The organism is Corynebacterium sp. KPL2895 (assembly GCF_040225815.1).
Classification (GTDB): Bacteria; Actinomycetota; Actinomycetes; order Mycobacteriales; family Mycobacteriaceae; genus Corynebacterium; species Corynebacterium rhinophilum.
On record NZ_JBEHFY010000001.1, the window covers coordinates 1 to 57,671 of the forward strand.

Genomic DNA, 57,671 nt, shown 5'->3' on the forward strand with positions numbered 1-57,671 from the left:
GCGGATGTAGCGCAGTTGGTAGCGCATCACCTTGCCAAGGTGAGGGTCGCGAGTTCGAGTCTCGTCATCCGCTCCACTCAAGCCGCCTTGTCACCAAGGCGGCTTTTTTGTATCCGCCACACCCCACACTTTTGAAGTGATGGAGATCGCAGACTTTTTCGCTTCGATGCGGAACTATGAAGATACGGTTACCGACTATTGATAGAGATACCCTGATGACCACGAATGTCACCAAGACGTTCGTTGGGATTAAGATGTCTTTGCATGCATACGCAAAATTCAGAACTGAAGGAGCTGAAAATGAGCCATCGCGTACCTTGGTTGCGTCGCACGGCAGTGGCGGTGGGAGCTACCGCACTTATCGCGGGCGGATCCGCACCTGTAGCACTGGCGCACGATTCCGTCGTAGGCGGAACCGTAAAGGAGGGCGACCAGCTCGAGGAGTTTCCTGAGGAAATCACCCTGGAGTTTTCCGGCATCCCAAAGGATCAGTTCAACACCTTTGCGGTGACCAATAAGGACACTGGCGAACAGATCTTTAGCCAGGAGCCGGAGCTAGATGACCGCGATCTCACGATCACGACTCCAGATGATGTCGATCCCGGGCCAGGAAACTACCAGGTGGGTTACAACATCACCTCCTCGGATGGACACGCCACGCGCGGTGGGGTCTCATTTACGGTGAAAGGTGAGGATAGCGATGATGCTTCTTCCACCGACGCTGCAGATGCAGATGGAGCTGCAGATTCTTCGAGCGATATGCCCACCTCGGTGAAAATCATCCTGGGCGTGGGCGGTGTGCTGGCCATAGCGGCCGTGCTGGCTTTGTTGATTGCTAAAACTCGTCGAAACGACTCGAAAGGTCACAAATAATGACTAAGAAAATTTCCCGCCTGATTGCCAGCGTTTCCCTCAGCGCCCTGGTTCTTGCTGGCTGCTCCCCGGATAACGAGAGCGATTCCAGCAATTCGGAGTCGACTTCGGCCGCTTCTTCCACCGCAGAAACCAGTAAATCTACCGCTGCAGCGGATAAGGACCTGACCTTCGAGGACGCCGTCGTCCGCGCCAACGAAGACAAGGATATGACCGCCATCTTCGGTACGTTGGTCAACCACTCGGATAAAGACATCGAGATTACCGGTTTCTCCACGAGCCTGGACGCAGAGATGAACCAGATTCACGAGACCGTCGATGGCCAGATGCGCGAAAAATCCAGCCCCTTGGTTGTCAAGGCCGGCGAGAGCCACGAGCTTGCTCCTGGCGGTGACCACTTCATGCTGATGGGCATGAAGGAAGGCATCATGCCTGGTGATTCCCTCGAGATGACGGTCACCCTGTCTGACGGCGAGGAGCTTGACCTGGGCACCATCCAGGCCCGCACCATGGGTGCTGGCGATGAGGACTACGGCGACATGGAGGGCATGGACCACGGTCACGCAGGCCACGATCACTCCGATCATGCAGGCCACGAGCACTCCGGCAAGGACGACGAGAAAGAAAATCACAAGCACTAGTCATGACGGGATTCAGCAGAAGGGGATTTCTCACTGGCGCTGCAGTGTCTACCAGTGCCTTTGCGCTGGTGGGGTGCAACTCGGATAGATCAACACCAAACGCTGAAGCGGAGGAGAACACTCCGCTTGCCGATGCCACCGTAGCTTTCGACGGCCCACACCAGGCCGGCATTGACACGCCGGAGCAAGCACACCTGAACTTGGTGGGCTTTGATCTCAAAGGGGACATCGGCAAGCAGGGCTTTGCCCGCCTGATGAAGTTGTGGACCGAGGATGCGCGTGCGCTGTGTACGGGCCAGCCCCCGTTGGGGACTTTGGAGCCGGAAATGGTGCGCCAGCCGGCGAACCTCACCATCACGTGTGGGCTGGGTGAGAGCATTTTCTCGCTGCTGGGCGTGGATAAACCGGAGTGGCTTGGCGATGTCCGCGCCTATTCCCGCGACCAATTAGAAGAAAAGTGGGGCCAGACTGACATCGTCCTGCAAATCTGCAGCGATGACCCGCTGATGAATACCTACGCCCTGCGGCACATGGTGCGCTCAGGCGAGCATTATGCCGAAGTTAGCTGGCTGCAGCAGGGCTTTATCAACGCCTACGGCAGCCACGAAAAGGGCGAAACCGCTCGCAATATGTTTGGCCAAAAAGATGGCACCGTTAACCCGCACGGCGATGAAGAATTCGCCGACCAGGTCTGGATCGAGGACGGACCAAAGTGGCAGCAGGGTGGCGCGGCCATGGTGGTGCGCCGCATCCGCATGAACCTCGACACCTGGGAAAAGCTGGATCGGCCTTCCCGCGAAAATGCGGTGGGCCGCAAACTGGAAAATGGGGCACCGCTTACGGGTGATAAGGAATTCGATGAGGCGGACTTTAAGGCCACGGATGAGTATGGCTTGCCCGTCATTGATAAGAATTCCCACATGGCGCGCGCCACCGCGCCGAAGGACCACCCAGAGCAAAAGATTTTGCGCCGCCCCTATAACTACGAGCTGCCGCCGGATGGCAAGGATGGCCAACTATCCAATATTGGTCAAATCTTTATTTGCTACCAACAGGATCCCACCAAGCAATTCGAGCCCATCCAGGCGCGCCTTGATGAGGCGGACCTGCTGAATGAGTGGCTGACCCACATTGGTTCGGCGATGTATTTCTGCCCGCCGGGAACCAAAGGCGGCGATGGTAAAGAAACGTGGTGGGCGGAATCGCTTTGCACGCATGCAGGCCTGTAGAATGACTATCCGTAAATTTAACTAGTGGATGCGGCCAGGTATGCCGTATCTGCGCGAGCGCAAAAAGGAGCGCGAATATGGCGGAACTTATTCCCGCGGCACCGGTAAATTACGAATCCTTCACCGTGCCGGCCGGACAAGCGGTTGGCGCGGTCCTCCGCGAGCTGGACCTGCCCAATAAGGGCCCAGAGGCAGTCGTGGTAGTCCGCGGCGTGGACGGTACTCTTTTTGACCTCTCGCACACCCCGGATGAGGAATCGACGTTTGTTCCGGTAGCCGCCTGTGAGGAAGATGGCCGCGCCGTCATTCGCCACTCCTGCGCCCACGTCATGGCCCAGGCCGTGCAAGCCGAGTTCCCCGGCACCAAGCTGGGCATTGGCCCATCCATTGAAAACGGCTTCTACTTCGATTTCCAGACCGCTGAGCCCTTCACCCCGGAGGATCTCAAGGCCCTGGAAAAGCGGATGAAGAAGATCATCAAGGGTGGCCAGCGCTTCGAGCGCCACACCTACGTGTCCACGGCTGAGGCAGAGCAGGCCTTGCAGGATGAGCCCTTCAAGCTGGAACTTATCCAGGACAAGGGCAATGTGGACCCAGACTCCGATGAGGCCGCCGAGGTCGGTGCCGGTGACTTGACGCATTATGACAACGTGAACCCGCGCACCAATGAGGTGGAATGGTTTGACCTATGTCGCGGCCCACACGTTCCCACCACAAAATATATTCCAGCCTTTGCCCTGACTCGTTCGTCCGCCGCCTACTGGCGCGGCGACCAGGCTAACGCTGGCCTGCAGCGCATCTACGGCACCGCCTTTGAGTCCAAGGACGCATTGGCCGCCTACCAGACCATGGTGGAAGAGGCAGAAAAGCGCGATCACCGCCGCTTGGGCCAAGAACTAGACCTGTTTTCCTTCCCGGATGAAATCGGTTCCGGTTTCCCGGTATTCCACCCCAATGGCGCGACCGTGCGCATGGAGATGGAAAACCACTCCCGCAACCGCCACGTGCAGGCGGGTTACTCCTTTGTCAATACCCCGCACATCACCAAGGGCGACCTCTTCCGTAAATCCGGCCACCTTGATTTCTACTCCGATGGCATGTTCCCGCCGATGCAGCTCGATGGCGAGTATGACGCCGAGGGAAATACAGTCAAGGAGCCGCAGGACTACTACGCCAAGCCGATGAACTGCCCGATGCACAACCTGATCTTTGCATCCCGCGGCCGTTCCTACCGTGAGTTGCCGCTGCGCCTTTTTGAATTCGGTACGGTCTACCGCTACGAAAAGTCCGGCGTGGTGCATGGCCTGACCCGTGCGCGCGGCTTTACCCAGGACGATGCCCACATTTACTGCACCGAAGAGCAGCTGGAAGAAGAGCTTACCCAGGTTCTGGACTTCATCATTTCGCTGCTTGAGGATTACGGCCTTTCCGATTTCTACTTGGAGCTTTCCACCAAGGACCCCAATAAGTTTGTCGGCTCCGATGAGATTTGGGAGCGCTCGACCACGATCTTGCAGTCTGTGGCGGAAAAATCCGGCCTCGAGCTCGTTCCTGACCCTGAGGGCGCCGCGTTCTACGGGCCGAAGATCTCCGTCCAGGCTCGCGATGCCATTGGACGTACCTGGCAGATGTCCACGGTGCAGCTGGACTTCAACCTGCCCGAGCGTTTTGAGCTGGAGTACACTGCCTCCGATGGCACGAAGAAGCGCCCGATCATGATTCACCGGGCCCTCTTCGGCTCCATCGAGCGCTTCTTCGGTGTGCTCCTTGAGCACTACGCGGGCGCCTTCCCGGCGTGGTTGGCACCGCACCAGGTCATGGGCATTCCCGTTGCGGATGACTTCGTCCCGCATCTGGAAGACGTCGCCGCCAAGCTGCGCGTCAAGGGCATTCGCGCGGACGTGGATACCTCCGATGACCGCATGCAGAAAAAGATCCGCAACCACACGACAGGTAAGGTGCCCTTCATGCTGGTCGCCGGTGCCCGCGATGTGGAAGCCGGTGCGGTGTCCTTCCGCTTCTTGGATGGCACGCAGGTCAATGGAGTGCCCGTCGAGGAAGCCGTTGAGCTCATCTCCACGTGGGTGGCAGAGCGCACCAACGAGCAGCCGACAGAAGAGCTCATTCGTGCCCGGCGCTAACCCGCAGAAGGGACATAGCGAGGAGACGTTCGTCGATACCGGTGCCGGTGAGCCGGACCGGTTGGAGCGACTGTGGGCGCCGTACCGGATGGCCTATATCGCGCAGCGGTCCGGGGATCCCTTCGTGGAAGCACCCAAGGGCAGTGATGAGGATGGACTCATCATTGCGCGCGGTGAGTCGGTATATGCGCTGCTCAATCTGTTCCCCTATAACGCCGGCCACCTCATGGTGGTGCCGTACCGCAAGGAATCCGAGCTGGAAAACCTCACCGAGGAGGAATCCCACGAGCTCATGGCCTTTGCCCAAAAGGCCGTGCGGGTGCTCAAGCGCGTCTCACAGCCAGAGGCCATTAATGTGGGCTTTAACCTGGGGCGCGCGTCCGGCGGCTCAGTGGGAGACCACCTGCATTTGCATGTGGTGCCAAGGTGGCCCGGGGATAGTAACTTTATGACTGTCCTCGATGGGACTAAGGTATTACCGCAACTACTGCAAGACACCCGTCGTGTCCTGGCAGAGGGTTGGCGTGACATGGAAGAGGAGGACTCGCGTGCTTAGCGTGCATGGGCGAAAGCCCGCCGCCGTGGTGGTGGAACCTATAGCCAAGACCTTTTTAAAGTTGGGATTGACACCCAACGTGGTCACGGTTGTAGGCACTATTGTGACCATCGCTATTTCGGTGATCCTCATTCCTACCGGCCACCTCTTTATCGCTGCAGTACTATCCGGCCTCTTTGCCGCCTTTGACATGCTCGATGGCACCATGGCCCGCCTGACCGGTAAATCGAGCGCTTTCGGCGCCACGCTGGATGCGAGCTGTGACCGCATTACCGATGGCGCATTATTCTGCGCTATCGCTTGGTGGCTGGTGTATACCGCAGACGCGTCCAAATGGACCGTGGCGGCCTGCCTCATTACCTTGGTATGCTCCCAGGTCATTTCCTATATCAAGGCTAGGGGAGAGGCCTCCGGTTTCACCATGGTGGGCGGACTGATTGAGCGCCCCGAGCGCCTCATCTTGGCTTTAGGCGGCATTGGCCTAGAGGGCTTGGGCGTAGAGTACGCCGCGGCGGTATCGCTGTGGATCTTGGCAGTAGGCTCAATATTTACCGTGTACCAGCGCATTGCCATTGCAGCGCGCCAAGACGCCGAGATGTAAATCAAGCGAACATGGGCGCAGCGGGGGCTATCGTTCCGGCTAGTTCGTGGATTGCGCACACACTTTTCTGGAGGATCCGGCCACCATGTGGGATAAAGAAGACGTAGCAGCCGCTGGGTATTTGGCGGGCTGGAAGGTAGTTCGCCGGTTGCCCCAGCCGGTAGCGCGCACCATCTTCCGGTGGGTCGCGGATTTCGCGAGCGATAACGGGCGCGGCATGGATGGACTGCGACGAAACCTCACCCGCGTGGTGGGGGCAGAAAACGTCACGCGCGAATTGGTGCGCGATTCCATGCGCTCGTATATGCGCTATTGGATGGAGGCGTTTCGCCTTCCCGCGATTCATTCCGATCCCCAGCTGCACGAGCGCCTCATGGGCGGCCTGGAGGGCCTTGAGCACTTTGATGCCTCCGCGCAATCTGGCCGCGGCGTGATCCTGGCGCTGCCACACTCCGGCAATTGGGATATGGCCGGGGTTTTCCTGGTGGGCCATTACGGGCAATTTACCACCGTGGCAGAGCGGTTAAGGCCGGAGGTGCTTTTTGATGCCTTCGTAGATTACCGCGAGGAATTAGGCTTTGAAGTCCTGCCGCTTACCGGTGGGCCGGCTACGCCCTTTGCGCGGCTGAAGGAGGCCCTTGAGGAGGGTGGAGTGGTCTGCCTATTGGCAGAGCGCGATATCACCCGCAGCGGTATCACAGTAGATTTTATGGGCGAGGAAGCCAATATGGCGGCAGGTCCTGCGCAGCTGGCCATCGAAACCGGTGCGGCACTCCACGTGGTGCATTCCTGGTTTGAAGGCGATGGCTGGGGGTTATCGGTGTCGCCAGAAGTAGAGGTCACCGATATTCAGGAGACCACCCAGCGCATGGCGGATGGGTTTGCGGCCAATATCCGGCGCCACCCCGCAGACTGGCACATGTTGCAGCCGCAATGGAATGAGGATGTGGAACGGCGCCGGCAAGCGCGAAAGGAACGTTCCCGTTAATGCGCATCGGTATCATTTGCCCGTATTCTTTTGACGAACCCGGTGGCGTGCAGGCCCATATCCTTGACCTAGCCGCCGTTTTCATAGAACAGGGCCACTTTGTCCAGGTCCTTGGGCCCGCCGCGGAGTCCACGCCGCTGCCGGATTTCGTGGTCAAGGGCGGCCCAGCCTTCCCGATTGCGTATAACGGCTCGGTCGCGCGCTTGTCGGTGGGGCCAAAGGTAACCCGCAAGGTCAAGCGCTTCATCCAGGACGGGGATTTCGATGTCCTGCATATCCACGAGCCCAATTCCCCGAGTTTTTCCATGACCGCCTTGGCCGTGGCACACGGCCCGATGGTGGCGACGTACCACGCCTCGGCGGCCAATTCCCTCATCCTTACCCTGGCAAAGCCGCTGCTTATGCCCTTTTTGGAAAAGATTCGCGGAGGCATTGCGGTATCGGATATGGCGCGGCGTTGGCAGGTGGAGCAATTGGGCGGCGATCCCGTCCTGATCCCCAACGGCGTCGATACCTCCGTCTATGCGCTTGCGCGCAAGAAAAGCCAGCCCGCGCTTGCCGATGCCCCACTCGAGGTCGTCTTCCTCGGCCGCCTCGACGAGCCACGGAAGGGGCTGGATATCCTGTTAGCCGCATTGCGCCAGGTCAATAAGAATATCCGCGTTACCATTATGGGCGGCGGCCGCGCCCGCGAGGTTGAGGGCGTGGACTTTGTCGGGCGCGTCAGCGATGCAGAAAAGGCACAGGTTTTAGGCCGGGCCGATGTTTACGTGGCGCCGAATACGGGCGGGGAGAGCTTTGGCATCGTGTTGGTAGAGGCCATGGCCGCCGGTGCCGCCGTCGTGGCTTCCGATTTGGAGGCCTTTCGCGCGGTGTGCAACGCGGAATCTGATGAACCCGCGGGAGCGCTTTTCCGCACCGGCGATGCCTCCGATTTGGCGCGCGTGCTGAACCAGGTCTTGGATGATGGTGACTACCGGCGGCGCTTGGTGCGCAATGGCGTCCAACGCGCCCAGATGTATGACTGGGACCATGTTGCCGCGGCGGTCATGCAGGTTTATGAAACGGTGCAAGATGGCACGAAGGTAAGGGTGAAGCGATGATGGGGATTGAGATAACCATTGCGCTCGTCATCCTCATACTTTTAGGATCGTGGGCCATTTTTACCGCGCAGCGGCTAAACTTCCTGCACATTCGCACCGATGCCGCACTGGCGCAGCTGCAGGCGGCGCTGGACCGCCGGGCGGCGGTAACGGCGGCTGTGTCCCCAGATCTTGCCGCTTTGGCGCAAAAGGCCGAATCCACGGAGCTTTCACATGGGCATTTTGAAGCCCGCACCATGGTAGAACGCGAGCTTTCGGCGGCCATCGTGCGCGATTTTCCGGTAGGCCAGCGCCCGGCCGCCTTGGCGGATGCAGAAGGCCGCATCCAGCTGGCGCATCGCTTTTATAACGAGGCGGTCAGCGATACGCGCGCGCTGCGCCTGCGCCCAGCGGTGCGCTTTTTCCACCTCGGCGGAACCGCTAAATTACCCGAGTACTTCGACTACATGCTGGCAGATTGAAAATCTAGCCGCGCGTTACCTCCTTAGCGGCATCGGTGCTCGCTTCAGCTTCGGCAGGGGTGTCAGAACCGGGCACGTTAATTCGCCCCGTATTTGGCGAGGACGCGTTCTCTGCGCCGGCTTCCGGGCTTGTTTCCAAGCCGCCTGCTGCCACGATGGCTTTTTCTATGCGTCGCGACAAGCTCACCTCAAGGATGAACCATATAAGCGCAAAGAGCACCGCTACGAGGATGAGGACGTTGCGGGCGACGAGCACGTAGACCGGAGTCAGATTTTCGCCCACATACTTCCACACGTAGTCATAGTGGAAAGGGTAGATGTAGGTGCCAAGCGCGGCGGCTGCAACTGCGCATACAGCGAGGAGGCCCTGACAGATTTTGATGGGTACAAACCCGGCGGGGAGCTGTTGGCGTATGACCACAGCGAAGAGGGGGCCTAGCCAAATGATGTACTGGGGCGAAAATACCTTATTGGTGGCTATGAGTAGTAGCACCATGAGGGTGAAGAAGGCGATGGTCGTTCGCGAGGTCCACCCTCCGGCGAAGAAACGGTATAGCGCCCAGCTCAGGGCAAATACCAGCATCCCGGCCGTCGCGATAGTGCTCCACATGATGGCGGTATCGACTCCCGGGCCAGAAATCTCAAAGCTCTTGGAGGGCGCATAACCTAATCGCCATTTACCCGGGTTGAGATGTGCCTGCAATAGCAAGTATGTCGCCGGAACGGATTCGAGTTGGAGCCCGCGCACCCCCTGATAATTCAGTGGGGAAAGGAGTCGGTCCATACCGGAGGTAAAAACTGTGAACGCAGAAAGAGCAGCAACGGAGCCAAAATAGGACGTCAATCGCAGCCAGGAATTAGAGTTATTAAAACGCCCTACCAGTCCGGCCGCGAGGACGCCTGGCCAGAGCTTCATGGTGGTAGCGAAGCCCAATAGGACGGCGCCTGTCTTGGGATGAGAAATAAGAAGCGCTGCGGCACCGGCGACGGCGACGGCAGGAAAAATATCGAGGCGCCACACAAAGACGTGTCCTGCAGCCGTGCCAAAAAATACCCAGAACCAGCCGGCGAGAAAAACCCGCTTATTGCGTTCGTGGTGGCGCAGCAGGAGGGCGAGGAAGGTGGCATCGACAAGCAGCGTCATGATGGTAAAGCCGATATAGAATACGCCGCGGTCTCCACCGGTGAACCAGCTTAAGATGATGGTGGGCCACGTGCCCGCGTGGGGGTATTCGGTCATCTTCGTAGGATCGGTGCCAAAAAGGCCGGCGAAATAATAGGCAACATCGCCGCGTGCGCTTTGGTCGAGCTTCAAAAAATAGACCAAAACCAAGCGGGCGAGCACCCAGCTCACCCATACCGCAGGAACTGTCGCGAATCTTTTCACCCAAAAGATTCTAGGGAATAATTTGGTCGTTGAGTAGTTCGAATCAGGTTCCTCGTCACCGGGGGTTGAACTGCCTCGGGGAGTAGGGTGGCAAGGCAGACGAAGACTTACGTGATGTAGCGCATAGTAGGCGCGCAAGAAAGGATGACTGTGGGCACCATTTCTGAGGTTTTGGCATTAGAAGGTACCCAAGATGCGGATGTCTTTTCTGGCCCGGCGATCCCCTCGCAGATTGAACGCACCTTTGGCGGGCAAGTTGCCGCGCAGGCCCTTGCCGCGGCGCAAAGGACGGTGGAGGGCAAGCAGGTGCATTCCCTCCATGGTTATTTCGTTGGCCCAGGTGATACGAAAAAGCCGCTGGAGTTGCAGGTAGAAAGGCTGCGTGATGGTCGTTCCTTTGCCAGCCGGCAGGTTCGGGTCATCCAAGGCGGCCGCCTCGTCTTTATTATGCTGGCTAGTTTCCACCGCGATGGAGATGCAGGTCCCGAACATCAGGATGTGGCACCGCAGGTATTAAGCCCCGATGAAGCCGCTCGCCGTGGCGGCGGGGCGCCCTATTCCACCCGGATTATCTTGAAGGAGTGGGCCGATTGGGATATTCGTTTGGTGCCCGATGAGGGCCGCGATGATGCCGCCGCGGAGGTGACAGGTGCCGGATATCGCCATATTTGGTTCCGCAATACCGGCGAGCTTGGGAGTGACCCCGACTTCCACCGCGCCGCCCTGACGTATATGTCCGATATGACCCTTATCCGGGCGGCGCTCATTCCGCACCAGGGGGAGAAGGTGCAACTGGCAAGCCTTGACCATGCGGTATGGTTTCTTCGCCCCTTTCGCGTGGATGAGTGGTTGCTCTATGAGCAGGTATCGCCCACAGCAGCGCAAGGAACGGCGATCGCGCGCGGTAAATTATTCAATGAGCAGGGCGAACTCGTTGCATTGGTCAACCAAGAAGGCTTGACTCGGTTCCTTGATGAGAACTTAGGTAGCGGTTCTGCGCACGGCAATTGGCATAACGTCTAGAAAAGCGTCTGTATCATGGGGGCGCTTTTCCCAGTTCGTGCAGGGCACGTATAATTGTCAACAGATTTAGAACCCAATTAGAAAGGGACTTAATGTCAGGCCACTCAAAATGGGCAACTACCAAGCACAAGAAGGCTGCCAATGACGCCAAGCGCGGCAAGGAATTTGCCAAGCTCATTAAGAACATTGAAGTGGCGGCGCGAACCGGCGGTGGTGATCCTGCGGCCAACCCAACGCTCGATGACATGATTAAGAAGGCCAAAAAGGCCTCTGTCCCCAATGACAACATCGAGCGCGCCCGCAAGCGCGGCTCTGGTGAAGAAGCTGGTGGTGCCGACTGGGAGACCATCATGTACGAGGGCTATGGCCCCAATGGCGTCGCAATGCTGATTGAATGCTTGACCGATAACCGCAACCGCGCGGCTACCGATGTCCGCACAGCGATGAGCAAAAATGGCGGCAACCTGGGTGAATCCGGCTCGGTTGCTTATATGTTCTCCCGCACCGGTTATGTCTTGTTGGAAAAGGGTGAGCTGAGTGAGGACGATGTCTTGATGGCAGTGCTCGATGCCGGCGCTGAAGAGGTCAAAGACCAGGGCGAGAAATTTGAGATCATCTGCGCTCCCACGGATGTGCAGGCTGTCAGGGAAGCCCTTAAGGAAGCAGATATCGAAGTCGATGACTCCGATAACGATTTCCGTGCCTCAGTTGAGGTTCCCCTCGAGGCCAATGACGCCAAGAAGATCTTCCGCCTCATCGATGTTTTGGAAGAATCCGACGACGTCCAGAACGTATATACCAATATGGATCTATCGGAAGAGGTCCTAGCGGAGCTCAACGCAGAATAGGGTTCCTGCACTTATTGGGGCACTAGCTCGGTGGCGGGTCTTCGCGCATGCGGAGATTCCGGCGCCGAGCTTTGTTGTGTTTTTATTGGGGCAGTCTAAAATTCACGCCGTGTTGTAGAACATGTGTGTGTAAGACATAATGGGGAATTGAGACTAGAAACGACGAGGCCGCGGAACGGGGAGTGGGCGGGTGTGAATATCGAAGGCATGCGCGTGATGGGCATCGACCCTGGGCTTACTCGCTGTGGCCTGTCCGTGGTCCAAGCAGGCCGCGGGCGCGCAATTCTTCCCGTCTCCGTTGGCGTGGTGCGGACCCCGAGCGATAAAGATTTAACCGAGCGGCTCCTGCGGCTGTCCGTTGCGGCTAAGGAGTGGATGGACGATTATTCGCCGGATGTGGTTGCCATAGAGCGCGTCTTCGAACGCGGCCAGGTTTCGACCGTCATGCAGACTGCACACGTCGTAGGAGTCCTCGTGCTCGCGGCCGCCGAGCGGGATATTCCGGTGTATATGTACACCCCGTCCGAGGTGAAAAAGGCTATTTCTGGCAACGGACGCGCCGATAAGAAACAAATGACGGCGATGATTACTCGTATCCTGGGGCTTACGGAGCCGACCAAGCCGGCGGATGCAGCGGACGCATTGGCGCTGGCTGTCTGTCATTGCTGGCGGGCGCCAGCGATTGTCAGGATGGATAGTACCGGTTTAGGGCTTGGTGCAAAGACCAGTGGTGTCCGCGGGCGGGGGAAGAGCATCAAGCCCTAATGCACTGCTCACCCACTAAGTTTTATTAAATACAAGGTCATGGCGAACGCGTACACAGGTAGGAAGGCACGGTAGAAAATGATTGCGGCATTGCGGGGAGAAGTCCTCCTCATTGGTTTAGATCACGGCGTTATTGATTGCGGAGGGGTGGGCTATAAGTTCTTGGCCACCGCAAAGACGTTGGGAACCCTGCGCCGCGGAGAAACCGCCTTTGTACTCACTACCTTGGTGGTCAAGGAAGATGCGTTGACCCTGTACGGTTTTACCAGCGATGACGATCGCGAAATGTTCCAGGTGCTGCAATCCGTGTCCGGCTTGGGCCCTAAACTCGCCTTGGCTGCATTATCCGTCATGGGAGCAGAAGAGCTGGCTGCAGCCATTGGCGGGGAGGATGTTAAGGCGCTGCAGTCTATTCCGGGCGTCGGCAAGCGGATGGCCCAACGCCTTACCTTGGAGCTTAAAGATAAGGTAAAGCGCTTTGCTGGAACTCCAACGGCTGATGCGGCGCCGGCGGCAACAAGCGGTGGTGGCCCAGTTGTCGATAGCGTTACTGAAGCCCTCTTGGGCCTAGGATTTACTGAGAAGGCGGCTCGTCCCGTGGTGGAGGCGGCATATGCCGAAGCCCCCGCGGCGGATACGTCGACCTTGCTGCGCGCGGCCCTAGCCCAGTTGGGTAAGCAGGGTTAAAAGAACACGACGTCAAGAAGACACGAAGGCTACAGCATGTCCGATATTGAGCGTACCGAGTTCAACCTCCCGGAGGGAATGAATGAGGCGCACGATTCACAGCACAATAGTGATGTGGAAGCCACCGCTCACGCCGAAGAACACGATATCGAGCGCTCCCTGCGCCCGAAATCCCTGACGGAATTTATTGGGCAGCCAAAGGTGAGGGAACAGCTGTCCCTCGTGCTGACTGGCGCGAAGAACCGCGGGGTCACCCCAGACCACGTCCTGCTATCGGGTCCGCCCGGCCTGGGTAAGACCACGATGGCCATGATCATTTCGCAGGAACTTGGGACGTCGCTGCGCATGACTTCGGGTCCAGCGCTGGAGCGGGCGGGAGATCTCGCGGCCATGCTTTCGAACCTCATGGAAGGCGACGTGCTCTTCATCGATGAGATCCACCGCATAGCCCGCCCCGCCGAAGAAATGCTCTATATGGCCATGGAGGATTTCCGCATCGATGTGATTGTGGGCAAGGGGCCGGGAGCTACCTCGATCCCCTTGGAGATCCCGCCGTTTACGTTGGTCGGAGCCACAACGCGAGCGGGAATGCTCACTGGTCCGCTGCGGGATCGCTTCGGCTTTACCGCCCAAATGGAGTACTACAGCACCGAGGATCTCACCCATGTGATCAAGCGTGCGGCACATATCTTGGACGTCGCCATCGACGATGATGCCGCCGTTGAAATCGGCTCGCGTTCGCGCGGCACTCCGCGCATCGCCAACCGCCTACTGCGCCGCGTGCGCGACTATGCGGAGGTCAATGGCACCGGGCGCATCGATCTTTCCGCCGCGCAGGGGGCGTTGGAGGTATTCGATGTTGATGAAATGGGGTTGGACCGGCTAGACCGCGCCGTTCTTAATGCCCTGATCAATGGTCATGGTGGTGGGCCGGTGGGTGTTAATACCTTGGCCATCGCCGTTGGTGAGGAACCCTCCACTGTGGAGGAGGTATGTGAGCCGTACTTGGTTCGCGCCGGCATGATTTCGCGCACTGGGCGGGGCAGAGTAGCCACCGCAGCCGCCTGGCAGCACCTGGGCCTGACGCCTCCGGATGGGGCAATTGGGCTGTTTTAAGGGAGCATGAACACCTCGCTGATGGTGTCAGTGAGGTGGAACTAGCCCATGGTTTTTGTGAACCAAACAGTCTGGCATACTGGAAAGTTATGGAAATCATCTTTCTCATAATCATTGTCATTTTGTTCATCATTCCTTCCTTTATGGCGATGCGTAAGCAACGCCAGCGCCAAAACGACATGCAATCGCTGCAGAACTCCCTGCAGAATGGAGATCGCATCGTGACCGCTGGCGGTGTCCACGGCGTGGTGCGCGGAACCACCGATACCAGTGTGGACCTCGAGGTTTCCCCGGGGGTTACCCTTACCTTTGACAAGATGGCGGTGGTTCGCACCGAAAGCGAAGCTCAGAACCTCGCCCGCGGTGGTGCAGACAATGCTGGAGAGCCACAGCGCGACAACGGTAAGAACAATAATGATGACGGATTCAATGGTGGGGAAGGCGAGCAGCCCTCTAACCGCTAATTCCTCGTTATCGCCCGTGCTCTCAACGAAGGCAGGCGCGGGCGCACCCTGTGCACACGGCTAGTGTTCTCTGAACCTGCAATTGGCTTAAGGGAAACGTAGAACCTGACACATTTTCGCTGAATCGCGGACCCCGTTAAGGAAAATGTTGTTCCATGACGTACGATTGTGCGTTGTTAACGTGCCCGTGCCGAATTGGGCGGGCCGTATTTAATGTTTAATCACCCTGGTTTGCAGTGCACAGGAGAATATCGTTGTCCGCATCATCTCGAGGCGCTATGAAAAATAGCAACCGCCAATGGCCTAAACGCGCCCTCGCGCTTTTTGGGCTTATCGTGGTCGTTATCTATGCGCTGGTCTTTTTCACCGGAAACCGCCAAGCCACCCCAAAGCTAGGCATTGACCTGCAGGGCGGCACGCGCGTTACCTTGGCACCACAAGGTGAAGACCCCACCCAGGACCAGCTACGGCAGGCGCGCAATATTTTGGAACAGCGCGTGAACGGTATGGGCGTTTCTGGTTCCGAGGTCGTCATCAACGGCAATACCCTCGTCATCACAGTACCGGGCGAGGACGCCTCGCAGGCCCAAGCAGTGGGGCAGACCTCTCAGTTGTACTTCCGCCCGGTGGCGCAACCCTCGGCGCCGGATTTGGACAAGCTCGACAAAGAGCTGGAGGATATGGCCAACCGCTGGGTCAAATACGGCGTCCTAGATAAGGAAGAAGCTAACAAGAAGTTGGAAGACGTCACCAATGCCGTTGCCCAGCAAGAAGCGCAGGCTGAGGGCAAGGAAGCGAAAGACGTCAAGGCCCCGAAGGTTTCCGCTAAGCCTTTGGATGAGCCGTCCAACTCAATTGAGCAGACCGAGCGTCGCGATGAAATCACCGAGATGTTGTTGAAGGACCGCCAATCGGAGGATCCGACTACGCAGGCAGCGGCCTCTTCACTTTTGACGTGCCAGGGAGCCGCTGACCCGCTGGCTGGCGCAGACGATCCGTCCAAGCCTTTTGTTACCTGTGATTACGACAGCGGCACTCCTTATGTCTTGGAGCCAGCCCCGTTGCTCAGTGGCATTGAGGATGAAGACGGTACCCGTTTGACGGGTAATGAGATTGATACCAATTCCCCGATCAACGGTGGCCTCAACCCGCAGTCCGGCCAGATGGAGATCAGCTTCTCCTTCAAGACTGGCAACGGCCCGAACGGCTCCCAGACCTGGGCTGACCTTACGCGGGAGCATCTGAACGACCAGATTGCTATCACCCTTGACTCGGCTGTCATTTCTGCGCCGGTTATCCAGGGTGCTACCCCGTATGGTTCCGCTACCTCCATTAATGGTGAATTTAGCCAAGAAGAAGCCAATAACCTAGCCAATAACCTGCGCTACGGCGCATTGCCGCTGTCCTTTGCCGGCGAGAATGGCGAGCCCGGTGGCACGGTGGAGTCCATTCCTCCGACACTGGGTAAGGCAGCGCTAGAAGCTGGTCTTTGGGCTGGCTTGGCAGGCTTGATTTTGGTCATCCTTTACTCGCTGTACTACTTCCGCGCGCTCAGTGGTGTGTCCGTTATCTTCTTGCTCGGCTCTGCCCTGCTGACCTACGGCGCTATTGTGCTGCTGGGGCGCTGGATTGGGTACTCGCTCGACCTTTCCGGTATCGCCGGTTTGGTCATCGGTGTCGGTGCGACAGCGGACTCGTTCGTGGTCTACTACGAGCGCATCAAGGATGAACTCTTAGAAGGTAGAACCTTTAGGTCAGCAACGCAGAAGGCCTGGGAGCGCTCGCGCAGCACCATCGTGACCGGTAATGCGGTGACACTCATCGGTTCTGTCATTGTCTACTTCCTCGCCATCGGTGAAGTGAAGGGCTTCGCGTTTACTTTGGGCCTGACCACGGTCTTCGACCTCGTCGTGTCCTTCTTGGTCATGGCACCGTTGATGCAGATTATTGGCCGCCGCCCTGCGGCAGCCAAGCCATCGATGAATGGTTTGGGTGGAATTTATGCGCTGATTGAAGAGCGGCGCGAGCGCGGCTACTACGGAGATTCCCGTTCTTCCGCTACTGCGCCGGAGGAGCGCTCCACTGAAAATTCGGCATCCGTTGGCGCCGACTCGTCTGAGAGTTCTTCGCCTTCAGCAGCTGCGGAAGATGAGGAGAAATAATCATGGCCGTATCGACTAAAAATAAGATTTCGCGTTTAGATCGCCTCTATGAAGACGAGCGTGGCTATGACTTCATTGGCCATACCAAACGGTGGTACGGGATTACCGCCGCGCTCCTCGTCGCTGCCATCGTCGCTATCTTGATTCGTGGATTTACGCTTTCCCTCGACTTTGAGGGTGGCACCACCTTGTCCATGCCTGCTGGGGACTTGAAAGAAGACGAGGTAGCTACCGTCTTCGAGGACTCCACTGGCGTTGAACCGGAGCAAGTGCGCATCGTTGGTGCCGGTGATTCTGAGACGCTCGAAATCACCTCTGAGCGCTTGAGCCAAGAAGAGGTAGACAGCGCTCGGTCTGCCATCTACGAGGAATTTCAACCCAAGGATGAAAACGGGGAGGCCACCCCGGACGCCATCGGTTCTTCCACCGTGTCCGAATCGTGGGGCTCCTCGATTACGCAGCGCATGATCCTCGCTATGGTCGTATTCCTCGTTGCAGCGACAATCTATGTGGCGGTGCGCCTGCAAAAGATTATGGCTTTTGCCGCCATTTTGGCGCTAATTATTGATGGCATCGTCATCGCCGGTATCTACGCCCTCTTCGGGTTTGAAGTTTCTCCCGCCGTCATCATCGGTTTGCTCACCGTCCTGACCTTCTCCATCTATGACTCCGTCATCGTCTTTGACAAGGTCAATGAGAATACGGCGGGGCTGGAAGGCCAACGATCTAAGACCTATGGGGAACTCGCCAACTTGGCGATTAACCAGACGGTCATGCGTTCCATTTCCACCTCTATCATTTCCGCGCTGCCTATTATCGCGCTGTTCGTCATTGCCGTATGGCTTATGGGCATCGGTACGCTGCGCGATTTGGCGCTGATCCAGCTCATTGGCGTTATCGAGGGTATTTTCTCCTCGATTTTCTTGGCCACTCCGTTGGTGGTGACGTTTGCTAATTGGACTAAGCGCGTCAAGCAGCACACGCAGCGTGTGCTGGACTACCGCGCGGGTAAGTCTGAGGACGGTGAACCAGCGGATGCGGGTTCTGCAAAGCGCAAGGTGGTTACGCCTTCCGATGTCGGGGCCAAGACGCACAAGGAAGTGGCAGAAAAACAAACTGATCACGGCAGCAGCGCCTCCGGCCATACCGGTGCTACGTGGCGCCCGGGCCGCTAAGTGCCCTTGAACACGGCATAATCAGGCAGAGTAAGGCTTGGTCTTTTTAGGAGAAAAGGGGTTGTGCGTACCGTGGAACGCAGATTAGGCACCACACGGTGGTGGGGGCGCCGTCCCAAAATCACGGCGGTTGCAGCGGGGCTTTCCGCCCTTGCGCTGGTAGCGGCCTCGTGCAGCAGTGAGGAATCCGAGAGCGGTGACCAGGCTACGCCCAGCGATCCGGAGTCCTACAACTACGCCGGATATATGGTTAACTCTCAGCTGACCACGACGAATGCCGGCACCGCCTTCGGCAGCACCACCTCAGCGGCCCAACTTTCGACGCGGCTTTATCCCGGTCTTTTTGTCCCGGGGCCCTCCGGGCAGCTTATTCCCAATGCGGATTTGGTAGAGACCGAAGAGCTTCCGCCAGCAGCAGATAGTGATCAGGAAAGCGTGCGTGTGACGCTTGCCGATGATGCTACATTCTCCGATGGTGCCCCCGTCACCTGCGATGATTACCTGCTTGCCTATACGGCTGGCACGCACCCGGTTGAATTTGCCTCGCATATGCCGCTGATGAATGACATCGCGGATATCGAGTGCGCACCGCAGAGCAAGGCCTTTACACTGACTTTTCAGAAAGACCAGGGACATCGGTGGCGCCAAATGTTTGGCCCTGGCACCGTCATGCCTGCGCACGCGCTTGCGCAGAAGACGAATTTGACCGTAGAGGAACTCAACGCGGCCTTGCACGCAGAAGACATGGCGACGTTGCAGCCAGTAGCGGAATTGTGGCGCTATGGGTTTTCTACAGCCAAGGATGACTTTGACCCAGAGCTACAGGTGTCCTACGGCCCATTTACCGCGGATAAGGTGGGCGATTCCGGCGAGGTTTTCTTAAAAGCCAATGAGCAGTATCGCGGCGACAAACCTGCCTTGGATCGCCTCGTTATTTGGCCAAGTACGGCGAACGCACAGGAACTTGCGGATAAGGGCGTTCTCAAGGTGGCAGACTCCGCCATCGCGGCGCCCGACTGGCTCTCAGGGAACGCGGGCAAGGACGCAGAATCCGAGGAAGGTAACGACGCCCCAGAATCCACAAATGGATCTGACTCGAATAAAGAACACGGCTCCGATGGGGAGGACTCCGCGGGCGCTGACAATACCGAGTTTGAAACGACCACCAAGGTGGGCCTGCAAACCGATACGTTGACGCTGTCGCAGGCTGGGATTTTTGCAGCGCCTTCTGCTAGGAAGGCATTTGCTGCCTGCGTCGACCAAGCGGCGTTAGCACAAAAGAGCTCCGAAATATCTGGTGTCGATGTTCCACCGGCTTATGTGCGTACCGTCTCTGTCCAAGATCCGGTAGCCCAAACGCTAGGCTCGGTGGCGAAGGACCACGAGGGAACGGACATGGCTGCGGCCGGCCAGTTGAATGGGTCCACCATCAAGGTGGGCTACGTTGGCCCGGATAAGCGCTATCAGGCGATGGTCGATGCGCTGCGCGCCTCCTGCGAACCGGCGGGGATTACCATCGAGGATGCTGCGGAGGAGAACCTATCGCAGTTTTATCTCAACCCTGATCCGGAAACGGGGCAGCCAACTATCGATGCCTTCTTGGGCCCAGTCGATCCGCTGACCGAGTACTCCGCCGCTGATTCCAGCATCAAAAACTCCGTTGAGCTCAAGGAGCAGGAAGAGCAGCTGTGGGAGAGTGTTCCCTCCATTCCGGTCGCTGCGCAGCCGCGCGTGTTCATCGTTCATCGCGACGTGGAGGGTGTCCTGCCGTACACTGGCATCTCGGGCATCGGCTGGAATATGGATCGTTGGCACGTGTCGGCACAAGAACCTGTGGAAAAGGCCTAAGCCTTTTCGCTCCTAAATTAATTCTCGCTATTTAGTTCTCAAGGAAGATGATGACCTCTCACTACGAATCAGCAGCACAAGCATTGCGCGACAACGTGCGCCTTGTGCAGGACTTTCCAGAAGAAGGAATTCTTTTTGAAGACCTCACACCGGTATTAGCCGATCCTGAGGCATTTCAGGCCGTTGTTGATGGACTTGCGGTCGCGTGCGAGGAGCTGGGTGCGGATCTCATTGGCGGCTTGGATGCCCGCGGGTTCCTGCTGGGCTCTGCCGTGGCGTACAAGCTGGGTTTGGGCATTTTGGCCATTCGCAAGAAGGGCAAGCTTCCGCCGCCTGTATATACCGAGGAATACGAACTGGAATATGGGTCGGCCGCGTTGGAGATCCCCGCCAGCGGCGTTGATGTGAAGGGCAAGCGCGTGGTGCTTGTCGATGACGTCCTAGCCACCGGTGGCACCCTCCACGGCGCCAAACTGTTGCTGGAGTCTGCAGGTGCCGAGGTCGCGGGCAATGTAGTGGTGCTAGAAGTTAAGGGTCTTAATGGTCGTGAACGCTTATCGGGCCCGCCGCTCATTGTGCTGGATGACGCTGACTAAGATGGTGTGTCTAAGCTAGATCACACGATCTGGAAAGGCGCTGCAGCCAGCAATATAGGCTGCAGCATTGTGAAGGGCGGTAGAGATGGCCACGGATAAGTCAGCAAAACGCCAGGCTAATAACGGGATGCGGAGCATGTCTGCTCGGCTTGCCCGGTCACTGACCGGCGGGCGGGTCAAGATTAACCCCGTGCTCGATCCCCTCATGTCCATTCACCGGAAATTCCATCCCAAGGCGGATGCGGAATTACTCAACGCTGCCTATAACACCGCGGAAAGGTTGCATGAGGGCGTATTCCGCAAGTCGGGTGAGCCGTATATTACCCACCCTCTGGCCGTAGCTACGATTGCCGCGGAAATCGGTATGGATACCACCACCATTGTTGCAGCGCTCCTGCACGATACGGTGGAGGATACCGATTACACGCTGGAGGATCTGACCCGAGACTTCGGGCCCGAAGTTGCCCGGCTCGTTGATGGCGTGACCAAGCTGGACAAGGTGGCCTTGGGCGCTGCGGCCGAGGCTGAGACGATCCGCAAGATGATCGTCGCCATGGCCAACGATCCGCGCGTCCTTGTCATCAAGGTCAGCGACCGGCTGCACAATATGCGCACGATGCGCTTCTTGCCTCCAGAAAAGCAGGCCAAAAAGGCGCGCCAAACGCTAGAAGTCATTGCCCCCTTGGCCCACCGGTTGGGCATGGCGAGCGTGAAATGGGAACTAGAGGACCTGTCTTTTGCCATCCTCTATCCCAAAAAGTACGACGAAATCGTGCGCATGGTGGCAGAGCGCGCGCCCTCGCGCGATCGTGCCCTGAAGGAAATCATCAACCAAGTGGGTGCCGCCTTAAAGGAAAATGGCATCGAGGCCGAAGTAATGGGCCGGCCGAAGCATTACTGGTCTATCTATCAAAAGATGGTCGTCCGCGGCCGCGAGTTCGCGGAGATCTTCGACTTGGTGGGCATTCGCGTATTGGTGGATGACAGCAATAGCTGTTACGCCGCCATTGGCGTCGTGCACTCCATCTACCAGGCTCTGCCGGGGCGTTTTAAGGATTATATTTCTTCCCCGCGCTTCGGCGTCTACCAGTCTTTGCATACGACGGTGCTCGCGGACGGCGGAGCGACCCTTGAGGTACAGGTCCGCACGCACGAGATGCACTACAACGCCGAATTCGGCGTCGCCGCGCACTGGCGCTATAAGGAAACGAAGGGAAAGAATTCTGGGCACCAGGAAGAGGTGGACCAGATGGCCTGGATGCGCCAGCTGCTGGACTGGCAGAAAGAAGCGGCTGACCCCAATGAGTTTCTCGATTCCCTGCGCTATGACCTGACGGCGCGCCAGATCTTCGCCTTTACCCCGAAGGGCGATGTGGTGGATCTGCCGGCGGGGTCCACTCCGGTGGATTTTGCCTATGCCGTGCATACGGAGGTCGGGCACCGCTGCATTGGTGCCAAGGTCAACGGCAAATTGGTGGCGCTAGAATCGCCGCTGAAATCTGGCGACAAGGTAGAAATCTTTACCTCCAAGGATCCTAACGCCGGCCCGTCGCGCGATTGGCAGGAATTCTTGGTCTCCCCGCGTGCCAAGGCAAAGGTCCGCCAGTGGTTTGCCAAGGAAAGGCGTGAGGAGCACCTTGAAGCCGGGCGCGATGCCTTGGCCACTGAGGTGCAGCGCGGCGGCTTGCCGATGCACCGCCTGTTTACCGCCAGCTCCATGAAGCAGGTGGCAGAACAGCTGCACTATTCTGATGTCGATGCCCTGTATACTGCCATCGGCGCAGGACATGTTTCCGCACAACACGTGGCCAACCAATTGGTCGCCATGTTCGGCGATCGCGATGATGCCGTGGATGCGCTGGCCTCTCGAACCCCGCTGTCGGAGCTCGAGCATTCTCGCGCGCAGCATACTAAGGACTCCGCCTCCGGCACGGGCATCTTGGTGGAGGGAAGCCCCGATGTCATGGCCAAGCTTGCGAAGTGCTGCCAGCCGGTGCCCGGGGACGCTATTTTCGGTTTCGTCACCCGCGGTGGGGGAGTATCCGTGCACCGTGCGGACTGCGCCAACGCGGAAAAGCTCAAATCCGAACCGGAACGCATGTTGAAGGTCGAATGGTCCTCAGGTACCTCTTCTACCGGCGCCTTTTCTGCCACGCTGCAGCTTGAGGCATTGGACCGTCAGGGCTTGCTGTCTGAGCTAACGCGGGTACTTAGTGACCAGAACATTAATGTGTTGACCATGAATTCGAACCGCGGCGAGGACCAAATTGCCACGATGCGATTCACCTTTTCAGTCTCGGATACCAAACAGCTGGGTTCGTTGATGACGACGCTGCGCAATACCGAGGGCGTCTTTGACGTCTACCGCGTGACCGCGTAACCGTTTGACTGCCTGGCTACCTCCCTGCGCGGTTGCTTGGTAGAGCAACGCGCGGGCTACGGGCAGGTGACGATTGTGTGAATTCTGGGCGGAGGAGAGGTAAAAGACCAGTTCACGGGTGGTGTGCTTCCTGCGAGTTGGTTAAGAAAGCGATATAAATTATCTGAATACTTTCTACGACACAGGAGTAATTATGCAGTTCCGCCGCATCGGCCAGTTGGTGGCCGCGACCACCGTCACCGCCGTCGCTCTCTCCGGCACGCAGGCCCTAGCGCAGGAGAACATGACCACCATCTCGGTTACCAATATCACTGACTTGCACGGTCACCTGGAAGATGGCCTGAGCGATCCAGCTAAGGCGGGCGATGAGATTGGCGTGGCTCGCCTGCAATCGCTTATCAAGCAGGTCAACGAAGGCCAGGAGTTTAACCTCACCTCTTCAGGCGATAACGTGGGCGGTTCTGCATTCGTCTCGGCCATCTCGGATGACAAATACACCCTGGAAGCGCTCAATGCCATGGGGATGAAGGTCACCGCGGTGGGCAACCACGAATTCGACAAGGGCACCGAGGACCTAACGGACCGTATCGAGCCAGCGTCTGACTATCCCATCCTCGGCGCCAATGTATTAAAAGACGGCCAACCGATCTTGGACGCCTCCCATGTGGAAGAAATCGACGGGGTGAAGGTCGGTTATGTCGGAACCGTTACCCAAAACACCAAGTTCAAGGTGTCTGCGGCAAAGATTCCGGGCGTTACCTTTACCGATCCCGTTGAGGCAACGAATGAGGAAGCCACCCGTTTGAAGGAAAGCGGCGAGGCAGATGTCGTGGTTTCCCTCTTCCACGAAGATGCGGAGGAATACGCAAAGGGCTTTAATAAGGACGTCGATATCCTCTTTGGTGGCGATACCCACCAGACCACCCAGGGAACGGTTGAACGCGACGGCGCGCTGCCACTGCAGTGGGCGCAAGGCTACGAGTATGGCAAGCTGCTTAACGATGCCGATATTACCTACGACAAGGCCGCCGGCAAGGTCAAAAGCATTGAGCTCAAGCAGTATGACGCGACTGCTGCGGCGCAGGTAGAGCCGGATGCTGAGATTGCGGGCATCGTTAAGAAGGCACAGGATGAAGCCGAGGTAGAAGGCTCGAAGAGCGCTGGCACAGTCGAAACCGACTTGTTCCGCGGTTCCGATGAGGGGCAAAAGCCAGGCTCTAACCGCGGTGTCGAGTCCACCCTGAATAACTTCATCGCGGAAGGGCAGCGCTATGCCATGAGCAAGCAGGTGGGTGAGGACATTGACCTCGGCGTCATGAATGCAGGCGGAGTGCGCGCCGATTTGCAGGGTGGCGATGTAACGTACAAGGACATCTTTGAGGTCCAGCCGTTTGGTAACTCTGTTATTACCGCGAAGGTCTCCGGCAAGGACTTCATCACCGCACTAGAAAAACAGTGGCAGGAGGGTAGTAGGCCGCGTCTAGCCATGGGGCTGTCCAATAACGTCCAGGTGGTCTATGACCAAAAAGCATCTCACGGCCAGCGCGTCAAGGCGGTGACTGTTAATGGCGAGCTCCTCGATCCGAATAAGGACTATTCCATCGCGCTTTCTTCCTTCCTTGCTTCCAGCGACAGCGAAAAGGGCGGCGATGGTTACTTTGAAGCAGGCTCCATCAAGGACAAGAACGATGTGGGATACATGGACGCCCAAGCCATGATCGACTACATCGCGTCCGGTGAGTCCGAGGTCCGCAAGGGACAGGGCCAAATTGGCGCCCACATCGATGGCGATATTGTCCCAGGTAAAGAAATCACCGTCGAACTGTCCACCTTGAACTACACCAGTGAGGGCGAGCCAATGGCTAAGACGGTTACGGTGAAGTTGGGGGATGAGGAAGTATCTGCCGATATCGACAACTCCAAGCAGGAAGGCGATGACCAATTTGGCGAGCGCGGACGCGCGCAGGTGACGCTGACCGTGCCAGAAGGACTCACCGGCTCCCAGAACCTGGAAATCACCACCGGCGCTGGTACGCAAGCAATCCTGCCCGTGGAATTGGGCGAAGCCGATGGTTCCCCGAAGATACCGCAAGGCTCTTCCTTTGGCGGCGCAGCCCTTGTCATCGTGGCGGCACTAGCGGCAGGAATCGCCTTTATTGGTTTAAATCCCCAGGTGCTGCCGGCACCACTGCGGGCCATCTTTGATGACCTGCGCAAGACTTTTCACATCTAATTAGGGATCCAATTCCTGCGGATACGCGAAAAGCGCTTTTCCTCGCTTAAAGGGGGGAAAAGCGCTTATTTTTCTGTGCTGTGTCTTGCATCCTAGTAACCTCAAAAGCCGTGGATATCTTTGAACGGTTTTTACGCGAGGCTACTTTTCAACTAGGAATCGAGCTACATCGAGTTCCTGTTGTCATGTTGTCTACATTAGGCATCTATCTTGCCTTTATGGTCTTGGTAAAGCTTTTTGGTTCTCGCGTGTTGACCTCCATGACGGCCTCTGACGCGATCATCATCATTATGTTCGGTGCCGTTGCCGGGCGAGTGATCATTGGTGTTCCACCCACATTAGCGGCGGGTGTTATCGGGCTGACCACGCTGATGGCCCTGGAAGCTGCATTCGGCACCATCCGCAAGGTGGTGAAGTGGACGCGATTTTTGGATCGCCGCCCTGTTCTCATCGTCTTTCAGGGCGAGATGATTGACGATAATCTCACCGTGTCCCACATCACTCGCTCTGATGTGTATTCCGCGGTGCGAAAGGCTGGTTTGGCCCGCATGGAAGACGTTCAGATTATGGTTTTAGAGCCCACCGGGCACATATCTGTCATCAAGAATGGTCAGGACATAGACCCAGATATCTTTAATGACCTCGTTGGCTCTGGGTATATCAAACAGGCCAAAGAGTCTTAAAGATTTGATAGAGGGGGGAGAACTTCAGAACTACCTTCCGTACAACCGCCGTGCAGTTCAATAAGAGGACGGCGGTTAAGCATCGTCAAGGCGCGATTGCGTTTAGAAAGGAAGTTTGAAGTTCTTTAGAAGGTCATCGATGTTGATGTACTTATTGGCGAAAGCGAAGAGAGTACCCAGTGCACCGACAGCAGCAGTAATAACTTCGATCCAGGCCTTGATGGACTCAGGATTCGCGTCCTTGGAAGACAAGTCTTGCGTTTTCTTGGCGTCGTTTTGCTTGTTTGCGTCCGAATCAATCTTCTGGCTAGGAGTGCCGGTGGAGGTGGCAGATGAGACCTGAGCGGCGGTATCCACATTCTCCGCGGCAGTGGCCACGGTGGTGCCAGCGAGAGTAACGGATAGGGCGGTTGCGCCGGCGAGGAAGGCCTTGCGGGAGATAAGCTTCATTGTGTTTCCTGTCAAGCTTGTGGTGTTCAAATTTTTTGGATATTAGACGGCTTCGTAGCTGTCCGAATTACCCCAAGCTGATTTTAATAAAAAACATTATCAATAAGGAATAGGGGTGTTTTGAGGGGGTGATTAATGCAGATGGTGTGAATGGGAAGGATGTGCTTTCTGGAGTTACGTGCAGGTAGGAGGTTGGTCAAGGCAAAGCATCGGATGTGAAAATGCCCCAGCGCCACGCCACGATTTAGTTCGTGCATTGCGCTGGGGTGAGGCAAATGTAGGGGGTGGGGAGGCATCGGCAAGCGCCGATGCCGCAGACTAGGCCTTTACCGTAGCCTTTTTGATCTTTACTTCTTCGGCAGGCTTGCCGTCTTCTTGGCCGCCTGGGAGACCGCCCTGCTCGCCGGTGTCTACGCCGGCCTCGGCAATCTTGTCTAGGGTCTTGAGGCCATCTTCGGTGATGGTGCCAAAGTAGGTGTAGTTAGGAGGCAACTCCGAGTCATCGTAGTTAAGGAAGAACTGGGAGCCGTTGGTGTCCGGGCCGCTATTGGCCATAGCGACGGAACCGCGGGGGTAGACAACTGGGTTCTGCAAGTCCTCGTCATCAGTTTCATCGGTGGGGTATTCATTAGCAAAGCTGAAACCTGGGCCGCCGGTACCGGAACCGGTGGGATCGCCGCACTGGAGCACATTCAAGCCACCAGAGGTCATGCGGTGGCAGACGGTGTCATCGTAGAAGCCGGAGTCAGCCAGTTCCGAAATGGCGTGGGTGGTACAAGGCGCGGTGGCACGGTCTAGGTTCATCTCGATCGGGCCCTGGGTGGTATCGAAGGATACGGTGACAGTGCCCTCGGTGGAAATATCCTTGCCGTCGGGCGTCTTGGCACCGTGGCCATCCTGCCCATTGTCCTTGTACTCGCACTGGACGGTTGCCGGCAGGGCTTCCGCGCGCTTGCCGCTCAAGGGCTCTGCCTTGGGGGCTTCCTGCGTGGTCTGTGCTTCCGAGGTATCTTCCGCCTGGATTTCGCCCTCAGAGCCATCGCGGGTGGAGAGGAAGTAAATTCCTCCGGCGATGCCGAGGATGACGACGAGCGAGGCTACGGCGACACCAAAAGGACGAGTCTTTTGTTTGCGGTCACGGGACTTTAGCTCGCGGTCGAGCTTGTGCATCGCGTCTTCTCCGCGCTTTTTATTATCTGGCACCGTGGGACAACCTTTCTAGCGATTATCGGTGACGTGTCTCAACTAGGATGATTTTAGCGGCTTTGCGGACGTGGGGCTGACTTGGCTCGGGGATTGGCATCAGCAAAAAGCGGTGAGCTATAGCGGGGAAGCAAAAGTATCAGTACGCTCGGGGCCATGGCTGAAGTTAAATTTTCTGACGAACCTACCCAAACCGCTGGTGAACTTCCCGCAGTAGGGGAGTCCATCCCAGAGTTCACCCTCGTTGGCACCGACCTTTCTGAGGTCACCAATAAGGATTTCGAGGGCAAGCGCCTCGTTATCTCGATTTTCCCTTCCATCGATACCGGCGTGTGCCAGCAGCAGCTGCGCACCTTTAACGAGAAGGCCGCGGGCCTGGACAACACCGTTGTCTTGTCTGTCTCCCGCGACCTTCCCTTCGCGCTGGATCGTTTCTGCGCCGCAGAGGGCATTGAAAATGTGGACACCGCCTCCGATTTCCGCTCCGATTTTGGCGAGAAGTTCGGCGTGACCTTGCAAGGCTCCCCACTCAAGGGCCTATTGGCACGCTCCGTTGTAGTCACCGACGCTGACCACAAGGTCATTTACAACGAGTTGGTGCCGGAGGTAACCACTGAGCCGGACTACGACAAGGCTCTTGCAGCCCTGCAATAAAGCTTTAAGCTGGCAGGATCTTTAAATCCAGCACCCAGCCTTTCCCCATAACCCACCGTGGTTGTGGGCGCGAAGGCTGGGTGCTTTTTGCATGCTTGCGCGGCCTTGGATCAAGAAGGCTGATACGTGCGGGGTGCTCAAGGGGCGGTTCTCGTTAGACTTGAGCCATGGACGTTCAAGGATTTACTGCAGGCCCATTTCGCACAAATACCTATATCGTGGCGGAGGGAAAGCGCGCTTTCATCGTGGATCCGGGCATGGATTCCATGTCGAGGGTTCTGGCGCACGACTATGACTATGAAGCCATCGTGCTCACGCACGGGCACATTGACCACACCCGCGAGGCCGGGGACTTGGCACAAAAGCTCGATATCCCCGTTTATATTCATCCCGCAGATAGGTTCATGTTGGATTCTGGGGAGGGCGTCTCTGCCCAGGTGCAGGAGCTATTCCAAGCCTCGAGCATGGTACCCATTGCCAATCTCCGCGAACTCCACGGTGGGGAAGAACTGGAGCTAATCGGGAATACATTTACCCTCCAACACGCCCCTGGACATTCGCCGGGGTGCGTATTGATCTTTTCGGATACTTTTGCCCTTACCGGTGACGTACTTTTTGCCGGGGGAATGGGGCGCGTCGATCTTCCGGATTCTAATCCACAGGCCATGCTTGATTCATTGGCGGGCCCGGTGTGGGATTTAGACGATGAGCTGGACATTTTTCCCGGCCACGGCCCAACCTCGACCATGCGTGAGGAGAGGGCGACCAACCCATTCCTGCGAAAATCCCATGGGGTACTCTAGTGACCATGAGTGAAGAGAAGCGGTTCCAGGCACTGTCCGCACCGAAGGGTGTGCCAGATTATTACCCACCAGAGTCTGCGACTTTTTATAAGGTCCGCCAGACCATGGTGGAACAGGCGCATCTTTCCGGCTTTCAGCACATTGAATTGCCCATTTTTGAAGATACCGCGCTTTTTGCCCGCGGCGTGGGCGAATCTACCGACGTGGTCTCCAAAGAGATGTACACCTTTGCAGATCGCGGCGATCGCTCTGTGACCTTGCGCCCGGAGGGAACTGCGGGCGTTATGCGCTCGGTCATCCAACACAATTTGGATCGCGGTCAGCTGCCGGTAAAGCTGAACTACAGTGGTCCGTTCTTCCGCTATGAGCGCCCGCAGGCGGGGCGCTACCGCCAGCTTCAGCAGGTTGGCGTGGAAGCTATTGGCGTTGACGATCCAGCACTTGATGCTGAGGTCATCGCACTGGCGGATCGCTCCTACAGGGCCCTGGGGCTGAGCGGGTTCCGCCTGGAATTGACCAGCTTGGGCGACCGGAATTGTCGGCCCGCCTACCGCGAAAAGCTGCAGGAATTCCTGTTCAAGCTGGACATTGATGAGGAAACCCGCCGCCGCGCGGAGATCAACCCCTTGCGTGTCTTAGACGATAAGCGCCCGGATATGCAGGAGCAGCTTGCCGATGCCCCCTTGATGCTCGATTACCTCGATGCCGAGTGCCGCGAGCACTTTGAGACCGTAACCGGCATGCTGGAGGATATGGGCGTGGCGTACGAAATCAACCCCCGTATGGTGCGCGGCTTGGACTACTACACCAAGACTTGCTTTGAATTCGTCCACGATGGCCTGGGTGCGCAATCCGGTATTGGCGGCGGCGGCCGCTACGACGGCCTGATGGCGCAGCTTGGCGGGCAAGATCTCTCGGGCATCGGCTATGGCCTCGGCGTTGACCGCGCCATCCTCGCCCTAGAAGCTGAGGGAATCACCTTAGAAGGCAGTGATTCCCGCGTGGATGTCTATGGCATTGCCTTGGGTACAGCGGCCAAGCGCCGCATGACCGGCATCATCAATGACCTGCGCAAGGCGGGAATCGCGGCGGATATGTCCTTTGGTGATCGCGGCCTCAAGGGCGCGATGAAGGGCGCTGACCGCGCGGGCGCGCGCTTTGCTCTGGTCCTGGGAGATCAAGAACTAGAAAACGGTACCGTTGCGGTGAAGGACTTGGCGGCCCACGAGCAACGCGATGTTGAGCTATCGCAGCTGGTTGCCATTTTAGGACGGGATCTAGAAAGCTAAACGCAGGAGTAAAAAAAAGGGGGGCACCGATTAAATTCGGTGCCCCCCTTTTGTGTGTTTTTAACTGATTAGCACTCCACTTGGGAAACGCTAAAGCCCATCGTCTTAGCCAAGCCGCCGAGGGAGGTCTCCTTGTACTTGGAGAGCATATCGCGGCCCGTATCTGCCATGGTTTGTACGGCGTTATCCAGGGTGACGTGGTGGGTGCCTTCGCCCATCATTGCCATGCGGGCGGCGTTAATGGATTTCACCGCGCCGATGGCGTTGCGCTCAATACAAGGGATCTGCACTAGTCCGCCGACCGGGTCACAGGTAAGGCCGAGGTTGTGCTCAAGGGCGATCTCTGCCGCATTTTCCACTTGGGCGGGGGTCGCACCAAGGAGTGCTGCCATTCCCGCAGCGGACATGGATGAGGCGGAGCCGACTTCGCCCTGGCATCCCACTTCGGCGCCGGAAATGGAGGCGTTCTGTTTGATGATCATGCCGATTGCGCCTGCGGTGAGCAGGTAACGGCGTGCGGATTCACGGCAGAAGCCACCATGGAAGTCGCGCGCATAGTGCAGCACTGCGGGAATGATGCCGCAGGCGCCGTTGGTGGGCGCGGTAATAACGCGGCCGCCCGCGGCGTTTTGCTCGTTGACCGCTAAGGCGAAGAGATTGACCCATTCCATGGCGGAGAAGCCAGAGTGTGGGTCATTTTTCTGTTCGAGCAGCTGCGCATACATCTTGGGGGCGCGCCGCGGTACCCGGAGGCCACCGGGCAAGATGCCCTTGGTGGAAATACCATCGGTCACGCATCCGCGCATGATGTCCCATACGAGGTCCAAATGGCGCAGGACAAAATCCGCGCCGCCTTCGTCCTTGTGAAGTACTTCCTCATTGGCGAGGACAATTTCCCAAATATCTTTGTCGTTGGCCTCGCAGAGGTTGAGCAGTTCTTCGCCGGTGGTGAACTCATATGGCACGGTGTCTTCTACGGTTGCTGCGGCAACGCCGGCGGGCACTTCGTGGCTATCGGCGACCTCTGCATCGAGCTCTTTGCGGGAGAGGATGAAGCCGCCGCCGACGGAGAAGTACTGTTCATCTTCAGCAAGGATATTGCCATCTGCATCCCAGGCCTGGAAGATCATGCCATTGGGGTGCTGGGGCAGTGGCTCGTTGTCAAAGGTGATTTCGTAGTCGACGCTGCCAGAAGGGCCAGAAATGGTGCCTTCGCTGGGGATTGTGCCGCCGGCTTGCGGCTCGGCATCGATGGGAACGGTCAGCGGCTCCCAGCCGGCGAGTCCAAGGATGACGGCGCGGTCGGAGGCGTGGCCGCGTCCGGTGGCGGACAGCGAACCGCGCAGTTCCGCCGAGACGCGGGCGGGATGGGTATCGAGGGATTCTAGAAATTGCTTCGCGGCGCGCATCGGCCCAACCGTGTGAGAGGAGGATGGACCAATGCCGATGGCGAAAATGTCAGTAACGCTAATAGTCATGGTGAAAGCCTTAAGAAACCTTTCTTCGTAGCAAGAGAGTTATCGGTCCAAGAGCATGAAAAAGAAATTTTCTCTGGCGCGGGGATTCGGGTCGAAGATTCTAAAATTCAAGCGTAGAGAAATATGTGACATGTATCAATTTTAGAATATGCGATAGGTATTGCGGCGCTAGCGCTTTCCGTCGTATTGGGACAAAATTTCCTCGAAAGGCAGAAACTCTTCGTCCACTCCGATTCCGGTAGGGCGGGAATGGGGACTGGGTTTGGGGGCATCGGCAAGCCCGGCGACCCGATCCGTGGGGCGAATCATCTGATCCGCAAGCTGCGTTGCGGCGCGCTCGATACGGCTGCGAATGCGCGCGCCCTCGGCGGTGCCCAGATCCTCGGTTGCCTGGAATATGCCGGTCGGAACGACGTGGGCGTGCAGGTAATTCAACAGGGGGCGCAGCGCATAGTCCAAGATGAGCGCGTGGCGCGGGGAACCGCCCGTAGCTGCCACGATGGTGGGCAGCTCCTCCAAGGCGTGGGCATCCAGAACATCAAAAAACATCTTGAACAGCCCGGAGTAGCTGCCTTGGAAGGCAGGGGTGACGGCAATAAAGCCATCGGCCGTAGACAGCAGCTCTTTTGCTTCATCCAGTTGGGGCGTTGGAGCCGCCCAATTGGTCATGGCTGTGGCCAATTCAGAAGCAAGGGTGCGCACCTCAATAATGTGGGTGTTTACGCCTTCACCGCGCGCGGAAATCTTCGCCTCGGTGGCTTCTGCAATGGTCTCAGCCAATTGCCGGGTAGATGATGGCTCCGAGAGCCCGGCCGTGAGGACAACTAAAGAGCGCATTGCTTAGTCCTCCTTTCCAGGGCTTACGCGAAAGTGCGGGGAATCTGGGTGCTGCTTGAGCGTGGCATGCGTTGGTGGGTCCGAGGGTACATGCTCTGGTCGTCGCTGCTCAAAGCGCCGACGAAGCTCCGGTACTACTTGTGTGCCAAGAATTTCTATCTGCTTGAGCACCACTTCTTGTGGCAGCCCGGCGTGATCGATGAGGAAGAGCTGGCGTTGGTAATCGCCCACGTAGTCCGCAAATTTCAGGGTGCGCTCAATAACCTGCTCTGCGGTACCCACGGTCAGCGGGGTGTAGTCAGTAAATTCCTCCAGGCTAGGCCCGTGCCCGTACACGGGGGCGTTATCGAAGTACGGGCGGAAGAACCTCTTGGCCTCCTCTTCAGTATCGCCGATGAATACCTGGCCGCCGAGCCCCACGATGGCTTGGTCTGCTTGGCCGTGGCCATAGGAAGCAAAGCGACGCCGGTACATGTTGACCATCTTGGCCGTGTGTTCTTGATTCCAGAAGATATTATTGTGAAAGAACCCGTCGCCGTAATAGGCCGCTTGTTCTGCAATCTGGGTAGAACGAATGGAGCCGTGCCATACAAACGGCGGGATGCCATCGAGGGGCGCCGGGGTAGAGGTAAACGCCTGCAACGGGGTGCGGAATTTGCCCTCCCAGTTGACGCTGTTTTCCCGCCACAGGCGGCGCAGCAAGTGGTAATTTTCCACGGCCAACGGGATGCCTTGGCGGATATCTTTGCCAAACCACGGGTAGACGGGGCCGGTATTGCCGCGCCCCATCATCAGATCCACACGGCCGCCGGAGAGGTGCTGTAAGAAGGCGTAATCTTCCGCGATCTTTACCGGGTCATTGGTGGTAATCAGCGTCGTGGAGGTAGAAAGCTGCAAGCGCTCGGTCTGCGCTGCGATATAGGCTAGGTGGGTCGTCGGGGAGGACGGAACGAAGGGCGGGTTGTGGTGCTCGCCTGTGGCGAAGACATCGAGGCCCACTTCTTCTGCCTTGAGCGCGATTTCCGTAATATTGCGGATTCGCTCCGCCTCTGATGGGCTTTCGCCCGTCGTTGGATCGGTGGTCACATCTCCGACCGTGAAAATGCCAAATTGCATGGTGTCCCTTTCTACTCTTGCTGCGTACCTGTAATCATTGTACGTGACATGTCAACAATACGGGCAGGGAGATTATTTCCAGCGGGGTAAAGAGGGGGCCGGGAGTTAGCTGTAGACCCCGCGCCCCAAGGTGTCGCACTCAGCCATCCGGCCGGAATTATAACCAGCAAGGAAAGCTCGCTGGCGTTGCTCGGAAGAACCGTGCGTCCACGCATCGGGTTGGACCTGCCCAGTGGAACGGCGCTGAATATTATCGTCACCCACAGCCTGCGCCGCGGTGACTGCGTCAGCCACCTGCTGTTGGGAAATCGGCTCCAGCAGAGCATCCTCGCCCTTATCCGCGTGGGAAGCCCAAATACCGGCGTAGCAATCTGCCTGGAGCTCGATCTTTACCGCATTGGAATCCGCGCCGGGGTCGTTATAGTCAGATAGCTGCAGCGTGCCCTCGAGCTGCTGAATGTGGTGACCAAACTCGTGGGCAACGATGTACATCTGCGCGAACGGGGCATTGTGCGCGCCGTAGTTGCTCAGCGAATTGAAAAACGTGGTGTCAAAATACGCCGATTGGTCGGCGGGGCAATAAAACGGCCCCGTGGCTGAAGACGCAGTGCCGCAGCCGGAATTGGTGGAGCTATTAAAAATCACCCGGCCAGGGTTGGTGTATTCGATGCCGGCTTGCTCGGGTAGCTCGGCGGTCCAGACATTATCCACGCTCATGGCGGTAAACATGACCCGGCAGTCATCGTATTTATTGCCGTCTTCTGCCGTTTGGCAGTGATCGAAGGCGGAATCATCGGCACCGGTGTGGGTGCCGGATTGGGACTGTTCATTGCCCAACAGGGCACCAATATCGGAGGGGTTTCCTCCTAATAAGAGGTAGAGCCCGACGAGCACGACGGAGCCGATGCCGCCGCCTAAAGCGAGGCCGCCGCCACCGCCGGAGGTTGCGCGCTGGCCATCGAAATCGGCACCAGATTTAAAGGTCATGTCTAGATAGTGCCACACCTTGTCGGCCGCGGCAGTGCGCAGCAGCCCATTTATTTCCGGCAGGGTTAGCGGTGCCGGGGCCGCGTGCCTGCGCGGTGGCTTAAGTGGGCTTAATAGGGGCGAAAGTGGCGGTGGGATGTAGAATTGGCCAAGTTCCTAGTCTTGTGCTTGGTTGGGCGCGCGCTGTTTACGCGTGGCTGGACCCGCAAGTAACACCATTTCAGAAGGGATTGAATTATAGTGCTGCGTACCCATTTGGCCGGTGAGCTCCGCAAAGAACTGGCAGAAGAGACAGTAACCCTAACCGGTTGGGTTTCTCGTCGCCGTGACCACGGCGGCGTGATCTTCATCGACCTGCGCGATCGTTCCGGCATTGCCCAGGTAGTCTTCCGCGAATCCGATGTGGCAGAGCGCGCCCATGACCTGCGTTCGGAATACTGCGTCAAGGTAACCGGCGTAGTGGAACCGCGCCCAGAAGGATCCGAAAACCCGAACCTGCCTTCCGGAGACATCGAGGTCAACGTCACCGACCTGGAGGTGCTCAACAAATCCGCAGCGCTGCCCTTCCAGGTAGATGATCCTTCCTCCTCTGGCGAGGTAGGCGAGGAGACCCGCCTGAAGTACCGCTACTTGGATCTGCGCCGCGAGCGCCAGGCAAAGGCACTGCGTCTGCGCTCTGCTGCCAACCGCGCGGCCCGTAACGTGCTGGATAAGCACGATTTCGCCGAAATCGAAACCCCTACCTTGACCCGTTCCACCCCAGAGGGCGCGCGCGACTTTTTGGTCCCTGCCCGCCTGAAGCCGGGTTCTTGGTACGCGCTGCCGCAGTCGCCGCAGCTATTCAAGCAGCTGCTGATGGTGGCCGGCATGGAGCGCTACTACCAGATCGCGCGCTGCTACCGCGATGAGGACTTCCGCGCCGACCGCCAGCCGGAATTTACCCAGTTGGACGTGGAGATGTCCTTCGTGGATCAAGACGATGTCATTGCGCTTGGTGAAGAGATTGTCAAGGAGCTGTGGAAGCTCATCGGCTACGACATTCAGACCCCAATCCCGCGCATGACCTATGCCGATGCCATGAAGTACTACGGCTCCGATAAGCCGGACCTGCGCTTTGACATCAAGATTGTCGAGTGCACGGAGTTCTTCAAGGACACCACCTTCCGGGTCTTCCAGAACGAATACGTCGGTGCCGTAGTCATGGACGGCGGTGCTTCGCAGCCGCGCCGCCAGTTCGATGCATGGCAGGACTGGGCCAAGCAGCGCGGCGCCAAGGGCCTTGCCTACATCACCGTCGCAGAAGACGGCACCCTGGGCGGGCCTGTGGCCAAGAACATCACCGACGCGGAGCGCGAGGGCATCGCCGAGCACGTTGGCGCAAAGCCCGGTGACGCCATCTTCTTTGCCGCCGGCGATACTAAGTCTTCCCGCGCGCTGCTGGGTGCGGCCCGCGGCGAAATTGCCAAGAAGCTCGACCTCATCAAGGAAGGCGACTGGGCCTTTACCTGGGTCGTTGACGCCCCGCTCTTCGAGCCTTCTGCCGATGCCACCGCGTCCGGCGACGTGGCCTTGGGCCACTCCAAGTGGACCGCGGTGCACCACGCCTTTACCTCGCCGAAGCCGGAGTGGATCGATTCCTTCGACGAGAACCCGGGCGAGGCCACGGCCTATGCCTACGACATCGTTTGCAACGGCAACGAGATCGGCGGCGGTTCCATCCGTATTCACCAAGAAGATGTGCAAAAGCGCGTCTTTGAGGTCATGGGCATCGGCGATGAGGAAGCACAAGAGAAGTTCGGCTTCTTGCTCGACGCCTTCTCCTACGGCGCACCGCCACACGGCGGCATCGCCTTTGGCTGGGACCGCATCGTGTCCCTCTTGGGCGGCTTTGACTCCATCCGCGACGTCATTGCCTTCCCGAAGTCCGGTGGCGGCGTGGATCCGCTTACCGATGCCCCCGCGCCCATCCCCGCCGCACAGCGCAAGGAGACCGGCGTGGACTTCAAGCCGGAGAAGAAAAGGAACGGCGAAGAGGCTAAGGCCGCGAAATCAGAGCAGGAGAACTAGCTCTTAGGCTCGCTATCACGACACCATTTTTAGGTTAAGCGGGGCGCGCGCCCTCGCCGCAGCGGACACTTGTGCGGCGAGGGTGTAGCCCCCGCTTTGTGTTGGCGGGCATACTGGATAGAACTATGGTTGATACACAGACAGTGCTTTCGGCCGATGAGGTCATTGGTGCCGCATCGGAAATGTTGTCGCGCCGCTTTGGTGGCACACCAGAAATGTCGGATGTTGAGGATTTAGGCGGATCCGGCAATGCCTTAGTGCTGCGCGCGAAAGTTGCCCCTAGCGCCTTTTTGCCGCATCGCTCTGTGGTTATCAAATACAATCCAGTAACCGGCTATGGCGTTGATGACGCAGCGATGCTGCGCGAGGTCGTGGCCTACCAATTTACCACCGCCTTAGCAGAAGACGTGCGCCCAGGGCCGGTGCTGCTCGCGCACGATTTAGACCGGCGCATCATTGTCCTGACGGATTTGGGTGAAGCCGAGACCCTTGCGGATGTGCTTTTGGAATCCTCCGATGAGGATCGCATCCGCATCCTGCGCTCTTTGGGTACGGCATTGGGGCATATTCACGTAGGAACCGCAGATCACGAGCAGGATTTTGAGACCCTGCTCAACCGCACCTTGCGGCATAACCCGGAATACGCCGATCACCAATCCGTGCGCGATCAATCCTTGTATCGCTCCATTGGTATCGGGCTGAACCTGCTTGATGAGGCAGGGCTCAAGGCCCCAGAGAGTTTTCGCAGCTTGGCCGATCAAGCCGCCGAATCCCTCACCTCCGGCAAGGATAGGGCCTTTACTCCCTTCGATCTCTCGCCGGATAACATCATCGTTTCTAAGCGCCTGCACTTCTTGGACTATGAATGGGCGGGGTTTAGGAACGTGGGCTTTGACGTCGCGTGCGTTATCGCGGGCTTCCCACAGTTCCTATTTTCTAAACCAATCACGGATAAGGAAGCAGATACATTCCTCGCCGCATGGTCGCGCGAAGTATCTGAGGTATGGCCGCGCTTTGCCGATGAAGAAGAGCTACACGGCCTTATCGTCGCCTCCCTCATTGGTTGGGCCTTGTCTAGCGTGACTACCATGCACGCTGGGGGAATTGAGGGATTGGTTGCCCTTGCTAGCGGGGACGCAGAGATTGTTCATGACCCGCAGCGCTCGATCCTGCGCCCGCCGGACAGCGGGCCATTTAACGAGGACGAGCTATTGGTCCGCCAAGACCTCTATGAAACCTTCGACGCGCTCGCGCGCTACGCCGCCCAATGCGGGACCGCACCGTGTACGGCCATCGCGGAGTTTGGCAACTTAGTTGCCCGCCGCGTCCACGACGACTAATCACTACACCTTTTTGGGGAGCTAAAACCACATGAGCCAGGATTCTCTCTTCGGCGCCTCTCCCAATGCCGGCGGCAGCATGGGAGGCGATGGCTCGGCATCGTCTTTTCCCACGGCCAATCTCTTTGCCACGCACTCCGGTTCGCCCTTGGCCGCGCGCATGCGCCCGCAGACTTTGGAAGAGGTCGTGGGGCAAGACCACCTCCTTGCTTCCGGCAAGCCGCTGCGCCGGCTGGTCGAAGGATCCGGCGAGGCCTCGGTCATTTTGTATGGTCCGCCCGGGACCGGCAAGACAACGATTGCCTCGCTCATCGCGAGCCAGATGGGCCAAAACTTCGTTGGTCTCTCCGCCCTTGATTCAGGGGTGAAGCAGGTGCGCGAAGTCATTACCCACGCCCGGCAGGAACTTATCCACGGCCGCAGGACGGTGCTTTTTATTGATGAGGTTCATCGCTTCTCCAAAACCCAGCAGGACGCCTTGCTGGCAGCGGTGGAAAACCGGACGGTCCTGCTCGTTGCAGCGACGACCGAAAACCCATCCTTCTCGGTCGTCTCGCCGTTGTTATCCCGCTCGCTCCTCCTGCAGCTGCACTCGCTGAGCGAGGAGGATCTCAAGGGCGTAGCGCGCCGCGCGCTAGACAGCGACTGGGGGCTAGGGGAGCGCGACTTGATCATTACTGATGAGGCCTTAAACCAGCTCGTCGTGCTCTCTGGGGGCGACGCTCGGCGCAGTCTGACCTACCTCGAAGCGGCCGCGGAAGCGGTTGATGATGGCGGCGAGATCACCGCGGCCACGATTACGGATAACGTGAATCGGGCGGTGGTGCGCTATGACCGCGACGGCGATCAGCACTACGACGTGACATCCGCTTTCATCAAGTCCATCCGCGGCTCTGATGTCGATGCCGCGCTGCACTATTTAGCGCGCATGGTTGAGGCTGGCGAGGATCCGCGGTTTATTGCCCGCCGTCTGATGGTTCACGCCTCAGAGGATATTGGCATGGCTGATCCCACGGCCTTGCAAGTCGCAGTCGCGGCCGCAGAGGCGGCACAACTAATCGGCTTGCCTGAAGCGCGCATCCCGCTGGCGCAGGCAACGATTCACTTGGCGACGGCGCCGAAATCGCCGTCCGTAATCGCTGCCATTACTAAGGCACAAGCCGATGTCGCCGCCGGCAAGGTCGGCCACGTGCCGCCGCACCTGCGCGATGGGCACTATGAGGGCGCAAAACGGCTGGGAAATGCGACGGGGTATTCCTATCCCCACGATGATCCGCGCGGGGTAGTGGAGCAACAATACCTGCCCGATGAGCTCGAGGGCACCGTATATTATGAGCCCACCGAGCACGGCGCTGAAAAACGAATCTTTGACTATATTGGCCGTTTGCGCAGGATACTTCGCGGCAAGCGCCGCTGAGTGCGAGCCTGCTCGGCTGGTTTTGGCCCCACCGATGGGCAAGGCCTGCCCACCAGTAGGTAAAGTTGGATGGGTTAGAAAGCTTCTTGATGGAAGATAAAAGCTTAGACAGTTAGGATTATTGCTCGTGAAGACTCATGAGATCCGGGAACGGTTTACCCAGCACTTCGTCAATTCTGGTCACGAGGTTGTCCCCAGCGCCTCTTTGATCCTGGATGACCCTAACCTGCTTTTCGTTAACGCGGGCATGGTGCCCTTCAAGCCTTATTTCTTGGGCCAGCAGACCCCACCATTTTCGCAAGGGCTTGCTACCTCCATCCAAAAGTGCGTGCGCACCTTGGATATTGAGGAAGTTGGCATTACCACCCGCCACAACACCTTCTTCCAAATGGCGGGTAACTTCTCCTTTGGCCAGTACTTCAAGGAAGGCGCCATTTCCAATGCATGGAACCTGCTGACCAAAGACGTAGAAGACGGCGGGTTTGGCCTGGACCCGGAGCGCCTGTGGGTCACCGTGTACCTCGATGACGATGAGGCAGCGGAAATCTGGCGGGATAAGATCGGCGTGCCAGAAGAGCGCATCCAGCGCCTGGGCATGGAAGATAACTACTGGTCCATGGGCGTGCCGGGACCATGTGGGCCCTGCTCGGAAATCTATTACGATCGCGGGTCCGAATACGGCAAGGACGGCGGCCCGATTGCGGATGATAACCGCTACATGGAGATCTGGAACCTCGTGTTCATGCAAAATGAGCGCGGCGAGGGAACCGGAAAGGGCGATTTTGAGATCGTCGGCGAACTGCCGAAGAAAAACATCGATACCGGCTTGGGCATCGAGCGCGTCGCTTGCCTGTTGCAGGGAGTAGACAACGTCTACGAAACCGACCTGCTCCGCCCGGTTATTGACGTTGCTGAGGAGCTTACCGGCGCCACCTACGGCGAGAAGGCAACGCAGCAGGATAATATCCGCTTCCGCGTGGTGGCTGACCACTCGCGCACCGGCATGATGCTCATCTTGGATGGCGTTACCCCAGGTAATGAGGGCAGGGGCTATATCTTGCGCCGCCTGTTGCGCCGCATCATTCGCTCCGCAAAGCTGCTCGGCGCCGAGGGCGCCACCATGGAGCGCTTCATGAATACGGTCATGGATACCATGACCCCGTCTTATCCTGAGATTGCGGATAACCGCGAGCGCATCCTCCGCGTGGCCATCAATGAGGAAAAGGCGTTTTTGAAGACGCTGGAATCTGGCACCAAGCTTTTCGATGAAGCCGTGGATGACCTGCGCTCTACCCACCGCGCGAAGACCCAAAAGGTGCTTTCCGGTGATAAGGCTTTTGAGCTGCACGATACCTATGGGTTCCCCATTGACCTCACCCTGGAAATGGCGCAGGAAGCCGGCCTTGACGTGGACATGGAAGGCTTTAATGCCGCCATGGGCGAGCAGCGCCGCCGCGCCAAGGCCGATAACCAAGCCAAGAAGCACGGCCACACCGACCTCTCCTTGTACCGCGACTGGGTAGATAATAACCCCACCGTATTCACCGGTTATGAGGAACTGGTCTCGGGGGCGAACGTCATCGGCCTGGTCAAAGATGGCCAGAAGGTCAACGAGGTCCACGAGGGCGATGAGGTTGAGGTTATTTTGGACCACTCGCCGCTCTACGCTGAGTCCGGCGGACAGATGGCTGACCGCGGCCGCATTTCTGCGGGCGAATCCCTTCTGGAGGTCAATGACGTCCAGAAGATTGGCAAGAAGCTGTGGGTACACAAGGCTTCCGTTACCGCCGGTGGGCTCGATCTTGGCATGTCTGTTGAGGCTTCCGTAGATGAGAAGTGGCGCCACGGTGCGACCCAGGCGCACTCGGCCACCCACCTCATTCACGCAGCCCTGCGGCAGGTGCTGGGACCCACTGCCGTGCAGGCAGGCTCCCTTAACCGTCCGGGCTACCTGCGCTTCGACTTCAACTACACCGAGCAGTTGAGCAAAGAGCAAATGGAAGAAATCGCCCTGATTACTAACCAGGCGATCGACTCCAATATGGCCGTCAACACCATCGACACCTCACTGGAAGAGGCTAAGGCGATGGGTGCTATGGCCCTGTTCGGTGAAAACTACGGAAACCAGGTGCGCGTGGTGGAAATCGGCGGACCATTTTCCATCGAGCTCTGTGGCGGCACCCACGTTGGTTCCTCGGCAGAGATCGGTCCCGTTTCCGTGCTCGGTGAGTCCTCGGTTGGCTCCGGTGCCCGCCGCATTGAGGCTTACTCCGGCATGGATGCCTTCCGGTACTACTCCAAGGAAACTGCGCTGGTAGAAGGCGTTTCTCGCGAGCTGAAGGTGCAGTCGGAGGAGCTCCCAGAGCGCATTTCGCAGCTTTCGGAGAGGCTCAAGGCCGCTGAGAAGGAAATCGAGGTCCTGCGCAAGGCGCAACTGACCGCGCGCGCCTCTGAATTCATCGACTCGGCTACCGAGGTCAATGGGATCAAGACCATTGCGCTGCAGCTTCCCGATGGCACCTCGGGCGGCGACCTGCGCACCGTGGCCACCGATATCCGCAACCGCATGAAGGATACGGCCGCTGTCATCGTGCTCGGTGCAGTGGACAAGGGTAAGTTCCCGTTCATTGCGGCCGCTACGGCCAAGGCGGTGGACGAGGGCGTGAAAGCTGGGGACATCGTCAAGCGCCTCGGCGAATACGTCAACGGTCGCGGCGGCGGCAAGCCGGACATGGCGCAGGGCTCCGGCACCGCGCCGGAAGGTGCGCAGCGGGGCTTCGAGGCCGTCAAGGACCTTTTGCAGTCGCGCTAAGGGCTTATTATGGCAAAAGTTAAACCAGATTCCCCGGGAGTAGGTGACCCAGGCGAGGGCCGCCGGTTAGCACTCGACGTAGGCACAGTGCGAATTGGCGTTGCGGTATCCAACCGGGAGGCCACCCTCGCTACCCCTGTGGAAACCGTTCCCAGGAAGACCGGATTCAAAGACCGCGATCAAGAAGACATTGATCGAATTCTGGAGCTTATTGAGGCATATTCCGCGGTAGAAGTCATTGTTGGTTTGCCGCGTGATTTACAAGGAAATGGGTCAAAAAGTGTAAAACACGCGAAAGAAATTGCGTTTCGGATTCGACGCCGCTTGAATCAAGATGAAAATATAGATAAAGTTCCACCACCAGTACGCTTGGCTGATGAACGTTTGACGACGGTAGCGGCAACCACCGCGCTGCGCGCGTCCGGCGTGTCCGAAAAGAAGGGCAGAAAAATCATTGACCAAGCTGCAGCGGTGGAAATACTACAGTCCTGGCTGGATGGGCGTGCTAACGCGCTCCGCTCGGATGATGCAGTAGCCCAGCCTTCAAACTCAGGAGACTAAACACGTGAGCCGTAACCAACAACGCCTCGGGCGATCGATGGATGATAAGTACGTCAAGCGGCGCCAGCGCGGCATCGCCGTGGTGGTCGCATCCGTCATCGTCATTTTAGGAGCTCTGATCTACATCGGAGTACGCATCGGCACTTCTTCGGCCGACTACGAAGGGGCCGGTAACGGCACCACGCAATTGGTGGAGGTCCCCGAAGGGTCGTCTATGTCCGAGCTGGGCCCCACGCTCGTGGATAAGAATGTGGTCAAGACCCAAGAGGCATTCGACTCCGCGGCGTCGATGAACCACAGCGCCAGCCAGATTCAGCCTGGCTTCTACCGCCTGCAGGAAGAAATGAGCGCGGCGAATGCGGTAGAGGCATTGCTCGATGAAAACAACCGTGTGGACATGCTTGAGGTCCAAGGCGGTGCCACCCTGGAGGACGTGAAGGTCGTCGGCGGTGACGTGCGCTTTGGTATCTACTCTTTGATCTCCCAGGTCAGCTGCGATGACGGCAATTGCCTGGACAAGGAAGAACTGGAAAAGGCGGCGGCAGAAACTGATCCTAAGGAGCTCGGCGCACCCGAATGGGCACTTGACGCGATTAAAAAGCGCGGCAATGACCCGAAGCGTATTGAGGGCCTGATTGCCCCTGGTCAGTACGTCCTGGACCCGAATATGAGCGCCAAGGATATCTTGAAGGACCTCATTACCCGCTCTGCCAAGCGCTATGAGGAAACCGATATCGAAAATCGCGCCAAGGCCATCGGCCTGTCGCCGTACGAGCTTTTGACCTCTGCGTCCTTGGTTGAGCGTGAGGCGCCTGCCGGCGAATTCGACAAGGTCGCTCGCGTCATCCTGAACCGCCTTGACGAGCCCATGCGCCTAGAGTTCGACTCCACCGTGAACTACGGACTGGAAGACGTTGAGCTTGCCACCACCGATGAGGCTCGTGCGGAAAAGACTCCGTGGAATACCTACGCCAAGGAAGGCCTGCCGGATACGCCGATTTCCTCGCCTTCTGATGAGGCAATTCGCGCCATGGAAGAACCCGCCGAAGGTAGCTGGAAGTTCTTCGTCACCGTGGATAAGGACGGCACCACCGTGTTCTCTGATACCTACGATGAGCACCTGGACCGTGTGGACGATGCCATCCGCTCCGGCGTCCTCGACTCGCAGCGCGAGGGTGAGGGAGCAGGAGCCGGCAACGGCGATGCCGCCTCGGATCAACCGGCTGAGTAGGCACTAGGCCGCAGCCAGAAAGGTAGACGCTCTTCATGCCGCGCGCCGCAGTACTCGGTAGCCCCATCGCTCACTCTTTATCGCCTATCCTGCACAACGCAGGGTATGCCGCAGTGGGGCTCAAGGACTGGTCCTATACCCGCTTTGAGGTTACGGCCGATACCCTCGCCCCATTCCTAGAAGAATGCGGCCCCGAGTACCGCGGCTTTTCCGTGACCATGCCCGGTAAATTCGCCGCGCTCGAGGTTGCGGAAGAACAAAGCGAGCGTGCACAGCTCATCGGTTCTGCTAATACCTTGGTTCGCACCCAGCACGGTTGGCGCGCGGACAACACAGATACTGAGGGCGTGCGCGGCGCGCTGCAAGAACTCATCGGGCTCCGGCCCGTGTCTCAGGCCCTTATCATTGGCGCGGGTGGAACCTCCCGTCCGGCGCTGTGGGCTTTAGCAGAACGCGGAATCGACCAGGTAACCATCTTGAACCGCTCGAACCGCCAAGCAGAGCTCCAGCCTTTGGCGGACCGGCTGGGACTCAATCTGCAGTACGCTACTTTTGACGATGATCTCGAGGATCTTTCTCGCTCCGCGGATTTGATTATTTCTACCGTTCCTTCGGCAGCGTTAGAGGATTATCGCTTCCAGCTTGCCCACGCCCCAGTACTTGATGTGATTTATCATCCGTGGCCCACGACGCTCGCCGCCTGCGCCGCTGCGAATGGCTATTTCACCGTGGGTGGGCACGTCATGCTGGCACATCAAGCATTTAGTCAATTCGAGCAATTCACCGGTCTTACCGCACCGCGCGAAGAGATGGTTGCGGCACTGCAAGAAGAGCTTCGCCTTCGCAATCTCTAACCTTTCTGGGAATACGCCCATGTGCGCCGCCATGCCATGAAGAGTGGCAGGGCGGCGCTTAGCCTTATGTCATGGGGATTTTCGGGGGAATAGTTTATGGCCTGTGGGCGTCTGCGTTGTCCTGGTGGGATATCCGCGAGCGGCGTTTGCCGGATGTGCTGACCATCCCGGCTGGGCTTTTATCTGTCACTTTTTTCAATTGGGGCGGTTTATTGTGGCCAGTACTGTACCTCCTAGTGGCTCTGCGGGGTGCTGGCATCGGCGGGGGAGATATTAAATTGGCCCTGCCACTGGGGATGCTCGTTGGTGCCACAGCAGGACCATTGGCCGTCCTCATGGCCTGTGGTGGCGCCGCTGTAGTCACATTGCTGGCAAGCGGTATCGCGCGCGTCAAGGGCGGCGTGCCTCACGGTCCCTCGATGGTGGTATCCGCTGGGCTGGTTATGGTGGTTTATCCCCTCATTGAGGGGGAGGCGAATATATTGAGGTGCCTAGTTGCTCCTTGTGGATAGGGGCCGTGCGATAATACCCGCATGCTTCGTTGGACTACCGCTGGTGAATCCCACGGCCAGGCACTGATCTCCATGCTGGAGCACATGCCGGCCGGAGTGCCCATTACCCGTGCTGATATTTCCTATCAGCTTGCACGGCGCCGCCTAGGATATGGCCGCGGCGCGCGCATGAAATTCGAAGCCGATGAGGTAACGCTGCTCGGCGGCGTCCGCCATGGGCTGACGATTGGTAGCCCCATTGCCATCATGATTGGCAATACTGAATGGCCGAAGTGGACTACCGTCATGTCCGCAGATCCCATCGATATGGAGGATGAGGACGTAGCGAAGGCGATGAATTCGGGCCGGGGTGCACCCTTGCAGCGCCCGCGCCCAGGCCACGCTGATTTCGCGGGCATGGTGAAATATAACCACAGCGAGGCCCGCCCCATCTTGGAGCGCTCTTCTGCCCGGGAAACCGCCGCACGTGTTGCCGCCGCGACGGTAGCGCGGAACTTCCTACGGGAAACGTTGGGAGTTGAGGTCTTCTCCCACGTGATTTCTATCGGCGCATCGCAGCCCTATACCGGAGCTTCCCCGAGCTTTGCGGATATCGAGGATATTGATAATTCTCCGGTGCGCGCCTTTGACAAAGACGCCGAATCGGCGATGATTTCAGAGATTGAAACCGCAAAGAAGCAGGGCGATACCTTAGGCGGAATCGTAGAGGTGATCGTCGATGGTCTACCTATTGGCCTCGGCTCACATATCTCCGGCGATGACCGCTTGGATGCGCAGCTTGCCGGAGCCTTGATGGGTATTCAGGCCATCAAGGGCGTAGAAATCGGCGATGGCTTCGAAGAGGCACGTCGACGCGGTTCCGAAGCCCACGATGAGATGGTCCGCACCGAGGATGGTGTCACAAGGCTCAGCAACCGGGCCGGAGGCTTGGAAGGCGGCATGACCAACGGGCAGCAATTGCGTGTCCGGGCCGCCATGAAACCGATTTCCACGGTGCCGCGCGCTTTGCACACGATTGACATGGAAACAGGTGCGGATGCCACGGCAATTCACCAGCGTTCAGATGTCTGCGCAGTGCCGGCAGCAGGAGTGGTGGCTGAAGCCATGGTCTCACTCGTGCTAGCGCGCGCAGTTTTAGATAAATTTGGCGGAGATAGCTTGAGCGAAACCTCCCGCGCCGTTGCTGCATATGAAGAATACGTATCGCAGCGTCTCGCCTTTAACCAGGAGTAAATGATGACAACGCCAACCGATGTAACGGGACAGCCACATCCTTGCGTCGTTTTGATTGGCCCGCCAGGTGCGGGAAAATCCACGATTGGCCGCCGGCTTTCGCATGCGCTGAATTGCGATCTGGTGGACTCGGATCACCTGATTGAAATGGCCGAGGGAAAACTCTGCGGTGAGGTCTTTAGTGAGAGAGGCGAACCAGCGTTTCGCGAGCTTGAGGCCGAACATGTCGCTGCAGCCCTGCAAAAGGGTGGGGTAGTAAGCCTTGGTGGGGGCGCGGTGATGACGGCCTCCACACGTGAGCTTCTAGAGCGCCACACGGTCGTATTCCTCGATATTTCCGCAGAAGAAGGCGCGCGCCGCACGGCCGGCGATCGCAATCGTCCGGTGTTAGCGGCAGATAATCCGGTTGAACATTATCGGTCCATTGTGGAAACGCGCAGGCCCTTCTATCTGGAGGTGGCCGATTTCCGCGTGCGCACGGATACTCGCTCCCCGCAGCAGGTGGTGGGGGATATCCTGGGCTTTTTAGAAACCCTCTAGGCGGGGAGTTACACCTACCCGCGCAATCCTGCAGGCTATCGCTCCGTAGAAAGGACACCATCATGCCCACCATCGCCGTTAACGGGCCGAGCCCTTATGAGGTCCGCATAGGAGCTGGACTCAGCGAAGATATCGCACGGCGCTGCGCGGACACAGGCGCTGATAAGGCAGCAATCATCTTTCAGCCGGCCCTGCGCACCGCAGCAGAAGAGCTCGCAGCATCCGTTGAAGCACACGGCGTCATCCCAGTCTTGTTCGAGGTGCCGGATGCCGAGGCGGCGAAGCAACTTAGCGTGGTGGGAAACGTGTGGGACCGCCTTGGTGAGGCGGGCTTTAGCCGCAGTGATGTCGTCATCGGCGTCGGCGGCGGGGCAACCACGGACATGGCGGGTTTTGTCGCTGCCGGGTGGATGCGCGGAATCAAAGTGATTCAGGTCCCTACGACCCTTCTCGCCATGGTTGATGCCGCAGTGGGCGGGAAAACTGGAATTAATACGAAGGCCGGGAAGAATCTCGTCGGCGCCTTCCACGAGCCGGACTCTGTATTCGTCGATCTGGAGCGCCTAGAGACCCTCCCACAGGCGGAGATCGTGGCTGGTTCTGCTGAGATCATTAAGACTGGGTTCATTCATGATCCGGTCATTGTGCAGCACTACGTGGAAAATCCAGGTGCTTGCCTTGACCCACGCGGTGTTCTGCCTGAATTGATCGAGCGATCTATCTCGGTAAAGGCTGCGGTGGTGGGAGAAGATCTCAAGGAAGCCGGGTTGCGCGAGACCCTCAATTATGGGCATACCTTTGGCCACGCCGTGGAAAGGCAGGAAAAGTATGTGTGGCGCCACGGCAACGCGGTAGCCGTAGGAATGATGTTCATTGCCCATCTTTCCCACCACCGGGGCCTCATAGATGCAGAACTGGTGGATATGCACCGCAGTATCTTGAGCAATATCGGGCTGCCTACGACGTATGAACCGGGCAAATTCGCGGAATTATATGAGGCAATGACCCACGATAAGAAAAACCGCGATGGGAAGATACGTTTCGTGGCGCTCACCGGTATCGGCGCGACGACGCGGATAGAGGGTCCGACGCGCGAAGAGCTAGAAGCGGCATATACCGCCATCACGGAGTAGATATGAAAATCGTTGTTCTCAATGGCCCGAACCTAAATAGGTTGGGCAAGCGCCAACCGGACGTATACGGTTCCACGACGCTAAGCGATGTTGAAAAGCTCGTGTCCGAGCATGCGGCGAAGCACGGGGCAGACATCGAGTTTTTCCAGTCTAATTTTGAAGGCGAGCTCATCGAGAAGGTCCATGCGGCCGCCGATGCCGGAAGTGCCGTCATCATTAACCCAGGTGGGCTGACGCATACCTCCGTCGCCTTGCGCGATGCCCTGGCGGAAATTGCCGATGGCGCAGGCTTCGTCGAGGTGCATATCTCCAACGTGCATGCCCGCGAAGAATTCCGCCATCATTCTTATTTGAGCCCCATTGCCCGCGGCGTCATCGCCGGCCTGGGGGTCTTTGGGTACTGCGCCGCGGTGGATTATTTGTGCCAATAATTGCCGGCCCGAATCGCGCCTTTTCGGGTGCAGGCGGTACGTAGGTACTGAACCTAGCCATCATCGCCGCGGAAATAGATATAGTGGAAGAATAAATTTTTACACTTCAATACGATTCCCGCAAAGGATGATTCTATGGCACTTGCAGATACCCGGTTCAGCGATCGCCGCCGGAAGTTAGCCGCCGAATTAGCTGGTCAGCGCATTGATGCGGTATTGGTAACCCACTTAATCCACGTCCGCTACTTGTCCGGGTTCTCCGGTTCCAACGGTGGGCTTTTGCTGCGCAAGGATCTCTCCGCGCTCATGGCTACCGATGGCCGCTATACCACCCAGATTGCCCAGGAAGTTCCGGATCTAGAAGCTGTAGAGGGCCGTGCTGTAGGCAAGGTGCTCTTGCAGCAGTTCGATGATGCTCAGTCGCCGGTTCGCGTCGGTTTTGAGGCTGACTACATGTCTGTATCGGAATTGGAAGAGCTGAAGGATTCTGCACCGGATGGGGTCACCTTGGTACCCATTTCTGGAATCATCGAAGATATCCGCATCACGAAGGATCCCGTAGAGCTGGAAAAGCTGGAGGAGATCGCGGCGCTTGCTAATCAGGCGTTGGAAGACCTCATTTCCGCCGGCGAGCTGCGGGCGGGCCGCACGGAGCGCGAAGTTGCTGCTGACCTAGAATTTCGCATGCGCATCCTGGGATCGGAGCGGGTGAGCTTCGATACCATCGTGGCCTCTGGTCCGAACTCTGCGATGCCGCACCACGGCGCGGACGATCGCGTGATTGAAGATGGAGACTTGGTCACCATCGATTTCGGCGCTCACCTGCGCGGATTTAACTCTGACTGCACCCGCACCTACGTCGTGGGTACGGCAAATGACTTTGCCAAGGAGATCTACGATGTGGTGCTGCGCGCCCAGCAGGCCGGTGTCGAGGCTGCGGTTGCGGGCACGTCGCTTTCCGATGTCGACGCCGCCTGCCGCACCATCATCGCCGATGCCGGATACGGCGACTACTTCGTGCACTCCACTGGGCACGGCGTGGGTTTGGACGTGCACGAGGCCCCCTTTGCCGCCACGACCGGTAAGGGAGAACTGGCCCCGGGAATGACCCTTACCATCGAGCCGGGCGTGTATGTGCCGGGCAAGGGTGGCGTACGCATCGAAGATACGCTCATCATCACCAATGGAGCCCCAAAGATCATTACCGCCGCTTCCAAGGACTTTACGGAGCTGCCGGCATAGGTAGGCTTGGTCCCGTAACTCCTCCCTCCTAGGGGCGGAGATTTTAGGGGGTACCGGTGGCTCAGCGGGTGCAGGCTATCCGGTAGGCTTATACTTTGCTTTCAACCTTTCAACCACAATATTCGGGAGTTTAACCGCAATGGCTGATACTACTGATTTCAAGAACGGACTCGTTCTCAAGATTGACAACAAGCTGATGCAGATCACCGAGTTTCAGCATGTGAAGCCGGGCAAGGGCCCAGCGTTTGTGCGCACCAAGCTCAAGGACGTTGTCTCCGGAAAGACCGTGGACAAGACCTGGAACTCGGGCGTCAAGGTAGAAACCGCTACGGTGGACCGTCGCGATATGACCTACCTGTACAACGACGGCACCAGCTATGTCGTCATGGATGAAAAGACCTTCGAACAGTTCGAGCTCTCGCCGGAGAAGTTTGGCGATGCCGCCCGTTTCCTGCTGGAAAACATGCGCGTGCAGGTCTCCTTCTACGAGGATGAGGCATTGTTCGCAGAGCTTCCTATCTCCGTCGACCTCAAGGTAGAACACACCGAACCAGGTCTGCAGGGCGACCGTTCCTCCGGTGGCACCAAGCCCGCCACGCTGGAGACCGGCGCCGAGATCCAGGTTCCGCTGTTCATTGAAATCGGCAATGTACTAAAGATCGATACCCGCACTGGCGAGTACCTGTCCCGCGTCAATAACTAGGGCTTTATCTTGTCTGATAACACTGCTAAGCGGGATATTAATCATAAGCGGCATACCGCGCGCTACCGCGCACGCCGGCGCGCAGCGGATATCCTCTATGAAGCGGAGAACCGGGACGTTGATCCCGTGGCTATCGTTGAGGATCGCGTTGCCTTGGCGCGCGAAGATCGCCACGCGGTAGCGCCGATTGCGGACTACACCAAGGTCATCGTCCAAGGTGTCGCAGAAGAGCTAGACGCTATCGATGACACGATCTCGCGGTATCTTTCCCAGAACTGGGAGCTGCACCGGATCCCCGCCGTCGACCGCGCTATCCTGCGCCTATCGGTCTGGGAGCTGCTATTTAATCCGCACGTTCCCACCGCGACGGCTGTCGTCGAAGGCGTGGAGCTAGCCTCGCAGTATTCCCACGATCAAGCCGCACCGTATATCCACGCGGTCCTGGATGACGTCGCGCAATCTCGTTCTGAGTTAAGCCCGATGAATAACGTCGGTCAAGAGGAAGAAAGCGACGACGCGGAACTCGAGGATTCCCGGGAGGACTCTGAGCCTTCGGCGCATGCAGAGGTGCCAGAGGAGTCAGCGACGCCAGAAGAGTCGTCCCCGAGCGCCGAAACGGACGAGGACAACTCCTAATCCAGTCCTAGTTCCTCGGCTTCCTAAGTAAAAGGTAAACAACAGCCGGGGAATTGCTTCTGCCTTCCCACCGCGGGGAGCCGCGGGAGCCAGCCCCGGTTCGCCCGCTCCACCCGCTCCACACCCTGGCGTTTGTACACTGTGTGTCATGGGTAAATTTAAGATCAAAGATGCGCTAGACCTGCGCGCCGGTAAAACCTTTCGGCTTGCAGATGTCGATCCCACGGCGACACCGGGATTCGATGGCTCAAAGTCTGACTTAGCGGACGGCTTCGAACGCTACGACGATGAGCTCTATGATTTGCAGGAACGCCTCTTTGCTAATGGCAGGGCGCATAGCGATGACGCACCTTCGCTCTTAGTGGTCCTGCAAGGCATGGATACCTCCGGCAAGGGCGGGGCGATTCGTCACGTCTTTTCCGTCTTTGATCCGCAGGGTACTAAGACTGTGGGGTTTGGTAAGCCCACGGAAGAGGAAATGGAACACGATTTCCTGTGGCGCATCCGCAAACACGATCCGGTTCCCGGCCAGGTAGTGGCCTTTGACCGTTCCCACTACGAGGACGTCTTGATCCAACGCGTGCACGAGTGGGTAGATGAGGAAGAAATCGACCGCCGCTTTGAGGCGATTCGTGAGTATGAGCAAGAGCTCGCCGGAAAGCGGGTAAAGATATTGAAGGTCTTTTTGCACATCTCACCGGAGTTCCAAAAGGAAAACCTCATCGAGCGAACCGAGCGTGAGGATAAGTACTGGAAGTACGATCCTTCAGACCTTGAAGAGCGCGGCTATTGGGATAAATACATGGCCGCCTATGAGGATGCCATTCGCCGGACGGATGAGCTTTGGGCACCGTGGTTTGTGATCCCCACGGATAATAAGAAGTACGCGCGCATGGCCTTGAAGTATCTCATCGTCGATGCGCTGCGGCACTTGAATCTGTCGTGGCCCGCCCCCGAATTCGATTCGGAGGAAGAAAAGCAGCGCATTCTCGATGTGGACTAGTGTCTATCCGCGGCGCTGAGAACCCAAGAAAAATAAGGCGCCTAAAAATCCCCGCACCGTCGCGGCGCCGCAGCACGCGAATGCATGAGGCGGGCGAACTAAGTACGGGGAGACAGGGCCTAGGAAAAGGCAGCTTAATCGTTTCCAGACGGCGTGGAGTTTTCCTCGCCGCCGTTTCCGGCCTTCGCAGCGGTTTCAGATCCGAGCTTGGCCATTTCCTCGGCGGCAGAAACCATGGCGTCCTGGCCGTTGATAACGGCATCGACGGCCTTCTTCAAAGCGGTGGTGAGCTGTTCATCGGTCATTCCGGCCGCGGCGGGAATATCGCGCTCGGTGCGGACGACGAGCATATCGTCGTGCTCAGAAATGACTGCTCGCGCGCCGAATGCTACAGAGTTGATCTGGTTGGCGGCGAGGAAGAGCCCGGCATCGGCCTTGGAAAATGAGGCATCAGTTGGCACGTCGCAACGCACAATGACAACGGAATCCAGGACCGCAAACATGGTAGGCAGGCCATTGAGGTTGGCGGTGGCGGCATCAATTTCGCCTTCTACCTTGGTCAGCTCAATATCAAAGGTGCCCATGGCGGCAATGACGCGGTCCAGATCGACCTCGGGCAGATTGTTTTCGGTAGATGCGGTGGATGCATTAGTCATGGTTATGCTCCTCCCAGGTGACAAGCTGTGGGTAGTGCTCTTCAACGAAAGCCATGGACTGCAGCATGGAGTCCAGGGTGGACATTACAAAGGCACCGATCTGGTTGCGGGACAGGCCGTGGGAAATATTGATTTCGCGGACGCCGGAGACGGCCAGATTATTTTCGGCCGATTCAAAAAAGCGCAGGGTGGGCGCGAAGTGCTGTTGGTTCCACTTATTGAGGACCATGAGCAGTTGCGGACCCTCAGAGGCTGGGGCATTACCGCGCCAGACGGAGTCTGCCACGAGGACATCGTCACGCACCTGCAGTGCAATGGCGATATTGGAAAAGCCGGTGCGCAGGATCTTTACCGTCTCGCCTTCGCCGACGGTCTGTTCTTCTACGCGGTATTCGAGCTTTTCTGAGTCAAAAATTTCACCGATGCGCTCGAGGGTGACGTCCTCAATGGGCGTATCGGGATACAGGGTTGGTTCTTCAGACACGTAAGTAGTCTCAATCCATGTACTAATCGGGGATAATGGTCAACCCTTCTTAGTTTACCTAACTTATAGTTCTCCTACTGCGACTCCCACAGGCTTTCGCCGCCGAGTTCGTGCGCCAAGGCTGCGTCGATGGTGGGGTAGCGGAAGGTATGGCCTAGATCCTCCAGCACCTGTGGTTTCACGCGCTGGTCGGCCAAGGCGAGTTCTTGCGCGCCTTGCTTGCCCAGGAGCAGGGCGGGGCCGAATTGGGGGATTGGCAGTATGGTGGGCCGGTGCAGTTCGGCTCCTAAGGCGGAAACGAAGTCTTTGTTGAGCACTGGGCTTGGCGATGCCCCATTGACCGGCCGCGCAAGCTTCTCATCCACGATGGCGCGGATATAGGCATCGGTGAGATCGTCTAGTGCCACCCAGCTGTACCAAAAGTTGCCGTCACCAAAGGCGCCGCCAAGCCCAGTGGAAAACAGCGCGCGCAACAGCGGTAGTAGGCCGGAATTGCCGGACATCACGATGCCAGTGCGGATATTGACCACGCGCTTTCCGGCCTCGCGAGCGGGCGCGCAGGCTTTCTCCCAGCTCGCTGCGACATCGGCAAGAAAGCCCTCGCCGCGCTCGGCGTCCTCGGTTAGCAGCTCATCGCCGCGCTCGGAACCGTAGAAGCCGATGGCAGAGGCGCACACCATGGCCTGTACGGAATCGGTGGCGGCCATTAGGCGGGCCAGGTTTTCGGTGGGGCCCACGCGGGAGTCGCGGATATCGGCCTTGTGGCTGTCATTAAAGCGCCCAAAGATGGGCTCGCCGGCTAGGTGTACGAGCACGTCGATGCCCTCGAGGAGATCGGGCCGCGGGTGGTGCGGGCGCCATTCGCGCTGGCCGGATTGCGCGGTGCCGCGCACGAGCTGGATCACGGTGTGGCCCAGGGTCTGTAGCTGTGCGGTCAGGGCGCTGCCCACGCTGCCGTGAGAGCCGGTGATGGCGATGGTCAACGGCTTTTGGCCAAGTTGGCCTTCGCGCAGTCGGTTTTCAAAGGCAATATCCTGGGTGAGCTGGTGCTGGCGGTAGGCGAATAGCGAGTTGAGGGCCGCAGCGGGAATGCGGGTATCGACCTCGTCTGTAATCAGCGTGCCGCCTGGGTGATCGGCAAAACGGTGCGTATGGCGCCACTTGGCAAATTTGCGGATCGGTGCGTTGATGCAGACATCGCTGAAGCTATACCCGGCCTGGTAGCGCGATAGATCGTGCTGGGCCGTCCACTGCAAACCGCCGGGCAGGGAAAGCAGGGACGTGCCATCGCCCAGATCGGTGGCCTGTTGCACGGGCTTCATGAATGCGAAATGTGGGTTCAGGCGCGCTAGCGCCCCTGGCCGGGTATGCCACTGCCAGACGCGTTCGCGGGAGGCTGGGACTACGTGCTGCGCGGAAAAACTCACTGCGTGATGCACCTCTTTCGGCTAAGCCTCACCCACGGGTGGGTAAGGTGCTAGAGTAATACGTGTCTATCAGCATAGACGTCTACAAGTTCATTGACAGGCATCCTTTAATGACCGCACCGTGAGGCGGGGAAGGAGGTCACGATGAGTGGAACTGACGTGAACGCGAACGAGTTGGAGCTTTTAAGCTCCGATGATGTCTCGCGTACCGTTGCACGCATCGCGCACCAGATTATTGAAAAAACGGCGCTCGATTCCGCGGAGGCCCCGCGGGTCATTTTGCTGGGCATCCCCTCAGGCGGAGTGCCCTTAGCGGAGCGCCTCGCGCAGAAAATACACGAGTTTTCCGGGGTCCCCGTTCCATGGGGCTCGCTCGACATCACGTTGTACAGGGACGATTTGCGCAATTTCCCGCACCGCGCCCTGCAACCGACCTCCATCCCAGACGGCGGCATCGATAATGCCACGGTCATCTTGGTCGATGATGTCCTTTATTCCGGCCGCACTATCCGCGCCGCCCTCGATGCGCTGGGCGATGTCGGCCGGCCTTCGATTATCCAGTTAGCCGTATTGGTTGACCGCGGGCACCGCGAAGTCCCCATCCGCGCCGATTATGTGGGCAAGAACCTGCCCACGGCGCGGGAAGAAGATGTCTCCGTATATATCCAAGATATCGATGACCGCGATGCCGTTGTTCTCACCCGCTCTACTTCCGCGGGCGATACCGCGCAGATAAGGGGAACGCACTCATGAAACACCTCATTGATAGCGCGGAACTATCCCGCGCAGAAATCATCGGCCTTTTGGATGAGGCCGATCGCTTCCGCGAGGCGCTCGATGGCCGCGAGGTCAAAAAACTGCCGACGCTGCGCGGGCGCACGATTTATACGCTCTTTTATGAAAACTCCACGCGCACGCGCTCGTCTTTTGAAACGGCCGGCAAGTGGATGTCCGCTGATGTTATCAACCTTTCGGCGTCGACCTCCTCTGTGAAAAAGGGCGAATCCCTGAAGGATACGGGCTTGACGCTGGCGGCCATCGGCGCCGATGCCATCATCATGCGCCACCCGTCTTCCGGCGCGCCGCAACAGCTGGCCCAGTGGGTGGACCCAGATGGGCATGGCCCCGCCGTCATCAATGCCGGTGACGGTGCGCATCAGCACCCGACGCAAGCGCTGCTTGATGCCGTTACGATGCGCCAGCGCCTAGGCCTGCGCGGCGATCATGGCTTCGAGGGCCTGAAGGTAAAGATTGTGGGCGATTGCCTGCACTCGCGCGTCGTGCGTTCCAACGTGGATCTCTTGCACACCTTGGGCGCGGAGGTCACCCTCGTGGGGCCTGCGACCTTGATGCCTTGGGGCGTGGACAAGTGGCCGGTGCGCGTGTCCTATGACTTTGATGCAGAGCTTGCAGATGCCGATGTCGTGATGATGCTGCGCGTGCAGCAAGAGCGCATGGACGGCGGCTTCTTCCCGTCCCACCGCGAGTACGCGCAGCTATTCGGGCTATCGCAACAGCGCGCTGCGGCGCTGCACAAGGATGCGATCGTCATGCACCCAGGTCCCATGCTGCGCGGCATGGAGATCAACTACGCCGTGGCCGATATGGATAAAACTACGGTATTGCAGCAGGTCAACAACGGTGTCCACATGCGCATGGCAGTGCTTTTTACGCTGCTGACCAATGGCGATAACGCCGGGATTTAAATCGGGCAGAGCATAAGCCACGTAAAAGGGAGAGAAAATGACTACGTACCCAGCTACCGGCCGGCTGTCCGCACCGGCCGAGAACCCTCTACTGATTAAAAATATTCGCCTCTACGGGGAAGGCGAGCCCACCAACGTCCTCGTTCGCGGTGGGGTTATTGACTCCATCGGGCCCGAGGTGAAGGCAGAGGGCGCCGAGACCATCGAGGGCGACGGCAACGTGCTGCTGCCTGGCCTGGTTGATATGCACGTGCACCTGCGCGAGCCAGGCCGCGAGGACACCGAGACCATCGAGTCCGGTTCCAAAGCCGCGGCCAAGGGCGGGTTTACCGCGGTCTTTACCATGGCCAATACCACGCCGGTCACGGACCAGCCGATCATCGCCGAATCCGTGTGGGCAAAGTCCCAGGCACTGGGGCTTTGCGATGTCCACCCGGTCGGCTCCATCACCAAGGGCCTAGAAGGCAAGTCCTTGACCGAGTTCGGCATGATGGCGCGCAGCGATGCCAAGGTGCGCATGTTCTCTGATGACGGCAAATGCGTGCAAAACCCGCAGCTGATGCGCCGCGCGCTGGAATACGCCAAGGGCATGGACGTGCTGCTGGCCCAGCACGCCGAAGATGACCGCATGACCGGCGGGTCTTCTGCCCACGAGGGCGAAAACGCCGCCCGGTTGGGCCTGCGCGGTTGGCCGCGCGTGGCAGAGGAATCCATCGTCGCCCGCGATGCCCTGCTGGCGCGCGATTACGGCAACCGCGTGCACATCTGCCACGCCTCCACACAGGGCACAGTGGAACTGTTGCAGTGGGCAAAGGAACACGATATTCCGCTCACCGCAGAGGTCACCCCGCACCACCTGCTGATGACCGATGACAAACTGCGCACCTATGACGGCCTCTTCCGCGT

Annotated in this window: 54 protein-coding genes and 1 tRNA gene (1 of these 55 running past the window's edge); 45 read left to right on the top strand and 10 right to left on the bottom strand. The window is 58.2% G+C overall.

Going from position 1 to position 57,671, the window contains the following annotated elements:
* The 10 genes from ABRP95_RS00005 (at position 1) to ABRP95_RS00050 (ending at position 8,593) form a co-directional block, all read left to right on the top strand.
* Positions 1-76, top strand: a tRNA-Gly gene (locus ABRP95_RS00005).
* Between the two features lie 188 nt (positions 77-264).
* Positions 265-873: a copper resistance CopC family protein gene (locus tag ABRP95_RS00010; RefSeq protein WP_410757085.1), complete on the top strand. Its 609-nt coding sequence runs from the start codon at positions 265-267 to the stop codon at positions 871-873.
* Positions 873-1,514, top strand: a complete 642-nt coding sequence (locus tag ABRP95_RS00015; RefSeq protein WP_284784246.1) for a copper chaperone PCu(A)C — start codon at positions 873-875, stop codon at positions 1,512-1,514. The genes ABRP95_RS00010 and ABRP95_RS00015 overlap by 1 nt, the downstream gene beginning before the upstream one ends.
* 2 nt (positions 1,515-1,516) lie before the next feature.
* Positions 1,517-2,743, top strand: a complete 1,227-nt coding sequence (locus ABRP95_RS00020) for a Dyp-type peroxidase (RefSeq protein WP_284784244.1) — start codon at positions 1,517-1,519, stop codon at positions 2,741-2,743.
* A gap of 77 nt (positions 2,744-2,820) precedes the next feature.
* Positions 2,821-4,884, top strand: coding sequence for a threonine--tRNA ligase (gene thrS / locus ABRP95_RS00025; RefSeq protein WP_284784243.1), 2,064 nt, complete (start codon positions 2,821-2,823; stop codon positions 4,882-4,884).
* Entirely contained in the window at positions 4,871-5,440 is a 570-nt protein-coding gene (locus ABRP95_RS00030) for an HIT family protein (RefSeq protein ID WP_284784242.1), read from the top strand. The genes thrS and ABRP95_RS00030 overlap by 14 nt, the downstream gene beginning before the upstream one ends.
* Entirely contained in the window at positions 5,433-6,041 is a 609-nt protein-coding gene (gene pgsA / locus ABRP95_RS00035) for a phosphatidylinositol phosphate synthase (RefSeq protein ID WP_284769698.1), read from the top strand. Before ABRP95_RS00030 ends, pgsA begins: the two co-directional genes overlap by 8 nt.
* An 85-nt stretch (positions 6,042-6,126) precedes the next feature.
* On the top strand, positions 6,127-7,029 hold the full coding sequence (locus ABRP95_RS00040; protein WP_284609411.1) for a phosphatidylinositol mannoside acyltransferase: 903 nt from the start codon (positions 6,127-6,129) through the stop codon (positions 7,027-7,029).
* The gene (locus ABRP95_RS00045; protein ID WP_349838733.1) at positions 7,029-8,132 is read left to right on the top strand and encodes a glycosyltransferase family 4 protein; all 1,104 of its coding nucleotides are present in this window, start codon (positions 7,029-7,031) and stop codon (positions 8,130-8,132) included. Before ABRP95_RS00040 ends, ABRP95_RS00045 begins: the two co-directional genes overlap by 1 nt.
* Complete coding sequence (locus ABRP95_RS00050) at positions 8,132-8,593, top strand: hypothetical protein (RefSeq protein WP_237799537.1); 462 nt, start codon at positions 8,132-8,134, stop codon at positions 8,591-8,593. Before ABRP95_RS00045 ends, ABRP95_RS00050 begins: the two co-directional genes overlap by 1 nt.
* Positions 8,594-8,597: 4 nt before the next feature.
* Here the strand turns inward: ABRP95_RS00050 and ABRP95_RS00055 are convergent, their stop codons facing one another.
* On the bottom strand, positions 8,598-9,980 hold the full coding sequence (locus ABRP95_RS00055; RefSeq protein WP_284782052.1) for a DUF2029 domain-containing protein: 1,383 nt from the start codon (positions 9,978-9,980) through the stop codon (positions 8,598-8,600).
* A 144-nt stretch (positions 9,981-10,124) separates the two neighbouring features.
* Between ABRP95_RS00055 and ABRP95_RS00060 the strand changes: the two genes are divergently transcribed.
* From ABRP95_RS00060 to ABRP95_RS00120, 13 genes are all read left to right on the top strand, one after another.
* Complete coding sequence (locus ABRP95_RS00060) at positions 10,125-11,003, top strand: acyl-CoA thioesterase (RefSeq protein WP_284782051.1); 879 nt, start codon at positions 10,125-10,127, stop codon at positions 11,001-11,003.
* 92 nt (positions 11,004-11,095) lie between these two features.
* Positions 11,096-11,851 (top strand): YebC/PmpR family DNA-binding transcriptional regulator, encoded by a 756-nt coding sequence (locus ABRP95_RS00065; protein ID WP_349838734.1) that lies wholly within the window; start codon positions 11,096-11,098, stop codon positions 11,849-11,851.
* Positions 11,852-12,043: 192 nt separating this feature from the next.
* The gene (gene ruvC / locus ABRP95_RS00070; protein WP_349838735.1) at positions 12,044-12,616 is read left to right on the top strand and encodes a crossover junction endodeoxyribonuclease RuvC; all 573 of its coding nucleotides are present in this window, start codon (positions 12,044-12,046) and stop codon (positions 12,614-12,616) included.
* A gap of 78 nt (positions 12,617-12,694) precedes the next feature.
* On the top strand, positions 12,695-13,303 hold the full coding sequence (gene ruvA / locus ABRP95_RS00075) for a Holliday junction branch migration protein RuvA (RefSeq protein WP_284769706.1): 609 nt from the start codon (positions 12,695-12,697) through the stop codon (positions 13,301-13,303).
* Between the two features lie 36 nt (positions 13,304-13,339).
* Entirely contained in the window at positions 13,340-14,419 is a 1,080-nt protein-coding gene (ruvB, locus tag ABRP95_RS00080; RefSeq protein ID WP_284784229.1) for a Holliday junction branch migration DNA helicase RuvB, read from the top strand.
* Positions 14,420-14,508: 89 nt separating this feature from the next.
* Complete coding sequence (gene yajC / locus ABRP95_RS00085) at positions 14,509-14,883, top strand: preprotein translocase subunit YajC (protein ID WP_349838736.1); 375 nt, start codon at positions 14,509-14,511, stop codon at positions 14,881-14,883.
* Between the two features lie 278 nt (positions 14,884-15,161).
* Positions 15,162-17,045 (top strand): protein translocase subunit SecD, encoded by a 1,884-nt coding sequence (gene secD, locus ABRP95_RS00090; protein WP_349838737.1) that lies wholly within the window; start codon positions 15,162-15,164, stop codon positions 17,043-17,045.
* 2 nt (positions 17,046-17,047) lie between these two features.
* Positions 17,048-18,220, top strand: a complete 1,173-nt coding sequence (gene secF, locus ABRP95_RS00095; RefSeq protein ID WP_349838738.1) for a protein translocase subunit SecF — start codon at positions 17,048-17,050, stop codon at positions 18,218-18,220.
* Positions 18,221-18,292: 72 nt separating this feature from the next.
* Complete coding sequence (locus tag ABRP95_RS00100) at positions 18,293-20,068, top strand: ABC transporter substrate-binding protein (RefSeq protein WP_349838739.1); 1,776 nt, start codon at positions 18,293-18,295, stop codon at positions 20,066-20,068.
* A gap of 50 nt (positions 20,069-20,118) precedes the next feature.
* Complete coding sequence (locus tag ABRP95_RS00105; RefSeq protein WP_284796167.1) at positions 20,119-20,664, top strand: adenine phosphoribosyltransferase; 546 nt, start codon at positions 20,119-20,121, stop codon at positions 20,662-20,664.
* 85 nt (positions 20,665-20,749) lie between these two features.
* A complete protein-coding gene (locus tag ABRP95_RS00110) occupies positions 20,750-23,044 on the top strand; it encodes a RelA/SpoT family protein (protein ID WP_284782045.1) in 2,295 nt (764 codons plus the stop codon).
* 193 nt (positions 23,045-23,237) lie between these two features.
* Positions 23,238-25,277 carry a bifunctional metallophosphatase/5'-nucleotidase gene (locus tag ABRP95_RS00115; protein ID WP_349838740.1) on the top strand — a complete coding sequence of 680 codons (2,040 nt, stop codon included), beginning with the start codon at positions 23,238-23,240 and terminating at the stop codon, positions 25,275-25,277.
* Between the two features lie 110 nt (positions 25,278-25,387).
* Positions 25,388-25,960, top strand: coding sequence for a DUF421 domain-containing protein (locus ABRP95_RS00120; protein ID WP_410755690.1), 573 nt, complete (start codon positions 25,388-25,390; stop codon positions 25,958-25,960).
* A gap of 102 nt (positions 25,961-26,062) precedes the next feature.
* Here ABRP95_RS00120 and ABRP95_RS00125 read toward each other — a convergent pair whose 3' ends face one another.
* The gene (locus ABRP95_RS00125) at positions 26,063-26,410 is read right to left on the bottom strand and encodes a hypothetical protein (RefSeq protein ID WP_284782041.1); all 348 of its coding nucleotides are present in this window, start codon (positions 26,408-26,410) and stop codon (positions 26,063-26,065) included.
* Positions 26,411-26,728: 318 nt separating this feature from the next.
* Positions 26,729-27,613 carry a peptidylprolyl isomerase gene (locus ABRP95_RS00130; RefSeq protein WP_284782040.1) on the bottom strand — a complete coding sequence of 295 codons (885 nt, stop codon included), beginning with the start codon at positions 27,611-27,613 and terminating at the stop codon, positions 26,729-26,731.
* Between the two features lie 156 nt (positions 27,614-27,769).
* Here ABRP95_RS00130 and tpx point away from each other — a divergent pair, with 156 nt between their 5' ends.
* From tpx to hisS, 3 genes are all read left to right on the top strand, one after another.
* Entirely contained in the window at positions 27,770-28,267 is a 498-nt protein-coding gene (gene tpx / locus ABRP95_RS00135) for a thiol peroxidase (RefSeq protein ID WP_284769716.1), read from the top strand.
* A gap of 167 nt (positions 28,268-28,434) precedes the next feature.
* Complete coding sequence (locus ABRP95_RS00140; protein ID WP_284782038.1) at positions 28,435-29,070, top strand: MBL fold metallo-hydrolase; 636 nt, start codon at positions 28,435-28,437, stop codon at positions 29,068-29,070.
* A gap of 5 nt (positions 29,071-29,075) precedes the next feature.
* Positions 29,076-30,359, top strand: a complete 1,284-nt coding sequence (gene hisS / locus ABRP95_RS00145) for a histidine--tRNA ligase (protein ID WP_284782037.1) — start codon at positions 29,076-29,078, stop codon at positions 30,357-30,359.
* Positions 30,360-30,427: 68 nt separating this feature from the next.
* Here hisS and ABRP95_RS00150 read toward each other — a convergent pair whose 3' ends face one another.
* The 4 genes from ABRP95_RS00150 to ypfJ form a co-directional block, all read right to left on the bottom strand.
* Positions 30,428-31,837, bottom strand: coding sequence for an L-serine ammonia-lyase (locus ABRP95_RS00150; protein WP_284769719.1), 1,410 nt, complete (start codon positions 31,835-31,837; stop codon positions 30,428-30,430).
* Positions 31,838-32,005: 168 nt separating this feature from the next.
* Entirely contained in the window at positions 32,006-32,674 is a 669-nt protein-coding gene (locus ABRP95_RS00155) for an FMN reductase (protein ID WP_005279023.1), read from the bottom strand.
* Positions 32,675-32,677: 3 nt separating this feature from the next.
* Positions 32,678-33,790, bottom strand: a complete 1,113-nt coding sequence (locus ABRP95_RS00160; RefSeq protein ID WP_005279026.1) for an LLM class flavin-dependent oxidoreductase — start codon at positions 33,788-33,790, stop codon at positions 32,678-32,680.
* A gap of 105 nt (positions 33,791-33,895) precedes the next feature.
* Positions 33,896-34,777, bottom strand: a complete 882-nt coding sequence (gene ypfJ, locus ABRP95_RS00165) for a KPN_02809 family neutral zinc metallopeptidase (protein ID WP_005279028.1) — start codon at positions 34,775-34,777, stop codon at positions 33,896-33,898.
* Positions 34,778-35,017: 240 nt separating this feature from the next.
* Between ypfJ and aspS the strand changes: the two genes are divergently transcribed.
* The 16 genes from aspS to ABRP95_RS00245 all read left to right on the top strand — a co-directional run bounded on the left by aspS (position 35,018) and on the right by ABRP95_RS00245 (position 52,492).
* Positions 35,018-36,844 (top strand): aspartate--tRNA ligase, encoded by a 1,827-nt coding sequence (gene aspS, locus ABRP95_RS00170; protein ID WP_035108457.1) that lies wholly within the window; start codon positions 35,018-35,020, stop codon positions 36,842-36,844.
* A gap of 125 nt (positions 36,845-36,969) precedes the next feature.
* Positions 36,970-38,184 (top strand): phosphotransferase family protein, encoded by a 1,215-nt coding sequence (locus ABRP95_RS00175; RefSeq protein WP_349838741.1) that lies wholly within the window; start codon positions 36,970-36,972, stop codon positions 38,182-38,184.
* A gap of 31 nt (positions 38,185-38,215) precedes the next feature.
* On the top strand, positions 38,216-39,601 hold the full coding sequence (locus tag ABRP95_RS00180; protein WP_284782029.1) for a replication-associated recombination protein A: 1,386 nt from the start codon (positions 38,216-38,218) through the stop codon (positions 39,599-39,601).
* 127 nt (positions 39,602-39,728) lie between these two features.
* Complete coding sequence (gene alaS / locus ABRP95_RS00185) at positions 39,729-42,413, top strand: alanine--tRNA ligase (protein ID WP_284782026.1); 2,685 nt, start codon at positions 39,729-39,731, stop codon at positions 42,411-42,413.
* A gap of 9 nt (positions 42,414-42,422) precedes the next feature.
* Positions 42,423-42,974, top strand: a complete 552-nt coding sequence (gene ruvX / locus ABRP95_RS00190; RefSeq protein ID WP_284796086.1) for a Holliday junction resolvase RuvX — start codon at positions 42,423-42,425, stop codon at positions 42,972-42,974.
* Between the two features lie 37 nt (positions 42,975-43,011).
* Positions 43,012-44,205 (top strand): endolytic transglycosylase MltG, encoded by a 1,194-nt coding sequence (mltG, locus tag ABRP95_RS00195; protein ID WP_284852061.1) that lies wholly within the window; start codon positions 43,012-43,014, stop codon positions 44,203-44,205.
* 35 nt (positions 44,206-44,240) lie between these two features.
* Positions 44,241-45,059 carry a shikimate dehydrogenase gene (locus tag ABRP95_RS00200; protein ID WP_284852034.1) on the top strand — a complete coding sequence of 273 codons (819 nt, stop codon included), beginning with the start codon at positions 44,241-44,243 and terminating at the stop codon, positions 45,057-45,059.
* A 71-nt stretch (positions 45,060-45,130) separates the two neighbouring features.
* Positions 45,131-45,571, top strand: a complete 441-nt coding sequence (locus ABRP95_RS00205; protein WP_284796088.1) for a prepilin peptidase — start codon at positions 45,131-45,133, stop codon at positions 45,569-45,571.
* A gap of 21 nt (positions 45,572-45,592) precedes the next feature.
* Complete coding sequence (gene aroC / locus ABRP95_RS00210; protein ID WP_284782020.1) at positions 45,593-46,804, top strand: chorismate synthase; 1,212 nt, start codon at positions 45,593-45,595, stop codon at positions 46,802-46,804.
* The gene (locus ABRP95_RS00215; protein ID WP_349838742.1) at positions 46,805-47,344 is read left to right on the top strand and encodes a shikimate kinase; all 540 of its coding nucleotides are present in this window, start codon (positions 46,805-46,807) and stop codon (positions 47,342-47,344) included.
* Between the two features lie 62 nt (positions 47,345-47,406).
* Positions 47,407-48,477 (top strand): 3-dehydroquinate synthase, encoded by a 1,071-nt coding sequence (aroB, locus tag ABRP95_RS00220; RefSeq protein WP_284796091.1) that lies wholly within the window; start codon positions 47,407-47,409, stop codon positions 48,475-48,477.
* 2 nt (positions 48,478-48,479) lie between these two features.
* Positions 48,480-48,908, top strand: a complete 429-nt coding sequence (gene aroQ / locus ABRP95_RS00225; RefSeq protein WP_284769733.1) for a type II 3-dehydroquinate dehydratase — start codon at positions 48,480-48,482, stop codon at positions 48,906-48,908.
* Between the two features lie 135 nt (positions 48,909-49,043).
* Complete coding sequence (locus ABRP95_RS00230) at positions 49,044-50,150, top strand: aminopeptidase P family protein (RefSeq protein WP_284864356.1); 1,107 nt, start codon at positions 49,044-49,046, stop codon at positions 50,148-50,150.
* Positions 50,151-50,289: 139 nt separating this feature from the next.
* On the top strand, positions 50,290-50,853 hold the full coding sequence (gene efp, locus ABRP95_RS00235) for an elongation factor P (protein WP_005283196.1): 564 nt from the start codon (positions 50,290-50,292) through the stop codon (positions 50,851-50,853).
* A gap of 36 nt (positions 50,854-50,889) precedes the next feature.
* Positions 50,890-51,489 (top strand): transcription antitermination factor NusB, encoded by a 600-nt coding sequence (nusB, locus tag ABRP95_RS00240; RefSeq protein ID WP_485874806.1) that lies wholly within the window; start codon positions 50,890-50,892, stop codon positions 51,487-51,489.
* Between the two features lie 148 nt (positions 51,490-51,637).
* Positions 51,638-52,492, top strand: coding sequence for a PPK2 family polyphosphate kinase (locus ABRP95_RS00245; protein ID WP_349838743.1), 855 nt, complete (start codon positions 51,638-51,640; stop codon positions 52,490-52,492).
* A gap of 134 nt (positions 52,493-52,626) precedes the next feature.
* On the opposite strand, the gene ABRP95_RS00250 is transcribed toward ABRP95_RS00245, so the two are convergent.
* The 3 genes from ABRP95_RS00250 to ABRP95_RS00260 all read right to left on the bottom strand — a co-directional run bounded on the left by ABRP95_RS00250 (position 52,627) and on the right by ABRP95_RS00260 (position 55,059).
* On the bottom strand, positions 52,627-53,148 hold the full coding sequence (locus ABRP95_RS00250) for a YbjN domain-containing protein (protein WP_284769737.1): 522 nt from the start codon (positions 53,146-53,148) through the stop codon (positions 52,627-52,629).
* A complete protein-coding gene (locus ABRP95_RS00255; RefSeq protein WP_005279056.1) occupies positions 53,141-53,632 on the bottom strand; it encodes a YbjN domain-containing protein in 492 nt (163 codons plus the stop codon). Before ABRP95_RS00255 ends, ABRP95_RS00250 begins: the two co-directional genes overlap by 8 nt.
* 74 nt (positions 53,633-53,706) lie before the next feature.
* A complete protein-coding gene (locus ABRP95_RS00260; RefSeq protein WP_349838744.1) occupies positions 53,707-55,059 on the bottom strand; it encodes a TIGR01777 family oxidoreductase in 1,353 nt (450 codons plus the stop codon).
* Between the two features lie 144 nt (positions 55,060-55,203).
* Here ABRP95_RS00260 and pyrR point away from each other — a divergent pair, with 144 nt between their 5' ends.
* The 3 genes in view from pyrR to ABRP95_RS00275 are tightly spaced (at most 37 nt apart) and all read left to right on the top strand, a layout consistent with a single transcriptional unit that may run on beyond the window.
* Positions 55,204-55,812 carry a bifunctional pyr operon transcriptional regulator/uracil phosphoribosyltransferase PyrR gene (gene pyrR / locus ABRP95_RS00265; protein WP_284852039.1) on the top strand — a complete coding sequence of 203 codons (609 nt, stop codon included), beginning with the start codon at positions 55,204-55,206 and terminating at the stop codon, positions 55,810-55,812.
* Positions 55,809-56,765, top strand: coding sequence for an aspartate carbamoyltransferase catalytic subunit (locus ABRP95_RS00270; RefSeq protein WP_284851666.1), 957 nt, complete (start codon positions 55,809-55,811; stop codon positions 56,763-56,765). Before pyrR ends, ABRP95_RS00270 begins: the two co-directional genes overlap by 4 nt.
* A 37-nt stretch (positions 56,766-56,802) precedes the next feature.
* Positions 56,803-57,671 carry the 5' portion of a dihydroorotase gene (locus tag ABRP95_RS00275; RefSeq protein WP_284849937.1) on the top strand. 469 nt of this gene lie beyond the right edge of the window, so only the first 869 of its 1,338 coding nucleotides appear in the window; it begins with the start codon at positions 56,803-56,805; its stop codon lies beyond the right edge, outside the window.

Bases quoted from the DNA above. Each gene is read 5' to 3' on its own strand.
- ABRP95_RS00270 (WP_284851666.1), top strand. From the start codon at position 55,809: ATGAAACACCTCATTGATAGCGCGGAACTATCCCGCGCAGAAATCATC.
- ABRP95_RS00105 (WP_284796167.1), top strand. From the start codon at position 20,119: ATGACCTCTCACTACGAATCAGCAGCACAAGCATTGCGCGACAACGTG.
- yajC (WP_349838736.1), top strand. From the start codon at position 14,509: ATGGAAATCATCTTTCTCATAATCATTGTCATTTTGTTCATCATTCCT.
- ABRP95_RS00180 (WP_284782029.1), top strand. From the start codon at position 38,216: ATGAGCCAGGATTCTCTCTTCGGCGCCTCTCCCAATGCCGGCGGCAGC.
- ABRP95_RS00150 (WP_284769719.1), bottom strand. From the start codon at position 31,837: ATGACTATTAGCGTTACTGACATTTTCGCCATCGGCATTGGTCCATCC.
- ABRP95_RS00060 (WP_284782051.1), top strand. From the start codon at position 10,125: ATGACTGTGGGCACCATTTCTGAGGTTTTGGCATTAGAAGGTACCCAA.
- ABRP95_RS00245 (WP_349838743.1), top strand. From the start codon at position 51,638: ATGGGTAAATTTAAGATCAAAGATGCGCTAGACCTGCGCGCCGGTAAA.
- ABRP95_RS00040 (WP_284609411.1), top strand. From the start codon at position 6,127: ATGTGGGATAAAGAAGACGTAGCAGCCGCTGGGTATTTGGCGGGCTGG.
- thrS (WP_284784243.1), top strand. From the start codon at position 2,821: ATGGCGGAACTTATTCCCGCGGCACCGGTAAATTACGAATCCTTCACC.
- ABRP95_RS00045 (WP_349838733.1), top strand. From the start codon at position 7,029: ATGCGCATCGGTATCATTTGCCCGTATTCTTTTGACGAACCCGGTGGC.
- ABRP95_RS00115 (WP_349838740.1), top strand. From the start codon at position 23,238: ATGCAGTTCCGCCGCATCGGCCAGTTGGTGGCCGCGACCACCGTCACC.
- ABRP95_RS00175 (WP_349838741.1), top strand. From the start codon at position 36,970: ATGGTTGATACACAGACAGTGCTTTCGGCCGATGAGGTCATTGGTGCC.
- ABRP95_RS00010 (WP_410757085.1), top strand. From the start codon at position 265: ATGCATACGCAAAATTCAGAACTGAAGGAGCTGAAAATGAGCCATCGC.
- ABRP95_RS00205 (WP_284796088.1), top strand. From the start codon at position 45,131: ATGGGGATTTTCGGGGGAATAGTTTATGGCCTGTGGGCGTCTGCGTTG.
- ruvA (WP_284769706.1), top strand. From the start codon at position 12,695: ATGATTGCGGCATTGCGGGGAGAAGTCCTCCTCATTGGTTTAGATCAC.
- mltG (WP_284852061.1), top strand. From the start codon at position 43,012: ATGGATGATAAGTACGTCAAGCGGCGCCAGCGCGGCATCGCCGTGGTG.
- tpx (WP_284769716.1), top strand. From the start codon at position 27,770: ATGGCTGAAGTTAAATTTTCTGACGAACCTACCCAAACCGCTGGTGAA.
- ABRP95_RS00155 (WP_005279023.1), bottom strand. From the start codon at position 32,674: ATGCGCTCTTTAGTTGTCCTCACGGCCGGGCTCTCGGAGCCATCATCT.
- aroB (WP_284796091.1), top strand. From the start codon at position 47,407: ATGCCCACCATCGCCGTTAACGGGCCGAGCCCTTATGAGGTCCGCATA.
- ABRP95_RS00065 (WP_349838734.1), top strand. From the start codon at position 11,096: ATGTCAGGCCACTCAAAATGGGCAACTACCAAGCACAAGAAGGCTGCC.
- pyrR (WP_284852039.1), top strand. From the start codon at position 55,204: ATGAGTGGAACTGACGTGAACGCGAACGAGTTGGAGCTTTTAAGCTCC.
- ABRP95_RS00215 (WP_349838742.1), top strand. From the start codon at position 46,805: ATGATGACAACGCCAACCGATGTAACGGGACAGCCACATCCTTGCGTC.
- efp (WP_005283196.1), top strand. From the start codon at position 50,290: ATGGCTGATACTACTGATTTCAAGAACGGACTCGTTCTCAAGATTGAC.
- secD (WP_349838737.1), top strand. From the start codon at position 15,162: ATGAAAAATAGCAACCGCCAATGGCCTAAACGCGCCCTCGCGCTTTTT.
- ABRP95_RS00125 (WP_284782041.1), bottom strand. From the start codon at position 26,410: ATGAAGCTTATCTCCCGCAAGGCCTTCCTCGCCGGCGCAACCGCCCTA.
- ypfJ (WP_005279028.1), bottom strand. From the start codon at position 34,777: ATGACCTTTAAATCTGGTGCCGATTTCGATGGCCAGCGCGCAACCTCC.
- aroQ (WP_284769733.1), top strand. From the start codon at position 48,480: ATGAAAATCGTTGTTCTCAATGGCCCGAACCTAAATAGGTTGGGCAAG.
- ABRP95_RS00250 (WP_284769737.1), bottom strand. From the start codon at position 53,148: ATGACTAATGCATCCACCGCATCTACCGAAAACAATCTGCCCGAGGTC.
- secF (WP_349838738.1), top strand. From the start codon at position 17,048: ATGGCCGTATCGACTAAAAATAAGATTTCGCGTTTAGATCGCCTCTAT.
- ruvX (WP_284796086.1), top strand. From the start codon at position 42,423: ATGGCAAAAGTTAAACCAGATTCCCCGGGAGTAGGTGACCCAGGCGAG.
- ABRP95_RS00020 (WP_284784244.1), top strand. From the start codon at position 1,517: ATGACGGGATTCAGCAGAAGGGGATTTCTCACTGGCGCTGCAGTGTCT.
- ABRP95_RS00160 (WP_005279026.1), bottom strand. From the start codon at position 33,790: ATGCAATTTGGCATTTTCACGGTCGGAGATGTGACCACCGATCCAACG.
- ABRP95_RS00050 (WP_237799537.1), top strand. From the start codon at position 8,132: ATGGGGATTGAGATAACCATTGCGCTCGTCATCCTCATACTTTTAGGA.
- ABRP95_RS00015 (WP_284784246.1), top strand. From the start codon at position 873: ATGACTAAGAAAATTTCCCGCCTGATTGCCAGCGTTTCCCTCAGCGCC.
- aroC (WP_284782020.1), top strand. From the start codon at position 45,593: ATGCTTCGTTGGACTACCGCTGGTGAATCCCACGGCCAGGCACTGATC.
- ABRP95_RS00110 (WP_284782045.1), top strand. From the start codon at position 20,750: ATGGCCACGGATAAGTCAGCAAAACGCCAGGCTAATAACGGGATGCGG.
- ruvB (WP_284784229.1), top strand. From the start codon at position 13,340: ATGTCCGATATTGAGCGTACCGAGTTCAACCTCCCGGAGGGAATGAAT.
- ABRP95_RS00140 (WP_284782038.1), top strand. From the start codon at position 28,435: ATGGACGTTCAAGGATTTACTGCAGGCCCATTTCGCACAAATACCTAT.
- hisS (WP_284782037.1), top strand. From the start codon at position 29,076: ATGAGTGAAGAGAAGCGGTTCCAGGCACTGTCCGCACCGAAGGGTGTG.
- ABRP95_RS00230 (WP_284864356.1), top strand. From the start codon at position 49,044: ATGGCACTTGCAGATACCCGGTTCAGCGATCGCCGCCGGAAGTTAGCC.
- ABRP95_RS00200 (WP_284852034.1), top strand. From the start codon at position 44,241: ATGCCGCGCGCCGCAGTACTCGGTAGCCCCATCGCTCACTCTTTATCG.